Raw genomic sequence first — 57,671 nt, 5'->3', positions numbered from 1 at the left:
GCGGTTACGCCAGCAGCCCGTCGAGATAGGCGTCGCCATCGTCGATGCCGAATTCGACCCACATCGGCAGATGGTCGCTCATCCGGTAGGTGCGCCACTCCTTGAAGCCGCGCCCCGGCTTGGCGGCCCGCTGCCGCGCATAAGCGGGCTCGTCCTCGAGCCGGTAGACGTGCTCGTAGAAATCGAACACGCCGGCCTGGCCGGTGGGCGCCAGGTGCGCCAGCTTGCTGAGGTAGGCAATCTGGTCGTAATGCTTGTTCTTGTCGACGTTGGAGCCCGGCACGGCCTGCAGGGCGTCCGGCACCGCGAATCCGGCCCGGGTCATGGCCTCCATGGTCACGTCGTTGCGGTTGAAGATGTTGAAGTCGCCCAGCACGATCAGGTTATCCGCCTCCGGCGGCGTGCCGGGCGCGTATTGCGGGGCGCTGGAGAGCTTTCCCGCGTTTTTGGCCAGCGTGCGGGCGAACGCCGTGATCTCGGCCAGCCGGCGCGGGTCCACGGCCACGCTCTTGCCATAGTAGATGTGGACCGTCGCCAGCGTCAGGTAGGCCCAGCCGGCGCGGAAGCCCGCGATATAAGGCGAGCGCGCCATCTGCACCGGCTCCTCGGGCGCGCCCTTTTCCTTCGCCAGCACCAGCTCGGCGGCCAGCCCGGTGAACGAGACCTTGCGCCGGTCGTACAGGTAGGCCATGCGCTCGGCGTTGCCCGAGGTGCCCAGCGTCACGTCCGTCACGAGGAAATCCCACCAGCTACCCAATATCCGTTGCAGCCGCTGGAGCGGATAGAGCCCGCTGCGCACCTCCTGGATCGCGATCAGGTCGAAGCGGCTCAGGATTTCGGCGATGTAGTAATACGGCTCGTCGTCCCGGTAGCCGTACTTGCCCGAGTCGAACTCGCGGATATTCCAGGTGGCCAGCAGCAGCGTGCGGGTGGCGGTGCGCGCGGGAATGGCGCCGGCCAGCGCGGGCCGCAGGCGTTTCAGCCCGTCGATGGTCCGCTTGCGGATCTCCGCGTCCTCGATCTGTTTCAACCCTGCGTAATACGGCATGTGTCACTCCGGGGTGGATGGTGAGACGCATTGTCATAGCAGACTAAGTCAGTTCTGGTCGATCCTGGGAATTGTCTGACGAGGGTCAAAAAAAACRCCGGCTRCCCTTGGGCAGCCGGCGTTCGYATTCCTGATTGGGCGATCAGAAGCGGTAGGTCACATTGCCGATGATCGTGCGCTGCGTGCCGAAGAAGCAATCACCGCGTGCGATACAGGTGTTGACGTACTGCTTGTTGAACAGGTTGTTCATGTTCAGCGACACGCGGATCGGGCCGTGATCGTAGGCGAGCACGGCATCGAACAGCGTGAAGCCGCCCACGCGGTTGTTGCCAGTGCCGTCATAGGACGGACCGTTGTAGCGCACACCCGCCCCGGYCACAAAGCCCGGCATGTCGAACAGGCTGAAGCGGTAGTTGGCCCACAGCGACGCCATGTTCGCCGGGATGCTCGCCAGCCGCTGGCCCTGCTCGGCGGCCGTGCCTTCGATGACCTTGGCGTCCAGGTAGGTGTACGTGGCGATCAGGTCCAGCCGGCCCAGCGACACCAGCGCCTCCAGTTCCGCCCCGCGCGTGCGCGCCTCGCCCACCTGCACCGTGCCGGGCAGGCCGTTGACCACACCGGCCACCTTGCGGTTTTCTTCGCGCATATCGAACAGCGAGGCGGTCAGCGTCATGTTCTTGCCGGGCGGCTGGTACTTGACGCCCACTTCCCACTGCTTGCCGCGCAGCGGCTTGAACGCGCCCCCGTCCACATTGAAGCCGGCCTGGCCCTGGAACGATTCGGCATAGCTGACGTACGGGTTCAGGCCGAAGTCCGAGCGGTACATCAGGCCGAAGCGCTTGGTCAGCTCGTTGTCGTCACGCGACCCCGCCGGCGTGTTGTCCTGCGCCGCGCGCGACCAGTCGTAGCGCAGGCCCAGCATCAGCAGCCATTTGTTCCATTCGATCTGGTCCTGCAGGTAGGCGCCGGTCTGGATCTGCTTGGCCGGTGCCAGGTCGCGCGTGGATGTGGGCGCCTGGTAGTTGCCGTAGACCGGATTGAACACGTTGATCGGCGCGGCAAAGCCACCCACGCCGGTGCGGCCCGTGATCTCGTTGTTCTGGTAGTCGAAGCCGGACAGCAGCGTGTGGCGCACGGGGCCGGTGCCGAACTTCGACTGCACCTGCGTGTCGACGGCCAGCTGGTTCAGCGTCGGCTGGTTCAGGTAGATGGTGCGGCGCAGCATCGTGTCGCTGCCGGGCACCCATCCATGCGTGGCGCCGGTGTAGCCGGCCGTGTAGATGCTGCGGTAGTCAACCGTGCTGTGCGAATAGCGCAGGTTCTGGCGCACCGTGAAGGTATCGTTGAWCTTGTGCTCGAACTGGTAGCCCACGGCGTGCTGCTCGGCCGTGTACTTGTCGAAGCCGGGCTCGCTGATGAAGAAGCTCTGCGGGATCTGGCCGGCCGGGTTCTCGATCTGGGTGCCGCGCCACGGGAAGAAGCCGATCATCGAGCCCGTATCGTCCTTCTGAAAGTTGGCCAGCARRGTGAAGCTGGTGTCGGACGTCGGSCGATAGGTCAGCGAGGGGGCGATGTAGTAGCGGTTGTCCTTGACGTAGTCCACCGAGGCATCGCTRTCGCGCGCCAGGGCCACGAAGCGGTAGAGCCACTTGCCGTCGGCATCGATCGGCCCCGTGAAGTCGGCCTGGATCTGCTTGCGGTTGAAATTACCGAAACTCACGCCGATTTCACGCGCGGCCTCCGCCTGCGGACGCTTCGACACGAGATTGACCACGCCGCCCACCGAGCCCTGGCCGTACAGCATGCCGGACGGCCCTTTCAGGATCTCGATGCGCTCCAGGGCGTATGGATCCGGGCGCGTGTTGTTATAGAACCCGACGGCATTGAGCAGCCCGTCGAGGTACTGCGTGGAATCGGTGCCACGGATCTTGATCGAATCCGTGCGGTTGTCCGTGCCGAACCCCGCCGCCGAGACGCCGGCCGTGTAGCCCGCCGCCTGCGCCACCGACTGGGCGCCCGTGAGTTCGATCCGGTCGCGCGTGATGACGGTGATCGACTGCGGCGTTTCCATGATCGGCGTGTCGGTCTTGGTGGCGGTCACGGCTTGTTTCGCCACGAAGCCGTGTACCGGGCCGGTCGGCGATTCGGGGAGACTGCTGCCTCGGACGGTGATCGTCGGCAACTCCTGGTGGGCGGGAGCAGGTGCCTGCTCCTGGGCCAGCGTGACGCTGGCGGCTTGCATGCTCAAGGCAAAGGTGGTCAGGCGGAGGGCGTGCGAGCCGCGAACGCGGCGCCGGGCGCATACAGACATTGCAAGATCTCTCTACTGATGGGAAATGATAATGCRAATGACTCGCATTTCTTTTGCCATTGTAATGTCATGTAATGGTCTCGATACATTTATCGCCGGTTTGATTGTCAGGCGTCGCGCACGCACCACACTGCTATTGGCTGTCTCGTTTGGGGATCCCGAAAARAAAACGGCCGGGGCGATGSGCCCCGGCCGTTGATACGTCACTGCTCCGCAGGCCCCGAAGGGCCTGGGTTTATTCCCACTCGATCGTCGCCGGCGGCTTGCCCGAGACGTCGTACACCACYCGATTCAGGCCACGCACCTCGTTGATGATGCGGTTCGAGCAGCGGCCGAGCAGCGCATACGGCAGGTGCGCCCAGTGAGCGGTCATGAAGTCCGTGGTTTGCACCGCGCGCAGGGCCACCACGTAGTCGTACGTGCGGCCATCGCCCATCACGCCCACGGACTTCACCGGCAGGAACACCGCGAAGGCCTGGCTGGTCAGGTCGTACCAGCTCTTGCCCACCTGCTGCGGCTCGCACAGGCCCGCCGCGGCGTCTTGCTCCGTGGCGATGGTCTTGCGCAGTTCCTCGATGAAGATGGCGTCCGCGCGGCGCAGCAGCTCGGCGTAGTCGCGCTTGACCTCGCCCAGAATCCGCACGCCAAGGCCCGGGCCCGGGAACGGATGGCGGTACACCATCTCGGGCGGCAGGCCCAGCGCCACGCCCAGCTCGCGCACTTCGTCCTTGAACAGGTCGCGCAGCGGCTCCAGCAGCTTCAGGCCCAGCGTCTCGGGCAGGCCGCCGACGTTGTGGTGGCTCTTGATCGTGGTCGCCTTCTTGGTCTTGGTGCCGCCCGATTCCACCACGTCCGGGTAGATCGTGCCCTGCGCCAGCCACTTGGCGTTGGACAGCTTCTTGGCCTCGGCCTGGAAGACTTCGACGAACTCGCGGCCGATGATCTTGCGCTTCTGCTCGGGGTCCGTCACGCCGGCCAGATGGCCCAGGAACTGCTCCGAGGCGTCGATATGGACCACCTTGGCGTGCAGCCGGCCCGCGAACATCTCCATGACCATCTTGCCTTCGTCCAGGCGCAGCAGGCCGTGGTCGACGAACACGCAGGTCAGCTGGTCACCGATGGCGCGATGGATCAGCGCCGCCGCCACCGACGAATCCACGCCGCCGGACAGGCCCAGAATGACTTCCTCGTCACCCACCTGTTCGCGGATCTTGGCCACGGCTTCGGCGATGTGGTCGCGCATCACCCAGTCGGCCTTGGCGCCGGCGATCTTGAGCACGAAGCGCTCAAGCATCTCGCGGCCCTTCGCCGTATGGGTGACTTCCGGGTGGAACTGCACTGCGTAGTAGCCGCGCGCCTCGTCGGCCATGCCGGCGATCGGGCAGCTCGGCGTGGACGCCATCAGCTTGAAGCCCGCCGGCAGTTCGGCCACCTTGTCGCCATGGCTCATCCAGACCTTGAGCATGCCGTGGCCTTCGGGCGTCGAGAAATCCTCGACGCCATCGAGCAGCTTGGTATGCCCATGGGCGCGCACCTCGGCGTAGCCGAATTCGCGATGATCGCTCCACTCCACCTTGCCGCCCAGCTGCACGGCCATGGTCTGCATGCCGTAGCAGATGCCCAGCACCGGCACGCCGAGGTCCCACACGGCCTGCGGCGCGCGCAGCTGGTGGTCTTCGTAGGTGCTGGCGTGGCTGCCGGACAGGATGACCGCCTTCGGCGCGTACTCGCGGACGAATTCGTCGGTCACATCGTTAGGATGGATCTCGCAGTAGACGTGCGCCTCGCGAACGCGGCGGGCAATCAGCTGCGTGACCTGCGAGCCGAAATCAAGGATGAGGATTTTGTCGTGCATGATGGGCGTTTGGCAGAGCTTCCGGCTCGGGTTCGGGCATGACCTCGGTGCCTGGGCCGTAGCCGGGTGGCGGGGTGATGACCGGTTCGCGCCGGTATTCGGGGGATCCATGCGGGCGTGCCGGGTTGGCGGCGCCGGGTTGTTGGTGCGGGTCGGCGGGGTCGACGGCATCGACCGGCGTGCCGGGGTAGTACACGGGGCCATCGCCATGCCGGGCGGCGCGCAGTTCGGCTTCGCGCTGGGCCAGTTGCTCCCGCTCGCGCAGGCGCACGCGCTTCGCGGCGGGCATCTGCACCACGGCGAAGAACAGCATGACAGCGGCCAGCGTCAGCAGCCAGACCTTGCCGGCGCCCTGTACGGGCATGTCCAGGAACAGCGTCCACGCCACGATCAGCACAGCGCTCACCAGGTTCACCTGGCCCACCGTGCGTGCCACGGGCACGGTCAGCTGGCCGTTAATGGCAGCCTGGAACAGCAGCCACGCCATGCCGATCATCGCCACGCCGAGCAGCTGGCCGAACATGGCCGGCTGCGGCTGCGGCAACTGGAGTGCGGCATACAGCGTCGTGAACGGCGACATCAGCAGCAGGATGCCGAGCAGCAGGTCTAGCAAGGCGTCGAAGAACAGCACGGCTCGCAATAGTACTTTCATGGGCGCTCCTATTTCCTGATGCTTCTTGCGTCGCGGCCGCGCGGCCTCGTCAACCTCGACGTTGCCAGCGCGGCCGTGATGCCCAGGTCGGGCGGGCCATATCGTGATCAGTCGATATGGTAGTTCGGCGCTTCCTTGGTGATCTGCACATCGTGGACGTGCGATTCGCGCATGCCGGCGGCCGTGATCTGCATGAACTCGGCCGTCTCGTGCCAGGTGGCGATGGAGCTACTGCCGCAGTAGCCCATCGACGCACGCACGCCACCGGTCAGCTGGTGGATGATCGCCATGACCGAGCCCTTGTAGGGGACCCGGCCCTCGATACCTTCCGGCACGAGCTTGTCGACGTTGGCGGTGTTGTCTTCCTGGAAGTAGCGGTCGGCGGCGCCGTCCTTCATCGCGCCCACGGAACCCATGCCGCGATAGCTCTTGAACGAGCGGCCCTGATACAGGAACACTTCGCCCGGCGCTTCCTCGGTACCCGAGAACATGCCGCCCATCATCACGGTGTGCGCGCCGGCCGCCAGGGCCTTGGCCACATCGCCCGAATAACGGACGCCGCCATCGGCGATCAGCGGCACGCCGGTGCCCTTGAGCGCCTCGGCCACGTTGGAAACAGCGGTGATCTGGGGCACGCCCACGCCGGCCACGATCCGCGTGGTGCAGATCGAACCGGGGCCGATGCCCACCTTCACGCCGTCCGCGCCATGCTCGACCAGCGCCAGCGCGGCCGCGCCGGTGGCGATGTTGCCGCCCACGACCTGCACCTGCGGGAAGTTCTGCTTGACCCAGCGCACACGGTCCAGCACGCCCTGGCTGTGGCCATGCGCGGTATCCACCACAATCACGTCCACGCCGGCCTTGACCAGCAGTTCCACGCGTTCGTCGTTGTCCGGACCCACGCCCACGGCGGCGCCGACGCGCAGCTGGCCGTGATCGTCCTTGCTGGCCAGCGGGTTGTCCACGGCCTTCTGGATGTCYTTCACGGTGATCAGGCCGCGCAGCTCGAATGCGCTATTGACCACCAGCACGCGCTCCAGGCGGTGACGGTTCATCAGGCGCTTGGCTTCCTCCAGCGGCGCGCCTTCGGCCACGGTGACGAGTTTCTCGCGCGGGGTCATCTTGGCGCGCACCGGGGCGTCGAGTTCTTCCTCGAAGCGCAGGTCGCGATTGGTGATGATGCCGACGACGGTCTTGCCTTCGAGCACGGGGAAGCCGGAAATGCCATGGTGCTGCGACAGCGCGATCACATCGCGGATCTTCATGTCCGGCGAAATGGTGATCGGATCACGCAGCACACCCGATTCGTACCGCTTCACGCGCGCCACTTCACGCGCCTGGTCGGCCGGTTTCAGGTTCTTGTGGACAATGCCGATGCCGCCGGCCTGAGCCATCGCAATGGCAAGCCGGGCTTCCGTCACGGTATCCATGGCGGCGGACACGAGCGGAATGTTCAGTTCGATTGAACGGGTCAGGCGGGTGCGGAGGGAAACATCCCGGGGCAGGACGGCCGAATAGGCCGGTACAAGCAGCACGTCATCGAATGTGAGTGCTTTCTGGACAAGACGCATAGCAAATCCTCTAGGCGCAAAAGCAGATTATACAGGAATGCAGGATTTGCTGATGCGTTCTTGCATCCCCCTTGCTATTCTCGGCCTCCCTTCCACAGATCACAACAGGAGTCCGATGGGCATCGGCGTTTTGTGCGGGCTGCTGGCCGGCGCGTTCTGGGGCATGGTGTTCATCGCGCCGAAGCTGCTGCCGGCGTTTTCGCCCTGGGAACTCGCCATTGGCCGCTACCTGGCCTATGGGCTGGTCGCCTTCGTGGCGGCGCTGCCGCTGATGCGGCGCCTCGCAAAAAAGCTAACTCGGGGCGATTGCGTCGCCTTGCTGCGCCAGGCGTTCACCGGGAACCTGCTCTATTACGTACTGCTGGCGTTTGGCGTGCAACTGGCCGGAGTCGGGCCGACCTCGCTGATCATCGGCATCCTGCCGGTTTCCATCACGATCATGGGCCGCCGCGACCACGGCGCTGTGCCGCTCTCGCGGCTGGTCTGGCCGCTGCTGGTGGTGGCGGCCGGCATCGCCAGCATCAATATCGACCTGTTTGCCGGGGGCGGCGGTGCGCATGGCGCGGCGGTGGACGCCCTGGCCCGCCCGGCGTGGCAGAAACTGGCTGGCGTGGCCTGCGCGGCGGGCGCGCTGGTCTGCTGGACGCTCTACGCCGTGGACAACGCGCGCTACCTCCAGCGCCATCCGCATTACAGCGGGAACGAGTGGTCGGCCCTGTACGGGCTATCTACCGGGCTGGTTTCCGTGGTGCTGGCYGGCATCGGCTGGCTCGTGGCCGGCGACGCGCTGACCGCCCCGGGCAGCGGGCGCGAATGGCAGTGGTTCTGGACGGTCAACGCCGCCGTGGCGCTCGGGGCGTCGCTAATTGGCAACAACCTCTGGAACATCGCTAGTCGCCGCCTACCCCTGACGCTTTCGGGGCAAATGATCGTTTTTGAGACGCTGTTCGCGCTGGCATACGGGTTTGTGTTCGATCACCGCTGGCCACGGCCGCTGGAGTTGGCCGCCGTCGCCCTGCTGATCGTCGGGGTGGCCTGGTCCGTGCGCTTGCACGCCACGGACAAGTCTGCGTAGACTACCGGCATGACGCGGGGGTCACATGGTTGTCAACCCTCCTACCGTCCGGTTTTCATCGCCAACCTGGCATTTTTCCGCCCAGACGCCACAGACACTCTTGCCATGAACCGTTCGACCGCGCTGTACCTGCTTGTTGCCGCCAGTCTCGCCGTGCCCGCCACGGCCTTTTCCCAATGGCAGTGGAAGGACGGCACCGGCCGCATGGTTTATAGCGATGTACCGCCGCCGCCCGCCGTGCCGGACCGCGCCATCGTCATGGCACCCGGCCGCGCGGCAGGCGCCTATCGCCCGGTGGAAGCCGAAACCGCCGCGAAGGCCGATGGTCAAGCTGACGCCAAGGCCCCCGCGGGCGACGCGCCCCGGGCCCGCCAGGTCAGCGCGCGGGCCAAGGACAAGCCCGCCGYCGACACCGATCCCGATCAGGCCTTCCGCGAGCGCCGCGAGGAGCGCCTCAAGGCCGACCTGGAAGCCGCCACCAAGGAACGTGAACAACTGGCCCGCCAGACGCGCTGCGAAGAGATGTCGAAYTACGCYACGGGGCTGCGCGAAGGCATGCGCATCTCGAAGGCCGGCCCGGATGGCGCCGCGCACCGCCTGAACGGCGATGAACGCGCCGCCGAACTCGACAAGGTCAGCCAGTCGATGGCCCAGCACTGCAGCTGAGGCAGGGGGGGGCGCCGGATAGGCCGCCCGCCCAGTCAACTCCCCTGCCCGCCCCCGCCGCGCAGCCATTTCAGGCCCTCGCGCGTCCCGGTAGCCCGGGTCTTCTGCACGCGCTTGCGGCGTGCCTGCTTGGGATCGGCGGTCAGCGGCCGGTAGACCTCTACCCGATCTCCCTCCCGAACCAGTGTTTCCACGGCCTTGAGCTTGCCGTAGATGCCGACCCGTGCCGTCGTCGGGTCCACTTCGGGATACGCCTCGGTCAGGCCGCTGGCGCGAATCGCCCCCTCGACGCTCGTGCCAGCCGGCACCGAGACTTCCTTCAGGAACACCGCCTCAGGCTTGGCGTAGCAGACCGAGAGCCGCACCATGGCGCCAGGATCAGCCGTTGTTGGCATACACCACCTCGGCGCGCTTGACGAAGGCATCGACGAACGTATTGGCAATCATGCTGAACACGGGACCGATGATTTTCTCGAGGATGAAGCTCGAAAACTCGTAATGGAGGTGAAATTCGATCTTGCAGGCGTCGGCGCGCAGCGGCGTAAAGCGCCAGGAGCCATTGAAGGTCTTGAAAGGACCGTCCGCGAACGTCATATCAATGCGTGTAGGACGCTCCTGCACGTTCCGGGTATGGAAATACTGCTTGATGCCGTTGAAATGGATATGGATCTTCGCGTCGAGCAGCGTCTCGGTGTTCTCGAAGATCTCGACGCCACCACACCATGGCAGGAACTTGGGATAGTCCTCCACGCGGGTGACCAGGTCATACATCTGCTCGGCCGAAAAGCCAAGCAGGACGGATTTATGGACGTCTGCCATGTAATCGGATGCGGGCGCCGCCAGGGGCTGGGCCCGAACGGGGCGGGTTTGCTAGAATCCCGATTTTAGCCGACACGCGGGTCGACGGCATCCCCGGCGCACATGGCGCCCCTCGATGACGCCACAACGGTCGCTCCCCTCTTTGCCGCAGCGCGGCAGCCTTGCTCAGGAATCCACCACGTACGCATGACCATCGCTGATAACAAGAAAGCCTTTTTCGACTACTTCATCGAAGAACGCTACGAAGCCGGGATTGTGCTGGAGGGCTGGGAAGTCAAGGCCATCCGGGCCAACCGTGTGCAGATCAAGGAAGGCTACGTCGTGGTGCGCAACGCCGAGATGTACCTRATCGGCGCCCATATCAGCCCGCTGCAGAGCGCCTCCACGCACGTGACGCCGGACCCCGTGCGCACGCGCAAGCTGCTGCTCAAGGCGGACGAGATCAAGAAGCTGATCGGCAAGGTCGAGCAGCGCGGCTATACGCTCGTGCCGTTGAACCTGCACTACACGCGCGGCCGCGTGAAGTGCGAAATCGGCCTCGGCAAGGGCAAGAAGCAGTTCGACAAGCGCGAAACCGAGAAAAATCGGGACTGGCAGCGCGAAAAGGCGCGCCTGATGAAGAGCGATAACAAGGAATAAGAAAAAACGGAGGCCATGGCCTCCGTTCTTGTCTGGCGATGCCGCGTCAGTGCGCGTCGCTCAGGTCTTCTGCTGGGTTTTCACGATTTGCAGTGCCGAGGCGATCATCGAACTCATTTCGCCAAGGTTGCCCGGCACGATCAGGGTGTTGCCCTGCTTGGCGAGGTTGCCAAACGCGGCAACGTATTCCTCGGCCACCTTGAGGTTGACGGCTTCCGCGCCGCCCTCGCCCCGAATCGCGTGGCCGATCTTTTCGATGGCCTGCGCGTTGGCTTCGGCCACGGCCAGGATCGCCGACGCGTCRCCCTGGGCCCTGTTGATCGCCGCCTGCCGCTCGCCCTCGGACTTCTGGATCGCCGCCTCACGGGCGCCGGAGGCCAGATTGATCTGCTCCTGCCGCTTGCCTTCGGAAGCCGCGATCAGCGCCCGCTTCTCGCGCTCGGCCGTGATCTGGGCCTGCATCGCATGCAGGATCTCCTTCGGCGGCGTCAGGTCCTTGATTTCGTAGCGCAGTACCTTCACGCCCCAGTTGGCGGCGGCTTCGTCGAGCGCATTGACCACGCTGTGGTTGATGTACTCGCGCTCCTCGAAGGTCTTGTCCAGTTCCAGCTTGCCGATCACCGACCGCAGCGTGGTCTGCGACAGCTGCGTGATCGCGACCACGAAGTTGCTCGAGCCATAAGACGCCTTCATCGGATCCGTCACCTGGAAGTACAGCACGCCATCCACCTGCAGCTGTGTGTTGTCCTTCGTGATGCAGACCTGGCTCGGCACATCGAGCGGAATCTCCTTGAGGATGTGCTTGTAGGCCACGCGATCCACGAACGGCACCACGATCGTCAGGCCGGGCGTCAGCGTGGCGTGGTAGCGCCCCAGACGCTCAAGCACCCATGCGTGCTGCTGCGGCACGATCTTGATGCCCTTGGCAATCAGCACGATGGCCGCGATGAGCAGAATCAGTGGAAACAGCCCGAGCTGGTAGGCAAGCATGTACAACTCCCGTCAAATAGGAAAACTGCTAGTCATTGGATGGGTGCCGCGCAGGAATCAGCGCGGCGAGACGATCAGCGTGGTACCCCGCACCTCGACAATGCGGAAGCGACCCGGAAGCGGCTCGGTGTTCGGCGCCAGCTCCACGCTCCAGTCAGCGCCGCGATACGGCACGCGGGCACGCCCATTCGGGTCCCAGGCGGAGACATCGAGTTCCTGGCCGATATCGAGGTTTACATCGGGATCCGTCGATGCCGTACCCCGACGCAGCGTGCCATAGCGTGTGCGGCGCAAGGCCGCGATACACGCGATGGCTACCAGGGCYGCCGTGACCGTTTGCGCCGGTACACCGAGGCCGGCAAGCGCGGCCACACCACCGGCCGCCACGCCCACGGCGATCATCAGCAGATAGAAGGTGCCCGTCGCCATCTCGGCAATCACCAGCACCACTGCCGCGGCGAACCATATGTAGTAAGACGACATCCCGCTCCTTTTCCCAATAAAAAACCCCCGCCGCGCCATAGGCGCCTGCGGGGGCTGTTGCAACACCTGCCGCAGGGCCGGTGCCACGCGGCGTCCCGGGTTCAGCCGGGCACCGCTTTGGATGAGTTATCGCTATTGTGACGCCAAATGCCTTACGAAGCCAGTTGCTTCCAGGTTTCGACCACCGAATCAGGATTCAGCGAGATCGACTTGATGCCTTCCTTGGCGAGCCACAGCGCGAAATCCGGATGGTCCGAAGGGCCCTGACCGCAGATACCGACGTACTTGTCGAGGCGYAGCGCCGTGGAAATGGCGCGCTGCAGCATGAAGATCACAGCGGGATCGCGCTCGTCGAAGTCCTTGGCCAGCAGCTCCATGCCGGAATCGCGGTCCAGACCCAGCGTCAGYTGCGTCAGGTCGTTCGAGCCGATCGAGAACCCATCGAAGAACTCCAGGAACTCCTCGGCCAGGATCGCGTTCGACGGCACTTCGCACATCATGATGATGCGCAGGCCGTTTTCGCCGCGCTTCAGGCCGTGCTTGGCCAGCAGCTCGATGACCTTCTTGGCCTGGCCCAGCGTGCGCACGAACGGCACCATGATCTCGACGTTCGTCAGGCCCATTTCGTCGCGCACGCGCTTCATGGCCTTGCATTCCATCTCGAACGCTTCGGCGAAGTCCTCGGCGATGTAGCGCGACGCGCCACGGAAGCCCAACATCGGGTTTTCCTCGTCCGGCTCGTAGCGCGAACCACCGATCAGCTTCTTGTATTCGTTCGACTTGAAGTCGGACAGGCGCACGATCACGGGCTTCGGATAGAACGCCGCGCCGATCGTGGCGATGCCTTCCGCCAGCTTGTCGACGTAGAACGCGCGCGGGCTGGCGTGGCCACGGGCCACCGATTCCACGGCCTTCTTCAGGTCGGCATCGACCTGCGGATAGTCGAGGATGGCCTTCGGGTGAACGCCAATGTTGTTGTTGATGATGAACTCGAGGCGGGCCAGGCCCACACCGTGGTTCGGGATCTGCGCGAAGTCGAACGCGAGCTGCGGATTGCCCACGTTCATCATGATCTTGGTTTCGATCTCAGGCATCTCGCCGCGCTGGACCTCGGTGATCTCGGTCTCGAGCAGGCCGTCGTAGATGCGGCCTTCGTCGCCTTCGGCGCACGACACCGTCACCAGCGTGCCGTCCTTCAGCAGATCGGTCGCATCGCCGCAGCCGACCACGGCCGGCACGCCCAGTTCACGGGCAATGATGGCCGCGTGGCAGGTACGGCCGCCACGGTTGGTSACGATGGCCGAGGCACGCTTCATCACCGGCTCCCAGTTCGGGTCGGTCATGTCTGCCACCAGCACGTCRCCCGGCTGCACGCGTTCCATCTCGGACGGRTCGTTRATCACGCGGACCGGGCCGGTACCAATCTTCTGGCCGATGGCGCGACCGCTGGTCAGCACGGGCGCCGTGCCTTTCAGCTTGAAGCGCAGCTCGGCCTTGCCGGCGGACTGGCTCTTCACCGTCTCCGGGCGCGCCTGGAGGATGTAGATCTTGCCGTCCTTGCCGTCCTTGCCCCACTCGATGTCCATCGGGCGGGCATAGTGCTTCTCGATGATCATCGCGTACTTGGCCAGCTCCGACACATCGGCGTCGGTGATCGAGTAGCGGTTACGCAGTTCGGGCGCCACATCGACGGTCTTCACGCGGCCGGCTTCACCCGGGCCCGTGAATTCCATCTTGATCAGCTTCGAGCCAATCGAGCGGCGGATGATCGGGTACTTGTTCAGCTCTAGGGTCGGCTTGAAGACGTAGAACTCGTCCGGGTTCACGGCGCCTTGCACCACGGTCTCGCCGAGGCCATAGCTCGACGTGATGAAGACCACGTCGGGGAAGCCCGATTCGGTGTCGATGGTGAACATCACGCCCGACGCCGCGAGGTCCGAACGGACCATGCGCTGCACGCCGGCGGACAGTGCCACGACATCGTGGGCAAAGCCCTTGTGCACGCGGTACGAGATGGCGCGGTCGTTGTAGAGCGAGGCGAACACGTGCTTGATCTTGTCGAGCACGTCGTCGATGCCGCTGACGTTGAGGTACGACTCCTGCTGGCCGGCGAACGAGGCGTCCGGCAGGTCTTCGGCCGTGGCCGAGGAACGGACGGCGAACGATGCCTCGGCGCCTTCACGGGCCGACACGCGGGCATAGAATTCGCGGATCTCCTGTTCCAGGCGCGGCTGGAACGGAGCGGCGGCAACCCAGCCGCGGATCTCGGCGCCGGCTTCCGCCAGGGCCTTCACGTCATCGACGTCGAGCGTCTTCAGGCGATCCGAAATGCGGGCGGTCAGGTCGTTGTGTTGCAGGAAGTCGCGGAACGCGAGCGAGGTGGTAGCAAAACCGCCGGGAACACGGACGCCAGCCTCTGCCARCTGGGAGATCATCTCCCCCAGCGAAGAGTTCTTGCCGCCGACGGTTTCCACGTCATGCATGCGCAACTGCTCGAACGGCAGCACATAGGCGCCGTTATCTGCCTGGTTAGTCATAAAAGCCTCAAAAACAAAGTAAGAAATCGGTGTCACCGACCGGTATGTTGTTGGGGTTCTGTTCCCGGCGGATCGCTTGGCTAAACCATTCCGGAGCGCGTGCGGATGCTGCGGCGCACATTGTCGACAATCGTGCCGCAGATCGTTGCTGCACCGGCGCGTACGGAATTGCTTAGCCAAAAGATCGCCGCTATTCTACCGTGCCGCACCGCACTTTCGCGTGGCAGCCTCAAAAATTGACCAGACATGTCCCTTCCCGAAGCGCCTGATGCGCCCCAACAGGCGCCTGCGCCCGGCACGGCGGCAAGCCCTGCCACCTCTCCCGCCGCGTCGCCCCCGGCCACTGCCAGCACTGGCGATCGCCCTGCCATCCGTACGGTTTTTATTGTGTCGGATGGCACCGGGATCACGGCCGAGACCTTCAGCCACTCCATTCTGGCCCAGTTCGAAATGCGCTTCCGCAAGGTGCGGATGCCGTTCGTGGACACGCCGGAAAAGGCACACGTGGCCGTCGGCAAGATCAACGAGGCGTTCTATAACGAGGGCGTGCCGCCCATCGTGTTCACCACGCTGGTCAATGCCGAGGCTAACAAGGCCCTGCGGCGCGCCAAGGCGATGATCCTGGACATGTTCCAGACCTTCATCGAGCCGCTGGAAAAGGAGCTGGGCCTCAAGTCCACACATGCAATCGGCCGCTTCCACCAGAATGCGGACACCGAGGCCTACAAGAACCGGATCGAGGCGATCAACTTCTCGCTGGCCCACGACGACGGCCAGTCGCACAAGAACCTGGAAGAAGCCGACGTGATCCTGGTCGGCGTGTCGCGCAGCGGCAAGACGCCGACGAGCCTGTACCTGGCCATGCAATACGGGCTGAAGGCCGCGAACTATCCGCTGATCCCGGACGATTTCGAGCGCGGCCGCCTGCCGTCGGCGCTCTACGCGTTCAAGCCCAAGATCTTCGGGCTCTCGATCGACCCGCAGCGTCTCACCGAGATCCGCAACGAACGGCGCCCGGGCAGCAAATACGCGGCACTGGAGAACTGCCGCTACGAGGTCAACGAGGCCGAGGCCATGATGCGCCGCGAAGGCATCAAGTGGCTCAGTTCGACGCACAAGTCGATCGAGGAGATTGCCACGACAATCCTCCAGGAAATCAAGATCGACCGCGACAACTATTGAGATTTTGAGAATCGTCCCGTAGCGCTGGAGGCGCTACGGGGTCACCATCGGATGGTCAATCACTCACTGCGAGGAAATATGACCACCATGGTTGCTGGCCACTCCTTCCTACCCCCTCCCGGCAATGACGGGCGCCGCCAGCGCGATCGCCCGCCCCCGCCGCCCGTGCGGCACACGCTTGGCATGCGCATCGCCAGCGTCATCTTCGCAGCCGTTGTCGCATCGCTCGGGGGAATTTTCGGCATCATCGAGCTGAGCGCCCGGCACACGCGTGCCGCCATTGATGGCGAGCTTAAGGCCATTCACGCCCAGCAAGAAGCCCATAGCCAACGGTTGGATCGGTTCGAATCGGCGGTCCTGTATCAGTTCGGCCAGGTCAACGAGCGGTTCGACAAGCTGGACGCACGGATGGACAAATCGGAAGCCCGGATGGATCGCATGGAAGACCGGCACGAGCGGGGATTGGCGCGACTGGAAGGCAAGATCGACAGGATCGCCGAGCACATCGGGATGTACAGCGGCGCGCGGCGGTTGCCGGCCACTCGCCAGCCGAACTCCTGATGTCAGCGCGATGCCGCGCGCCGCTGCCTGACCGTTTCAAACAGGCAGACAGCGGTCGCCGCCGCCACATTCAGCGACTCAAGGCCGCCCGGCTGCGGAATGCCGACGGTCCGCGAGACGCGTGCCATCCATTCCGGACTGACACCTGCGCCTTCGTTGCCGACGACCCAGCCCACCGGCTGGCGGAGATCGGTATCGAATACGGCTGCATCGGCATGCGACGACGTCGCCAGCAACGGCACGGCAAGCCGGCTTTCGAGCATCTCGAGCGTGCAGTGCTCGACGATATTGAGGTGGAAATTCGCACCCATGCCCGCGCGCAGGGTCTTGACCGACCACGCAAACGCGCAGCCCGTGGTCAGGAAGGCGTGCGGAATCCCCGCAGCGGCAGCGCTGCGCAAGATCGATCCGACATTGCCGGCGTCTTGCACGCCGTTCAGGATCACGCAATCCGTGTCGATCGTGGACGGCAGGTGCCCGCCGGGCGTGTCGATCACGAGCATCAGGTCGATGCCGTTCACCACACTCGTAATCTGCGCGAACAGCGCATCCGCCAGCAGGACAACGCGGTCCGGATCAATGCCTTCCAGCAGTGGGCGCACTTCGGCGTGATCGTAGTGCCGCTCTGACACGACGCAACTGGTCGGCTGCCCTCGCGCGGCCACATACGCCTGCGCGAGGTGCACGCCATCGAGCACGGACTGCCCCGCCTTGCGGCGTGCGTGCGTGGACCCAGTAAGGGCCTTCAGGTGCTTGAACAGCGCATTGTCGCGCGAGGTGACGTGCTTCAAGGATGTGTCTCAGAAAGGCAGCGCGTCGCGCTCCAGCACCACCCGCACCGGCGCAAACGAGCGGCGGTGATGCGGTGTCGCACCAAACTGCTGGAGCGCGGCCAGATGCTGGGGCGTGGGATAGCCCACGTGGGCATCGAAGCCGTACTGGGGATATTCCAGGTGCAGCGCGTGAAGCTCGCGATCGCGGGCCACCTTGGCAAGGATCGACGCAGCGGAAATGGCTCGCACCTTGGCGTCGCCCTTCACGATGGCCTCGACCGGATACGGGACCTGCGGACAGCGATTGCCATCGACCTGCACCAGATCGGGCAAGATGCCGCTCGCCGTCAGGCCCGCCACGGCGCGCTGCATCGCCAGCATGGAAGCGTGCAGGATATTCAGCGAGTCGATTTCCTCGACCGAAGCCGACGCGATGTGCCAGCCGATCGCCCGCTCGCAGATGCGTTCGAACAGTACCGCGCGCTTATCGGCGCTCAGGATCTTCGAGTCGGCGAGGCCCCGGATTTGCCGCTCCGGGTTCAGGATCACGGCGGCGGCATAGACCGGCCCCGCCAGCGGACCGCGCCCGGCCTCATCCACGCCACAAAGATGGCGTACGACGGCAACGGTTTGGGTCAACTCCAGCCCCATCTGCGGCGACGGACCCTTGCCGGTTTTCTGGCTGGCCATCAGCGCACACCCCGTTCGTGCATGAGATCCACCACCACGCCGGCGGCGAGGTTGGCCGTGTCGCGCTTCAGCGTCTCGTGCATGGTCGTGAAATGTTCCCGCAAGAAGGCGATATTGCCCTCGTCGTTCAGTTGCAGCAGCGTCTCGCGCGCCAGCGCCTCCGGCGTGGCGTCGTCCTGGAGCAGTTCTGGCACCACGAACCGCCCTGACAGAATATTAGGCAAGCCCACGTAAGGCAGGTAGCCCTGTCGCTTCATGATCTGCGCGGTGAGCCAGGGCACCTTGTACGAGATGACCATCGGCTTCTTGTAGAGCGCTGCCTCGAGCGTAGCCGTACCGCTGGCCAGCAGCACGACGTCGGCGGCTTCCATGGCCAGATGCGACTGGCCATCCACCACGGTCAGGTCGATCTCCGGATAGCGCTCGTGCAGCCCGCGGATAATCTCGTGCAGCGGCGCGCTGGCTGCCGGCAGAACGAATGCSAGGTTGCCGTCCATGCGATGCATGCGTGCCATGGCCGCAAAGAACGTCGCGCCAAGGTTGCGCACCTCGGACTGCCGGCTACCCGGCAGCACCGCGACGATGCGCTTGCCTTCGGGCAGGCCAAGCTCTTCCCGCGCGCCCTGGACGTCAGGCACCATCGGAATCACATCGGCCAACGGATGACCGACGTAGGTCGCCGGAATGCCGGCCTTCGCATAGATCTCGGGCTCGAACGGGAACAGGCAGAGGATGTGGTCCACCGCGCGCGCGATGGTACGAATGCGCCCGCCGCGCCACGCCCAGATTGACGGGCTGACGAAATGCACGACAGGGATGCCCGAGCGGCGCAGGGGCACTTCCAATCCGAAATTGAAGTCGGGCGCGTCTACGCCGATGAAACACAGCGGCGGATTGGCCAGCAGCTTCTCGCGAATTGCCCGGCGCGTTGCCAGGATTTCCCGCAGCGAACCGAGCACCTCCACATAGCCGTTGACGGAGAGCGTCTCCATCGGCCAGTGCGAGACGAAGCCCTGCGCCATCATGCGGCGGCCGCCGATGCCCGCGAAGTCCACGGACTCGCCCAGCCGCGCATGAAGCCCTTCAAGCAGGAGCGATGCCAGCAGATCGCCGGAAGCCTCCCCGGCAACCATGGCAATCGTGCCACGCTTGTTGACATTCGCCCGAGCTACGGCGGGCGGATCGGCCTGCACTGCGGCGTGAATCATGTGCGGCGCGGCTTAGCGGACGATGCCGCGCTGCGTCGCGGCCAGGAATTCGACGAAGGCACGCAGTGGCGCGCCGGTAGCCGCATCGGTCTGGCCCAGCAGGGCCGAGATCTCGCTGCGCGCCTCGTCGAAGCCCAAGTCTGACTTGTACAGCAGCTTGTAGGCCTGGCGCAGGGCGGCGATCTGGCCGGCATCAAAGCCCCGGCGACGCAGACCTTCCACGTTGACACCGTGCGGCGTGGCCTTGTTGCCGTTCTTGTCGCTCGCGGCGATCACGAATGGCGGCACATCCTGGACGAGCGCCGACGCGCCGCCCAGCATCGCATGGGCGCCGATGCGCACGAACTGGTGCACGCCGCTCATGCCGCCGAGAATGGCCCAGTCGCCCACTTCCACGTGGCCTGCGATCTGCGCGTTGCTCGAAAACACCGTGTTGTTTCCCACGCGGCAGTCGTGCGCGATGTGCACGTAGGCCATGATCCAGTTGTCGTTGCCGAGGCTGGTCACGCCCTGGTCCTGCACCGTGCCGGTGTGGATCGTCGTAAACTCGCGAATCGTGTTGCGGTCGCCAATCTCGAGCCGGGTGGGCTCGTTGGCGTACTTCATGTCCTGAGGCGTGCCGCCCACCGAGGCGTACGGCCCGATGCGGTTGCCTTCGCCGATGGTGGTATGGCCTTCGACGGTGGTATGCGAGCCGATCCGGGTGCCGCTGCCAATCCGCACGTTCGGACCGATGATGGAAAACGGACCGACGGTCACGTCGGCGCCAAGTTCTGCCTTCGGGTCGACCAGTGCGCTGGGATGGATTTGCGTCATACGTCCTGTCCTGTGGTCTGAATTCGGTTGAGTCCCGCGTGTTGCCACGCGGGACGGGGCCCATGGGTGGGCGCGGCGGCGCCGATCAGCCTTCGGCCTGCTTGACCGTGCACATCAGTTCCGCTTCGCAGGCGATTTCGCCGTCCACGGTGGCGCTGGCCTTGAACTTCCAGATGCCGCGAATATAGCGCTCGACGGTCACATTCAGGTGCAGCTGGTCGCCGGGGTAGACCACACGCTTGAAGCGCGCGCCATCGATACCCACGAAGTAGTACAGCGCGCCTTCCTTGCGCTCCATGTCGGCGCCGAAGGTCAGCAGGCCGGCCGACTGCGCCAGGGCCTCGAGGATCATCACGCCCGGCATCACGGGTTGATCGGGAAAGTGCCCCATGAAGTACGGCTCGTTGATCGTGACGTTCTTAAGCGTCTTGATCCGCTTCTGCGGCTCGAACTCCAGCACGCGATCGACGAGCAGGATCGGGTACCGATGCGGCAGCAGCTTCAGGATCTTGCGGATGTCGATGTCGGATGCGGTCATGATGATTTCTCTTCGTCTTGTTTGGTATTGGACCCGGCGGACTGGCCGCGCAGGCGGCGTTCCAGCGTGACCACGCGCTCGCGCAGCTTGGACAATCCGCGCACGATGGCCGCATTGCGCTCCCACTCGCCATGCGTCGTGAACGGAAACACGCTGGTGTAATGCCCCCCGGGTTTCGTAATCGATTTGGTAATCGAGGTGCCGCCGGACACCGTCGTCCGGTCGGCGATATTCAAATGGCCCGCGAAATTGGCCGATCCGCCAATCACGCAGAAACGGCCGATGCGGGTGCTGCCGGCCACCGCCGCGCAGCCCGCAATGACCGTATGGGCGCCCACCCGCACGTTGTGCGCGATCTGGACCTGGTTGTCGAGCTTGCAGCCCTCCTCGATGACCGTATCGGCCATCGCGCCGCGGTCGATGGCCGTATTGGCGCCCACTTCCACGTCATTGCCCAGCACGGCACGGCCAACCTGCGGAATTTTCACGTATTCCACCCCGGCCGGACCGATGTCCGGCGCGAAGCCAAAGCCATCCGCGCCCACTACCACGCCGCTGTGCAGGATGTTGCGCGCACCCACCACGCAACGATGATAGACGGAAACGTTCGCGTAAATGAGCGTATCGTCGCCGATCTCCGCGCCTGCGCCGATAAAGGCATTCGCCAGGACCCTTACCCGCTCGCCCAGCCGCGCGCCAGCCTCGATCACCACGTTGGGGCCGATAAAGCAGGACGCCGGCACCACGGCATCGGCGGCCACGCTCGCGCGCGGGTCGATGCCAGTGCGCGGATCGGCATTCGCCTCACGGTCGAAGCGCTGCGCCACGCGGGCAAAGCAGACATACGGGTTGCGGGCGACCAGCCAGTTGCGGCCGTCGGCCTGGCCATCGGCGCGAATACGCTCGAGGTCGGCCGGCGAGACGATGACGGCGCTGGCATTGGAGGCCAGCGCCTGCGGCAGGTACAGCGGATTGGACAGGAAAGACAGGTCACCGGGGCCGGCCTGGTCGAGCGGCGCCAGGCCGCGCACGGCGAGGTCGGGATCACCCACAACCTGCGCGCCGTTTTCGGTGGCGAGCTGACCCAGTGTGGGTGTCTGCATGGCGGTACTTCCTTGAAGAACGAGACAGCGACGAACGAGCGCGCGCCGCTTACTTGCTGCCGGCGTTGAGCGCCTTCATCACGTCATCGGTAATGTCGATGCGTGGATTGACGTACACCGCTTCCTGCACGATCAGATCGTACTTGCGCTGCTCGGCAATCTGACGGATCACCCGGTTCGCGCGCTCCAGTACCTGGGCCAGTTCCTCGTTACGGCGCTGGTTCAGGTCCTCGCGGAACTCGCGTTGCTTGCGCTGGAACTCGCGATCGAGATCGGCCACTTCGCGCTGGCGGCGCTGGCGGTCGGAATCGGCCAGCACAGCCGTGTCCTTGTCGAGCTTGTCGGCCATGCCCTTGATCTTCTGGGCCATGTCCTGCAGTTCGCGATCGCGCTTCGAGAATTCCTGCTCGAGCTTGACCTGGGCAGCCTTGGCCGGCTGCGAGTCACGCAGAATACGTTCCGAGTTGACCGCGGCAATGCGTGCCTCCTGAGCCATCGCCGGGGCGGCTACGCACAGGGCCGCTGCGGCCAGCGCTGCGGCGCTCAGGGATTTCATCAGTGGTGTATGGAGTTTCATGAAACAAATCCTTTTTGGGGATCAGAACGCGGTACCGATCTGGAACTGGAATCGCTGTACGCGATCCGTATCGTCCTTCTTCAGCGGGAAGCCCATGCTGACCTTCAGCGGGCCGATCGGCGACAGCCACGACATGCCGAAGCCGGTCGAGTACTTGAGGTCGCTGAACGTAATCGGTGCACCTTCCTGGTACACGTTACCAAAGTCGAAGAACGTGAACAGGCGCAGCGTGCGGTCAACACCCGAGCCCGGCAGCGGGAACACRAATTCCACGTTACCGATCAGCTTGGACGCACCACCCACCGGGTTGCCGTTCTGGTCCTTCGGACCAAGCGTGCTGGTCTGGTAGCCGCGCACCGAGCCGATACCACCGGCGTAGAAGTACTTGAACACCGGGAACGGCGTGTCGCCGTAGCCGTGGCCGTACGCCACTTCGCCGTTGAAGGCCAGTGTAAAGGCCTTGGAGATCGGATAGAAGTACTGCTGCTGGAAGCTGGCGCGATAGTACTGCGTATCGCCGCCCGGCACGCCCACTTCGAGGTTGGCCTGCGTGTATGGACCCTTGGTCGGGATCAGCGCACTGTCGCGACGGTCACGGGCCCAGCCAATCGTGAACGGGAAGTTGTTGATCGGGTCGCCGCTGCTCTTGCCGATCTTGTTCAGCCACGCGGTGTACTGGGTCGGCGTGTTGACGGAGGTATGCACCTCGGTGCGCTCGTAACCGATACCGAAGAACACCGTGTCRTTCTCGGAGAACGGCACGCCGAACTTGAAGCCGCCGCCGGCCGAGACGATCTTGTAGTCCTGGTCGCCGGTGTAGTACAGCGGACGGGAGGTACGGTAGTAGATGTCCGTGGAACGGCTGATGCCATCCACCGTGAAGTACGGGTCGTACTGCGTCAGCGAGATGGTCCGGAACGACTTGGCCGTGTTCACGTCCAGGCCCAGGCTGGTACCGGAGCCGAACACGTTGTCCTGGCGCAAGCCGGCCTGCAGCACGAGCTTGTCAGTCGACGAAAAACCCAGGCCCAGGCTGATCTGGCCGGTCGGCTTCTCGGTCACGTTCACGTTGACATCCACCTGGTCGGGCGCGCCGGCCACGTCCTCGGTGGTGATATTCGTGTCCGTGAAGTAGCCGGTACGGTTGATACGGGCCTGCGACTGCGTGAGCTTCTCGCTGTCGAACCACGAGCTTTCCATCTGGCGCATTTCGCGGCGCACCACTTCGTCGCGGGTCTTGCTGTTGCCCACCACGTTCACGCGGCGTACATACACGCGGCGGCCGGGGTCGACCATCAGCGTCAGCGCCACTTCGCGCGTTTCCTGGTTGACCTGGGGCTGCGGATTGATAGTCGTGAACGCGTAGCCGTAGGTACCCAGCAGATCCGTGATGGACTTGGTGCTGGCCGTCAGCTTTTCGGACGAGAAGATATCGCCCTTCTTCAGCTGCAGCAGCTTTTCCATCTCGGCCTGCTTGCCGAGCAGTTCGCCGGCCAGGCGAATGTCGGACACCTTGTACTGATCGCCTTCCTTGATGTTCAGCGTCAGGAAGATGTCCTTCTTGTCCGGCGTGATCGAGACCTGCGTGGACTCGATCTGGAACTCCAGGTAGCCGCGGTTCAGGTAGTACGAGCGCAGCGCTTCCAGGTCGGCCGTGAGCTTCTGCTTCGAGTACAGGTCGTTCTTGGTGTACCAGGACAGCCAGTTCGGCGTGGAGAGCTGCATCTCGTCGCGCAGCGTGCTTTCCTTGAAAGCCTTGTTGCCGACGATATTGATCTGGCGGATCTTGGCGACCGGGCCTTCTTCCACGTTGAACACCACGGACACGCGATTGCGGTCCACCGGCGTCACCGTGGTCTGCACGTCGGCAGCGTAGTAGCCGCGCGCCACGTACTGGCGCTTCAGCTCCTGCTCGGCCTTGTCGATCAGGGCCTTGTCGTAGTAGCGCGCTTCAGCCACGCCCACCGCGCGCAGCGAACGGCGCAGCGTGTCCTTGTCGAATTCCTTGATGCCGACGAACTCGAGCTGCGAGATGGCCGGGCGCTCTTCCACCTGGACCACGAGCACGCCCTCTTCGGCGCGGATCTGCACGTCCTTGAAGAAACCGGTATTGTAGAGTGCGCGAATCGCATCGGCGCCCTTGTCGTCGGTGAAGGTCTCCCCGACGCGCACAGGCAGATAGCCGAACACAGTGCCCGGCTCCACGCGCTGCAGGCCTTCCACGCGGATGTCCCTGACCACAAACGGGTCGGCGGCCCAGCCCGCCGGGCTCCAGGCCGCGATAATGGCACTCGTCAGCACGCCCAGCGAGATGCGCTTATGTCTGATCAACGTGAATCCCCTATTCCTCTTCGATTTCATGCAGGGTATTGGCTCCGATGCCGTCCCGACGCCGTCCATGATGACGCCTGGCTTTGCTGACAAGGCCGTCCCCTCCCGACGGGTTCGACGACACCGCCGGGACGCGACCTTCTTCGGCCGACGGCCGGTTTCGGCTACGCGGATCTAGCCGCGCGCAAGAAACAGTCGGCTGACGTCATTGAACAAAGCGAGTGAGGTCAGGAGCAAGATGCACGCGATGCCGACCTTCTGCAGCATCGCCTGCCAGTGATCTGGTACGGGCCTGCCAGTCAAAAATTCCACGCAATAATACAGCAAATGCCCCCCATCCAGAACCGGAATGGGTAACAAATTGAGCACACCGAGGCTGACGCTGACCAGCGCCAGGAAGCTGATAAACGGCTGCCAACCCATGTTGGCGGCACGGCCGGCGTAGTCCGCCACCGTGAGCGGGCCGCTCAGATTCTGCAATGACGCCTGCCCCACCAGCATCTTGCCGAGCAGTTTCAGGGACAGCGTGCTGGTGCTCCAGACCTGGTCGGCTGCCCGCACCACGGCCTGCCACGGCGCGTAGCGGACGATCTCGGTCTGCACCGCCTGGTTCAGCGCGGCGCCCAGCTTGCCCGTGGGGCCTGCCGCCGCCCCGCTGGCGTCCTTCGCACCGTCCGGGGCCGGGGCTGCGTCCAGCTTGACCGGCACATCCAGCCGCTGCCCATTACGTTCTATGCCCAGCGTGACCTGCTCGCCCGGCCGCGCCCGTACCGCGCGGATCAGCTCGCTCGCCTGCGTCAGGGGCTGGCCCTGCCATGCCACCACACGGTCGCCGGCCTTCAGCCCAGCCCGCTGCGCCGCCGAATCCGGCACGATTTCCGTAATCGTAACCGGCCCGCCCTTCAGGTACAGGCCGAGCGTGGCCAGCGGGTCCTGTTCGGGATTGCCGCCGGTATTGGGCAGGCGAGGCAGCCGGATGTCGCGCTCGGCCCCATCGGTGCCGCGCACGCGCAGCACGGCGCTGGCGTCGCCAAAACCTTCGGCGAACACGGCCATGCGGAGGTCATTCCAGGACTGGACCGGCTCGGTCCGGTCGTTGGCGGTCAGCGACAAAACGCGGTCGCCGTCCCGCACACCGGCCTGGGCAGCCACGGTGCCGGCCGCGGGGGTTGCCACCAGGGGTACCGGCTCGCGCATGCCGCCGGCGAACAGCACTATATATAGAAGGATGGCCAGCGCAAAGTTGGCCACCGGCCCGGCTGCGACGATCACGAAGCGCTTGCCCACCGGCTGCCGGTTGAACGCGCGCGGCAGGTCTTCCGGGGGGATGGGGGGATCGGTCTCGGGGTCCCGCTCGCGCTCGTCGAGCATCTTGACGTAGCCGCCCAGGGGGATCGCGGCGAGCGTCCACTCGGTGCGGTCAGGCCCCTTGCTGGTCCAGCGCGCCAACGACCGGCCGAAGCCGATCGAGAACCGCAACACCTTGACGCCGCACGCGCGAGCGGCCAGGTAGTGCCCCATCTCGTGCACGAAAATCAGAATGCACAGGGCGACGACGAACGCAATTACGGTCTGCATGACAAATCACCCTCTCCAGAGCTAGCCGCGCCGAGGCGCGACGGCGCTACCTACTTAGCGGCTGGCCAGCCGCGTCAGCAATGCCTGCGCGGCACGCCGTGCCGCAGCATCGGCCGCCAGCACGCCTTCGAGTGTCTCGGCCGAGCCAGACTGCGGCTGCTCGAGCACGCCGGCTACCACGCGGGCAATATCGGTAAATCGGATCGCCCCGCCGAGGAAGGCCTCCACGGCCACCTCGTTCGCGGCGTTCAGCACGGCGGGGGCTAGCCCGCCCGCGCGCAATGCATCAAAGGCTAGCCCCAGGCAGGGGAAGCGATMAAGGTCAGGAATCTCAAAATGCAGGCCGCCGGCGACGGTCAGGTCGAGCGGGCTCACCCCGGAGTCGATCCGCTCCGGGTACGCCATGCCATAGGCGATGGGCGTGCGCATGTCGGGGTTGCCAAGCTGGGCGAGCACCGAACCATCGGCGTACGCCACCATCGAATGAACGATGCTTTGCGGGTGGATCAGCACCTCGATCTTGTCCGCCGGAGCGCCGAACAGCCAATGGGCCTCGATGACCTCGAGCCCCTTGTTCATCATCGTGGCGGAATCCACCGAGATCTTGCGGCCCATCACCCATTTGGGGTGGGCGCAGGCCTGATCGGGCGTGATGTCGTGCAAGGTGGACGGATCACGCGTCCGGAACGGGCCACCCGACGCGGTTAGCAGCACCTTGGACACGCCCGCGCCGTAGCGCGGGTCGCTGGTCGGCAGGCACTGGAAGATCGCGTTGTGTTCACTGTCGATGGGCAGCAGCGTGGCGCCGTGCTCGCGCACCGCGTCCATGAAGATGGCGCCCGACATGACCAGCGATTCCTTGTTGGCCAGCAGCACGCGCTTGCCCGCCCGTGCGGCGGCGAGCGAGGAACGGAGCCCGGCCGCGCCGACGATGGCGGCCATCACGGCATCGGTGCCGTCATCGGCGGCGATCGACTCCAGCGCGGCTTCGCCGTAGCTGACCTCGGTCTTTACGCCGGCATCGCGCAGCAGCGTCTCGAGCTGGCGTGCCGCATCGGCGGAGCCCACCACGGCACGCGCCGGGCGGAATTCCACGCAGGCCGCTGCCAGCTTCTCCACCTGACGGTGGGCGCTCAACGCATGCACGGTGTAGCGGTCCGGATGCCGACGCACTACGTCGAGTGTGCTTTCGCCGATGGAGCCCGTGGCGCCCAGGATGGTAATGCGTTGCATAGGAACCAGATAACCAAATTCAGATTGTGATCACATCCAGGCCAGCAGCAGCGCCGCCAGCGGGAACACCGGAATGAGCGCGTCGATGCGATCGAGTACGCCGCCGTGCCCGGGCAGCAGCCGGCTGCTGTCCTTCTTGCCGATCTGACGCTTGAGCAGCGACTCGAACAGGTCGCCGATAACGCTGGCCGCCACGAGCAGCGTGGAGAGGCCGATCATCAGCCCCAGCCCACCCTGATCGGCGACGCGCGAAAACCAGGTCGGTGCGAAGGCATGGGTGGTGCCAAGCGCCACGGCCACGATCATCACCAGCAGCCAGCCGCCAATCGCACCCTCCCAGGACTTGCCCGGGCTGATGGTCGGCGCCAGTTTGCGCTTGCCGATGGCCTTGCCGACGAAATAGGCGCCGATATCGGCCGCCCAGACCAGCACGGCCGCCGACAGCAGTACCGCGATGCCTTCGGCCCGCAGCACCATCACGGCGTGACCGAACGCTGGCAGCATGATCAGCCCAAGGATGGCGCCAAGCACCGTGAACCCCGGCGTCGCCTTGCGCACGCCCCGTGCCAGCAGCACCAGCGCCACGCCCCAGGCCACCAACGCGGCGGCCAGCAGGAAATGGATGGCACGGCGTTCGGGCGCGTCATGGAAGTAAATCAGCACCAGCAGGCAGGCCACCGCGTAGACGTAGGGCCAGAAAYGGCGCAGCCCGATCAGTCGCCCGAACTCCCATCCGGCCAGCAGCACGATCACGGCGATCAGCCCCGCCAGCCACATCACGGGCGCCAGGAACAGGATCGGCAGGATCAACAGCAACAGGCACAGGGCGGTGATGACGCGGGTGATGAGCATGCGCTGCGGTTTCCTTTGAAGGTGGGATCAGGACAGGCCGGTCGCGGCGAGCCGCTCAGGCCGTACCAGACAGACCGGGCGCCACCAGTTGGGCGCTGGTCCGGCCAAAGCGCCGCTCGCGCTGCCGGTACGAGGCGAAAGCCTTGTCCAGCTCGGCGGCGTCGAAATCGGGCCAGTAGGTATCGGTGAAGTACAGCTCGGAATACGCGAGCTGCCATAGCAGGAAATTGCTGATGCGCTGCTCGCCGCCGGTGCGAATGAACAGGTCCGGCTCGGGCGCATAGGACATCGCCAGGTGCGGCGCCAGCACAGCCTCGTCGATGGCATCCGGGTCGAGCATCGGCGAGCGGGCCAGCATCTTGCGCATGGCCTGAAGCAGGTCCCAGCGGCCGCCGTAGTTCGCGGCGATGGTCACCGTCAGGCCGGTATTGCCGGCGGTGCGGGCCTCCGCATCGCGGATCAGCTGCTGGATGCGCGGGCTGAAGCGCCCGAGGTCGCCCACCACGCGCACGCGGATGTCATTGGCATGCATCTTGACCACCTCGCGGCGCAAGGCGGTCATGAACAGGCGCATCAGGAACGACACCTCATCCGCCGGACGGCGCCAGTTCTCCGAACTGAACGCGAACAGCGTGAGGAACTGCACGCCGCGGGTGGCACAGGCCTCCACCACCGCGCGTACCGCGTCCAGGCCACGGCTGTGGCCTGCCACGCGGGGCAGATGACGCTGGGTCGCCCAACGGCCGTTGCCATCCATGATGATGGCAACGTGGCGGGGCACGTAAGTGGTATCGGGAACGCCGAGCGTCGAACTGATGTGCTGCATGGATTCGCGGACGGGGACGGGGCCGGCGGGGTTCCCGCCGGGCGGCCGTCAGACCGTCATGATCTCCTTTTCTTTTTCGGCCACGAGCTTGTCGATCTCGGCCACGAACTTGTCCGTCAGCTTCTGGACTTCATCCTGGCCGCGGCGCTCGTCGTCCTCGGAAATGGTCTTGTCCTTGACGAGCTTCTTGAACTGCTCCATGGCGTCGCGGCGCAGGTTGCGCACGGCCACCTTGGCACCTTCGGCCTCGCCCTTGACCACCTTCGTCAGCTCCTTGCGGCGCTCTTCGGTCAGTGCGGGCATCGGCACACGGATGGTTTCACCCATGGTGGCCGGGTTCAGGCCCAGGTCGGCGTCGCGGATGGCTTTTTCCACCGCGCCCACCATCTTCTTCTCCCAGGGCTGCACGCTGATCGTGCGCGCATCGGCCAGGCCGACATTGGCCACCTGGCTGATCGGCACCATCGAGCCGTAGTAGTCCACCTGGACGTGATCGAGCAGACCGGTGTGGGCACGACCGGTACGAATTTTCGCCAGATCGGCCCTGAAGGCTTCGATCGACTTCTGCATCTTCTGCTCGGCGCTCTTCTTTGTGTCGGCGACGCTCATGTTTACCTCCGGAAATCAGCCAGACAGGATCCCGCCGGACGGGATCGAAAATGAATCATTCTACTCTCAGGCCGGGCCGAATCCGCATTGTGACGCGGCCCGCCGTCGTCATACGTGCACCAGCGTACCTTCGTCTTCGCCGAGGATCACGCGCTTCAGCGCACCCGGCTTGACGATGGAGAACACCTTGATCGGCAGCTTCTGGTCGCGGCACAGCGCGAAGGCCGTGGCGTCCATGACCTGCAGGTTGCGCGAGATGGCCTCGTCGAACGTGATGGTGGTGTAGCGCGTGGCGCTGGGGTCCTTCTTGGGGTCGGCCGTGTACACGCCGTCCACCTTGGTGGCCTTGAGCACGACTTCCGCGCCGATTTCCGCGCCGCGCAGCGCGGCGGCGGTGTCGGTGGTGAAGAACGGGTTGCCGGTGCCGGCCGCGAAAATCACGACCTTGCCCTCTTCCAGCTGGCGGATGGCGCGCGGGCGGATATAAGGCTCGACCACCTGGTCCATGCGCAGCGCCGATTGCACGCGGCCTTCGATATTCGCGTGGCGCATGGCGTCCTGCAGGGCCAGCGCGTTCATCATGGTGGCCAGCATGCCCATGTAGTCGGCCGTGGCACGGTCCATGCCGGCGGCGCCGCCGGCCACGCCACGGAAGATGTTGCCGCCGCCGATGACCACGGCGACCTGGACGCCCAGCTTCACGATCTCGGCAATGTCGTTGACCATGCCCTCGATGGTGGCGCGGTTGATGCCGAAGGCATCGTCGCCCATCAGGGCCTCACCGGAAAGTTTAAGTAGGACGCGCTTGTAGGCTGGCATGTTCACCCTCGGGCTGGTTCTTGATCGCTCGTTCGAACGGATGGATTGGCGCGCGCGAGCCGGGCTGCCGGGGCTTGTGACCCCGGCTTGGCTCAGGGCCGCGCGGAAATACGGAATTGCGGGACAGCTCGAAGCCGGTTTTCGCTGTCATCTGCCGGCATCGTTACGCGAACCTCGCCCAACATGCAGGTGACTGCGGAAATCGACTGATACAGCCGCGGCGCCCGGCATTCTGCCTGACGCGCTTGTGCAGAGGGGCACCTTGCGGCGCCCCTCGGCATTATACGGTGGCGGAATCGGCCCTTAACGAAAAAGGCCGCTCCCCCACCCTGACGATCAGCCCTTCTGGGCGGCAGCCACCTGGGCGGCCACTTCAGCAGCGAAGTCGTCCTGCTTCTTCTCGATGCCCTCGCCCACCACGTACAGGGTGAAACCCTTCACCGTGGTGTTGACGGCCTTCAGCATCTGCTCGACGGTCTGCTTGTCGTTCTTCACGAACGGCTGGTTGAACAGCGAGACTTCCTTCAGGTACTTCTGGACCGAGCCTTCGACCATCTTGGCGACGATCTCGGCCGGCTTGCCCGACTCGGCAGCCTTCTGCTCGGCGATGCTGCGCTCCTTGGCGATCAGCTCGGCGGGCACCTGGTCCGACGACAGCGACACCGGCTTCATGGCGGCCACGTGCATGGCCACGTCCTTGGCGGCGGTTTCGTCGCCGTCGAACTCGACCATCACGCCGATGCGCGTGCCGTGCAGGTACGACACCAGCTTGCCGCCATTGGCGTAGCGGGTGAAGCGGCGGATCGTCAGGTTCTCGCCGATCTTGCCGATCAGCGCGGCACGGGTGGTTTCCACCGACACGCCGTCGATTTCCAGCGCCGACAGGGCAGCCACGTCAGCCGGGTTCTGCTTGGCGATCAGTTCGGCGACCTTGGCCGAGAAAGCCAGGAAGTCGTCGTTCTTCGACACGAAGTCGGTTTCGCAGTTCAGCTCGACCAGGACGCCGGTCGTGCCGTCGATGTACGAGGCCACCACGCCTTCGGCGGTCACGCGCGACGCAGCCTTGCTGGCCTTGTTGCCCAGCTTGACGCGCAGCAGCTCTTCAGCCTTGTCCAGGTCGCCATTGGCTTCCGTCAGGGCCTTCTTGCATTCCATCATCGGCGCGTCGGTCTTCGCGCGCAGTTCTGCAACCATGCTTGCGGTAATTGCCGCCATTTGTCACTCCTTGATTGGTTCGGGCCGATGTCCCGCCTGCTTCCGGGACACCCGCCGGTGTCTGATCAACTTGGGTCCGGCTCACCCGCGGCGAATCGTATTCGCGGCGGATGACAACAAAGTCAGTTTCAGCTTGCGGCGCACTGCGTTTCGCAGTTTGCAAAAAGGGGGCGCCAGAAGTGCCCCCTTTTCCATGTGCCGCAAGGCGGGCGCCGGCGGCCGGTGTACCCCGGCCTCAGGCGCCAGCGGACAATCAGCCTTCCTGGACTTCGACGAATTCGTCGCCGCCACGTGCAGCCTCCACCACTTCCTGAACCGCATTGGCGCGGCCTTCCAGGATGGCGTCGGCCACGCCGCGCACGTACAGGGCCACGGCCTTGCTCGAGTCGTCGTTACCCGGGATCACGTAATCGATGCCTTCCGGCGAGTGGTTCGTGTCAACCACGCCGATCACGGGGATGCCCAGCTTGGCGGCTTCCGTCACGGCGATCTTGTGGTAGCCCACGTCCACCACGAAGATGGCGTCAGGCACGCCGCCCATGTCCTTGATGCCGCCGATGGACTTTTCCAGCTTGGCCATCTCGCGCTCGAACATCAGCGCTTCCTTCTTGCTCATGGTGTCCAGCGCGCCGGCTTCCTTGGCGGCTTCCATGTCCTTCAGGCGCTTGATCGAGATCTTGACGGTCTTGAAGTTCGTCAGCATGCCGCCGAGCCAGCGGGCGTCGACGTAGGGCATGCCAGCGCGGCCAGCTTCTTCAGCCAGGATTTCGCGCGATTGACGCTTGGTACCCACGAAAAGCACGCTACCGCGGTTTGCTGCCAGTTGACGCACGTACTTCATCGCGTCCTGGAACATCGGCAGGGTCTTTTCGAGGTTGATAATGTGGATCTTGTTGCGATGACCGAAGATGAAGGGGGCCATCTTCGGGTTCCAGAAGCGGGTTTGGTGGCCAAAGTGGCAACCGGCTTCCAGCATTTCGCGCATAGTCACGGACATGAGAGGTACTCCAATAGGGTTAGGTCTGAAGTCCGCCCCGACATTCCTGAAAAGGAACACCCCGGATGGGCGGACCAGCGATTTACTAATAAAATTTGCTTCCCGACCCGCCACCGGCATCAGCCAGCAGCAAGTCAGCCCGCGATTGTAGCAACAAAATGGCGTCGGGCTCAAGCCCTGTCTGGCCCCTCGCGCACCCGCCAGCCCGCCAATTCTTGGCCCGGGCGCCGCCAAATCCCTGCTTTCGGGGCGCGATGGTGCGATAATCCCACTTTGCGAATCGATTACCGGCGCGGCCCGCGGCCCCGCCGTCACTTATTTCTGGCGAAGCAGCATGAGCATCCACCTGAATACCGCCGAAGACATCGCCCAAATGCGCGTGGCTTGCCGCCTTGCCTCCGAGGTCCTCGACTACATCACGCCCCATATCGTCCCCGGAGTGACCACGGGCGAACTCGACAAGCTCTGCCACGCCTATATGCGTGACGTGCAAGGCACCGTGCCGGCGCCGCTGAACTACGCGCCGCCGGGCTACCCGCCCTTCCCCGGCGCGATCTGCACCTCGGTCAACGACGTGATCTGCCACGGCATTCCGGGCGACCGCGTGCTCAAGAGCGGCGACGCGGTGAATCTCGATATCACCGTAATCACGAAGGAAGGCTATTACGGCGACACCAGCCGCATGTTCATCGTGGGCGAGGGTTCGATCCTGGCCAAGCGCCTGGCGCAGGTTACCTACGAGTGCATGTGGAAGGGTATCCAGCAAGTGCGCAATGGCGCACGCCTGGGCGATATCGGCCATGCCATCCAGGTGCACGCCGAAGCTTCCGGCTACAGCGTGGTGCGCGAGTACTGCGGCCACGGCATCGGCAAGGTGTTCCACTCGGACCCGCAGGTGCTGCACTATGGCCGCCCCAACACGGGCACCGAGATCAAGTCCGGCATGATCTTCACCGTCGAGCCGATGATCAACGCCGGCAAGCGCGACATCCGCACCATGCCCGACCAGTGGACCGTGAAGACGCGTGACCGCAGCCTGTCCGCGCAGTGGGAGCACACCGTGCTGGTGACGGACACCGGCTTCGAGGTGCTGACGCTGTCGGCCGGCTCGCCCGTGCCGCCGGCCTTCATTACCGAACCCGTCGCGGCCTGACGCCGCGTTGACCGCCAGGGCGCCGACCGCGGCGCCCTTTCTACTTCCAGCCGTGCCCGCGACCCACACCGCCCCCACCATGGACACCACGCCGGAACTCCTGCTTTGCCAGCGCATCCGCGACAAGCTGCGCGCCGACAAGCAAGCGCTCTTCGCCGAATTCGACGCGCACAATCAGGTCAATCCGCTGGTCACGCGGCTGCGCCGTGCCGTGGATGCCGCGTTGATCGATGCCTGGACCGGCCTGGAGTTGCCCGCCAGCGCCGCGCTGGTGGCGGTGGGTGGCTATGGCCGTGGCGAGCTGTTCCCGCATTCCGACGTGGACGTGCTGCTCCTGCTGCCGGCCGAGCCGGACGCGGAGATGGCGGGCAAGCTGGAGCGCTTCATCGGCCTGTGCTGGGATCTGGGACTCGAGATCGGCTCGTCGGTACGTACCGTCGACGACTGCCTGCGCGAGGCGGCGGGCGACATCACCATCCGCACCTCGCTGCTCGAAGCGCGCCTGCTGATCGGCAACAAAGCACTGTTCGCCGACATGCACCGGCGCTATCTGGCGGACCTCGACGCCGCCGACTTCTTCCAGGCCAAGCTGCTGGAAATGCGCCAGCGCCACGCCAAGTACCAGGACACGCCCTACGCGCTGGAGCCCAACTGCAAGGAAAGCCCGGGCGGCCTGCGCGACCTGCAGGTCATCCTGTGGATGACGCAGGCGGCGGGCCTCGGCGACAGCTGGAAGGAATTGTTCGAGCGCGGCCTGCTGACCGAGCGCGAGGCGCAGGAACTCACCCGCAACGAGCGCCTGTTGCGCACGATTCGCGCACGGCTGCACCTGCTGGCCGGCCGCCGCCAGGACGTGCTGGTGTTCGACCTGCAAACCGCGCTGGCCGAGTCCTTCGGCTATCGGCAGACCACGCACAAGCGCGCCAGCGAACAGTTGATGCGCCGCTTCTACTGGGCCGCCAAGGCGGTGACGCAGCTCAACAGCGTACTGCTGCTCAATATCGAGGCGATGCTGTTTCCGAGTGAATCGAAGGTCACACGCGTGATCAACGACCGCTTCGTGGAACGCCAGGGCATGCTGGAAATCACCAGCGACGACCTGTACGAGCGCGATCCGCACGCAATCCTGGAGACCTTCCTGCTCTACGAGCGCACGCCGGGCGTGAAAGGCATCTCCCCCCGTACGCTGCGCGGGCTCTACAACGCGCGCACGGTCATGGACGCGAGCTGGCGCAACGATCCCGAGAACCGCCGCCTGTTCCTGGCCATCATGCAGGAGCCGCARGGTATCACCCACGCGCTGCGGCTGATGAACCAGACCAGCGTGCTGGGCCGCTACCTGATCAATTTCCGGCGCATCGTCGGCCAGATGCAGCACGACCTRTTCCACGTCTACACCGTGGACCAGCACATCCTGATGGTGGTGCGCAATATCCGCCGCTTCGCCATCGTCGAGCACACGCACGAGTTCCCGTTCTGCAGCCAGTTGATGGCCAGCTTCGACCGCCCGTGGGTGCTCTGGGTGGCCGCGCTGTTCCACGACATCGCCAAGGGCCGGGGCGGGGACCACTCCAAGCTCGGCACCGTCGATGCGCGCCGCTTCTGCAAGCAGCACGGCATTTCGCGCGAGGACACCGACCTGATCGCCTGGCTCGTCGAGCATCACCTGACCATGAGCCACGTGGCGCAGAAGCAGGACCTGACCGATCCGGACGTGGTCAAGGCCTTCGCCGGCGTGGTGGGCAATGAACGCTACCTGACCGCGCTCTACCTGCTGACCGTGGCCGATATCCGCGGCACCAGCCCCAAGGTGTGGAATGCCTGGAAGGGCAAGCTGCTCGAAGACCTGTACCGCATCACGCTGCGCGTGCTCGGCGGCGCGCAGCTCGACCCGCATTCGCTMTGGGCCCAGCGCCGGGACGACACCATCGCCCAGTTGCGGCTCAAGGCGTTCGACCCCGAACTGGGCAGGCCGCTCTGGGACAAGCTCGACGTCTCGTTCTTCCTGCGCCACGATGCCCGCGACATCGCCTGGCTCACGCGCCATCTGTTCAACAAGGTGGATAGCGACGCGGCGGTGGTCAAGGCACGCATCTCGCCGGCTGGCGAGGGCCTGCAGATTGCCGTCTACGTCAAGGACCAGCCTGACCTCTTCGCGCGCATCTGCGGCTATTTCGAACGAAAGGCGTTCTCGATTCAGGACGCCAAGATCCACACCACACGCCACGGCTACGCGCTGGACACCTTCCAGGTGACCGACCCTGGCCTGGCGGGCGACTATCGCGACATCCTCGCGTTGGTCGAACACGAACTGGCGGAACGGCTGCGGCTGGAGTGCCCGCTGCCCGATCCGGCGCAGGGCCGGCTGTCGCGCCAGTCGCGCAGCTTCCCGATCAAGCCCCGCGTGGACCTGCGGGCCGACGAGCGCGGGCAGTTCTACCTGCTGTCCCTGTCCGCCAACGACCGAACCGGCCTGCTCTACGCGATCGCCCGCGTACTGGCCCAACATCGCGTGTCCGTGCATTCGGCGCGCATCAACACCCTGGGGGAGCGCGTCGAAGACGTGTTCCTGGTCGATGGCAGCCGTCTTGCCGCCGACAACCGATTGCAGATTCAGCTTGAACAGGATTTGCTCGACGCGCTAGCCATCTGATGGCAATGCGGGTCGGGCAAACGCAACGATATGACAGACAGCAAAACGCCCGGCCGCAAGACGCTGGGCATCAAGACCGCCACGTCCACCTCGGACGCGCCGCGCAAGCCCACCCGCCCGGTGCGCGTCTCCGACCTGAACCGCAAGCGCGTGCAGGACGTGGTGACGGGCATCAAGGAGGCGCGGGAACGCGCGGGCGAGCGCAACAAGCGCAAGGCCGCTCCCGCCGAGGGCGCCGCCCGGCCTGATCGGGCGGATCGTGGAGAGCGCCCGGCGCGCCCTGCCCGTCCGCGCCCCGAGGGGGATCGGCCGCCGCGCCGCTATGGCGACGACGAGCGACGCCCGCCGCAGCGTGGTTTCAGCGGCGATGACCGCCGTCCGCCCCAGCGTGGCGCCGGTGGCGACGACCGTCCGCCCCGCCCCCGTCGTTTTGGTGACGACGAAGCCCGTCCGCCGCGCCGCTATGGCGATGACGAACGCCGCCCGCCGCAACGTGGCTTCGGCGGCGATGATCGCCGTCCGCCCCAGCGCAGCTTCGGGAACGATGATCGCGGTGCGCCGCGTCCCCGCCGTTTCGGCGATGACGAGGCCCGCCCGCCGCGCCGTTATGGCGATGACGAGCGCCGCCCGCCGCAACGTGGCTTCGGCGGCGATGATCGCCGTCCCCCGCAACGTGGCTTCGGCGGCGACGACCGCCGCCCGCCCCAGCGCAGCTTCGGCAACGATGATCGCGGCGCGCCGCGTCCGCGCCGTTTCGGTGACGATGAAGCCCGCCCGCCGCGCCGGTATGGCGATGACGAGCGCCGCCCGCCGCAGGGTGGTTCCAGCGGCGATGACCGCCGCCCCCCGCAACGCGGCTTCAGCGGCGATGACCGCCGTCCCCCGCAGCGTGGTTTCAGCGGCGACGACCGCCGTCCGCCCCAGCGCAGCTTCGGCAATGACGACCGCGGCGCGCCGCGTCCGCGCCGTTTCGGTGAGGACGAAGCCCGCCCGCCGCGCCGTTATGGCGATGACGAGCGCCGTCCGCCGCAGCGTCGTGCCGATGGCGATGACGCGCGCCGTCCTGCCGCGCCGACCCGTCGCTTCAGCGACACCGCCGATCGTGCGCGTCCGGTGCGACCCGAGCGTCCGGCGCCCCGCGCCGAGGCGCGCGAGCCGGTCCGGCAGCAGGCGGAGGCCAACGACGACGGTCTCATCCGCCTGTCCAAGCGCATGTCGGAGCTGGGCCTCTGCTCGCGCCGCGAGGCCGACGAGTGGATTCCGCGTGGCTGGGTGCACGTGGACGGCAAGGCCGTGACCGAACTGGGTTCGCGCGTCCGCCCCGACGCCGAGATCGAGATCCTGCAGGCCGCCCGCTCCGAACAGGGCGAGCGCGTGACCGTGCTGATCAACAAGCCTGTCGGCTATGTCTCAGGTCAGGCCGAAGACGGCTACGAGCCGGCCGCCGTGCTGTTCGCGCCCGAGAACCAGTGGGCCGAAGACCCCACCCGCAAGCGTTTCCAGCCGTGGCAGCGCAAGAACCTGGCCCCGGCYGGCCGTCTCGATATCGACTCCACCGGCCTGCTCGTGCTGACGCAGGACGGCCGCGTGGCACGCGCGCTGATCGGCGACGACTCGAATGTGGAGAAGGAATATCTGGTCCGCGTGGTCTGGGAATCGCCGGAAGGTCCGGTCGAGCGAGACATCAGCACCGTGTTTCCGGCCGAGGAGATCGAGCGGCTGCGCCACGGCCTGTCGCTCGACGGCGTGCCGCTGAAGCCCGCCAAGGTGAGCTGGCAGAACGAGGAGCAGCTGCGCTTCGTGTTGCGCGAAGGCCGCAAGCGCCAGATTCGCCGCATGTGCGAGCAGGTTGGCCTGCGCGTGGTGGGCCTGAAGCGCGTGCGCATGGGCCGCATCGTGCTGGGCGACCTGCCGCCGGGCCAGTGGCGCTTCCTGGGGGCGTTCGAGAAGTTCTGACGTCAGGTTGCGCCTCCCTCGCCGGCAAGCGGTGAGGGAGGCCAGCCGCCTCAATCGTCGTAGTTCGCCGGCAGCTCCGGGAACAGCACCTCGGTGAAGCCGAAGCGCGTGAAGTCCTTCACCCGCATCGGGTACAGCACGCCGATCAGGTGGTCGCACTCATGCTGCACCACGCGCGCATGGAAGCCATCGGCCACCCGCTCGATCGGGTTCCCCATCGGGTCGAATCCCGAATACTTCAGTCGGGCATGGCGCGGCACCACGCCTCGCAGCCCCGGCACCGACAGGCACCCTTCCCAGCCCTCTTCCATCTCGTCGGAGAGCGGTTCCAGCACCGGATTGATCAGCACCGTCTTCGGCACCATCGGGGCGTCCGGATAGCGCGGGTTGCTGTCGAAGCCGAAGATCACCACCTGCAGGTCCACGCCAATCTGCGGCGCGGCCAGGCCGGCGCCGTTGGCGTGCGCCATCGTGTCGAACATATCGTCGATCAGCACGCGCAGCTCGGGCGTGTTGAACGCAGTCACGGGCCGCGCCACCTGCGTCAGGCGCGAATCTCCCATCTTCAAAATGTCACGGATCATTGCGCGTCCTCCGGTTGTGCGCCCGTGGCGTCGGCCAGTAGCGCCAACATGCCATCCTCGTCGATCACCACCACGCCGAGCGCCTGCGCCTTTTCGAGCTTGCTGCCCGCCTCGGCGCCAGCCACCACGTAGTCGGTCTTCTTCGACACCGAGCCGGCCACCTTGGCGCCGGCCGCTTCCAGCCGCGCCTTGGCGTCCTCGCGCGAAAGCGTCGGCAGCGTGCCGGTCAGCACGAAGGTCTTGCCGGCCAGCGGCAGCGGCGCGCGGGCCGCAGGCTCGCTCTCCGGCCAGTGTACGCCGGCGGCGCGCAGYTGCTCGACCACCTCCACGTTGTGCGGCTCGCCCAGGAAGTTGGCGATCGACTGCGCCACCACCGGCCCGACGTCGTTGACGTCGAGCAGCGCGGCCTCGTCGGCGGCCAGCAGGTTGTCCAGCTTGCCAAAGTGCTTGGCGAGATCCTTGGCCGTGGCCTCGCCCACGTGGCGGATGCCCAGCGCGAAGATAAAGCGGTTCAGCGTGGTGCTGCGCGACTTGTCGATGGCGGCCACGAGGTTCGTCGCCGACTTGTCGGCCATCCGGTCCAGCGCGGCCAGCTTGGCTACGCCGAGCTTGAAGAGGTCCGCCGGGGTGCGGACAATGCCCAGATCGACCAGTTGCTCCACCACCTTGTCGCCCAGGCCCTCGATGTCCATCGCACGGCGCTGGGCGAAGTGCAGCAGCGCCTGCTTGCGCTGCGCGGCGCAGATCAGGCCGCCGGTGCAACGGGCGATGGCCTCGTCCTCCAGCCGCTCCACGTGCGAGCCGCACACCGGGCAGGTGGTCGGCATGACGAACGCGCGCGCGTCAGCCGGGCGCCGTTCCAGCACCACGGCCACCACCTCGGGAATCACGTCGCCGGCTCGGCGCACGATCACCGTATCGCCGATATGCACATCCTTGCGACGGATCTCGTCCTCGTTGTGGAGCGTGGCGTTGGTCACGGTCACGCCGCCCACGAACACCGGCGCGAGCCGCGCCACGGGCGTGATGGCGCCCGTGCGGCCCACCTGCACCTCGATGTCCTCGACGGTCGTCGTCATCTCCTGCGCCGGGAACTTGTGCGCCAGCGCAAAGCGCGGCGCGCGCGAGACGAAGCCAAGCTGCTCCTGCTCGGCAATCGCGTTGACCTTGTAGACCACGCCGTCGATGTCGTACGGCAGCTGGTCGCGGCGCGCGCCAATATCGCGATAGAAGGCCAGCAGGCCCTGCGCCCCCTTCACCACCTGGCGCTCGGTGCAGACCGGCAGGCCCAGCCCGGCAAAGCCGTCGAGCATTACGCTGTGGGTGGCGGGCCGGTCCGCGCCCTGCAACTCGCCGATACCGTAGGCGAAGAAAGACAGCGGGCGCTTGGCCGTGATGCGCGGATCGAGCTGCCGCAGGCTGCCGGCGGCCGCGTTGCGCGGATTGACGAAGGTCTTCTCGCCGGCCTCGGCCTGGCGCGCGTTGAGCTTGTCGAACTCGGCGCGGTACATGAAGACCTCGCCGCGCACTTCCAGCACGGCCGGCGCCTTGCCGCGCAGCTTCAGCGGAATCGCCTTGATGGTTCGCACGTTGACGGTCACATCCTCGCCGGTCTCGCCGTCGCCGCGCGTGGCGGCCTGCACGAGCTTGCCGTCCTCATAGCGCAGCGACATGGCCAGACCGTCGAACTTCAGTTCGCAGGCGTATTCCACGGCCTGATCGGTCGCCTCGGCGGCGCTGAACAGGTCGTCAGCCGGCGCGGGCGCGGCGGCGGTCCGGCCCAGCCCCTGGGCGCAGCGGCGGTCGAAATTGACGACGTCCTCGTCGGCGAAGCCGTTATTCAGCGACAGCATCGGCACGCGATGCCGCACGGAGTCGAACGCGGACAGCGGCGCGCCGCCCACGCGCTGCGTGGGCGAATCRTCGGTCAGCAAGTCGGGATGCTCGGTCTCCAGCGCCTGGAGTTCGCTGAACAGCGCATCGTACTCGGCGTCCGSAATCGACGGATCATCGAGCACGTAATACTGGTAGGCGTGGCGATCGAGTTCATCGCGCAGCCATTGCACGCGCGCGGTGGCGGCGGCGTCGGCCGGCAACGCGCCGGGGGGCGCGGAGGCCGGAGCCTGCGCGCCCTGAGTCTTGGCGGTCATGGCAGGCTTCCTTACAGGCTGAACAGGCGCTGGGCCGCCGATGAGCCGGCGGGCATGCCGCGCGCCTCGAGCTTCTCGTACAGCTTTTCGAGCTGGGCGAAGATCGCCACGAACGAAGCCTCGGTCAGCGGCCGCATGTTGTCGTCCACGAGCTGGGCGCCCATGCGCTGGGCGAGGCTGTAGCCGTACTCGCACACGGTCTTGAACGGCTTGACGGCCTGCGCGGCCTGCGGCACGTCCAGCAGCAGCGTGATCTGGCGGCCGGCGTTGACGGTCAGGTCATCGCGCAGGAAGTTCGTGTCGCCGAACTGGAGCGTGAACAGCGGCTTCTGCACGCCATCGGCGCCCGGTTCATAGCGGATGAAGCGCGTGCCGTCGCGAGACAGCACCAGCCCGTCCTGCGTGGCCACGGTCTGCACATAGGCGGCCGACCACGGCGCGCCATCGGAAATCACGTTCACGCCAAGCTGCACGTCGGCGCCGGCGGCAAAGCCGTCCAACTCGCGGGCGTTGGCGACGGTCTCGGTCATGTCGGGGAGGTCTGCCGATGCATCGAGCGCCTCGGCCAGCGCCTCCACGGCATTGACGAATTCGGAGAACTCCAGCGCGTTCAGCGGGCCGCTGCGGTTGGCCAGCTGCACGGCGACCTGGATGTCCTCGTACTGGTGGCCGGCAGTCACCGGCTCCCAGGCGTTGGCTTCGGCACGCAGGCCCTCGATATGGACCTGCTTGGTCCCGGCGCGGCGCAGCCGGCCCGTCAGCGGCAGGATGCGGTCGCCAGACGCCTTGCGTTCAAGGTGCATCGGCACGATGCAGTCGATCAGCGGGTCGATCACCGCCTGGGCCGGCTGGCCGTCCATCCCAGCGGGGGCGGCCTCCGGGGCGGCGGGCTTCGGCGCGGGCGCCGCCACGGTGGCGGTTTGGGCCTGATCGCTGTCCTCGTCGGCTTGCTCATTCCGGCTGGCAGGCTGCGCCATGGCCGGCGATGCCGCCACGGCCACTTCGTCGGCGACGATCTCGTCCGCATCGGCCGAACCTGCGGCTGCATGCGCGGCGGCGGTGGCAGTGGCTACCTCGGCGTCGTGCTTCGACTCCTGCCGGGTGGCTGGCTTCACCTCAGGCCTGGCCATCTTGCCAGCCTCGCCYAGCGTGGGCTCGCGCCGGGCGATGTGCTCGGGCGGCAGCTCCTGCAGCTTGGCGGCCGTCTCGGGATGCACGGTCTTGCCCACCACCGGCTCGCGCATGGGCGGCAGGTCGTCGTCAGGCATCAGCGGCCGCACGCGGCGCGCCTTGTGGATCTGCCAGCGGTTGTACGCCACCAGCAACAGCAACAGGATGACACCGGCGATGATCAGAGCGTTTTGCAGTTCCATCTCAAGCGGCCTCCGCCATAGACACTGCTGCATCCATATCCACCGCCACGATCCGCGACACGCCTTGCTCCTGCATGGTCACGCCGATCAGCTGGTGGGCCATCTCCATCGCTATCTTGTTGTGAGAAATAAACACGAACTGGGTCTTGTCGGACATGTGCGCCACCATGTTGGCGTAGCGCTCGGTATTGGCATCGTCGAGCGGCGCGTCCACCTCGTCCAGCAGGCAGAACGGCGCCGGGTTGAGCTGGAACATCGCGAACACGAGCGCAATCGCGGTCAGCGCCTTCTCGCCGCCGGACAGCAGGTGAATCGTCGAGTTCTTCTTGCCCGGGGGCTGGGCCATCACCTGCACGCCGGCATCGAGGATTTCCTCGCCGGTCATGATCAGGCGCGCCTGGCCGCCACCGAACAGCTGCGGGAACAGCTCGCCGAAGTGATGGTTGACCTGGTCGAACGTGCCTTGCAGCAGCGCGCGCGTCTCCTGGTCGATCTTCGCAATGGCGTCCTCGAGCGTGTTGATGGCGTCGTTCAGGTCGGCCGACTGGGCATCGAGGAAGGTCTTGCGCTCGCGCGCGGCGGACAGTTCATCGAGCGCGGCCATGTTGACCGGGCCCAGCGCGTTGATCGCGTTGTTGATACGCGTGACCTCGCCTTGCAGGTAGGACGGCTTCAGGTCGCCGGTCAGCTTCTCGGCCAGCGCCACCTCGTCGACCTGCGCGGTCGTCAGTTGCTCGGTGAACTGCTCCTGGTTCAGGCGCGCAGCCTGCTCCTTGAGCTGCAACTCGGTGATGCGGTCGCGCAGCGGCTGCAGGCTGCGCTCGGCGGCCAGGCGCTGTTCGTCGAACTGGCGGAGCTGTGCGGACAGCGCATCCAGCTCGATGCGCGCCGCCGACAGCTTCTCTTCCTTCTCGGCGCGSACTTCCAGCGCCTCTTGCAGGCCGGTGTGGGCGGTCTGCTCGTTGATCGTCTCAAGCTCGACGCGTGCGTTTTCCAGCGATTCGGCGATCCGCTCGGACTGGTCCGCCGCCATCTGGATRTTGCGGCGCAGTTCGTCGATGCGGCCGGACAGATTGCGCTCGCCGAACACCGCCTCCTGCGCAGCCCGTTCGAAATCGCGCAACTGCTGGCGCGCGCCGGTCAGCTTGCCGTCCAGCGCCTCGAAGGCCATCTGGTGGTCTTCGTGGGCCGCCTGCATCTCGGCCAGCTGGGTGTCGTGCTGCTCGAAGGTCGCCTCGGACTCGGCACGCACGGCGCGCTGTTCCTCGATCTGGGCCTCGATCTCCGACAGTTCCTCGCGGATCTGGCCGCTCCGGGCGGAGAATCGCTCCATCGCCTGCGACAGCTTGAGCACGTCCATCTGCAACGTGTGCACGCGCCGCGTGGCCTGCTCGGCACGGGTGCGGGCCTCGGCCAGCGCCTGACTGGCCTGGGTGTAGGCCGACTCCGCGCGCACGGCCTGGGTCTTGGCCTCGTCGGACAGCAGCATCTGCGCGCGCGCCTGCTTCTGCAGGTTTTCGATTTCCTGCTCGCGGGCCAGCATGCCGGCCTGCTCCGAATCGGCAGCGTAGATCTGGATCGCGTTGCGGCCCACCAGGTGACCTTCGGCGACGACAAACTGCGCGCCCTCGGGCAGCGTGCCGCGCCCGGCCAGCGCCTGTGCCATGTCGGTGGCGGTGTAGATGTCGGCCAGCCAGTCCTGCATGACCGCGCGGATGCCCGGCTCGGTGATCTGCACCAGCGACATCAGCGGACGCAGGCCGGCCGGCGCGTCCACGGGCCGCGCGGCGGACGGCGGCGAGTAGAAGGCCAGCTTGGCGGGCGGGGCATCGGACAGGAAGGCCTTGACCCAGTCCAGGTTGGACACTTCCAGTGCGGCCAACTTCTCGCGCAGCACGGATTCGAGCGCGTTTTCCCAGCCCGGCTCGATATGAACCTTCTTCCACAGGCGCGGCAGCTCGGCCAGACCATGGCGCTCCAGCCACGGCTGGACCTTGCCTTCGGTCTGCACGTTTTCCTGCAGCTGGCGCAGCGCGGAGAGGCGGGCTTCCAGCGCGGCGATGGCGGCGGCCTCGCTCTGCACGCGCTCCTGCGCGCTGCGGCGCTCGCCGTCCAGGCGCGGCACGCGGTCCTCGCTGTCCATCAGCAAGGCCTGGGCTTCCTCGAGCATCGCTTCCTGCTCGGCCAGTTCGCCGCGTTGTTCTTCCAGACGGGTCTCGTCGGGGCGGTCGAGCCCCTTGTCTTCCAGTGACAGGCGTTCCTTGCGCTGCTCCAGCTGCTGGAGCATCTGGTCGGCACTGCGCTGCTGGGCGGCCTCGAGCTTCAGCGTCTGCTCGGCCTGCATGATGCCGGCGCGCTGCTCGTTCAGCAGTTGCTGGGCATCGCGCCACTGGCCTTCCAGCGTCGGCAGTTCGTCGGACTTCTGCGCCACGGCGTCCTGCGCCTCGATGGTGCGGGCCTCGGACAGGGCGAGGTTTTCCTCGGCCTGCGCCAGTTCCTCGGTGGCCTGCTCGGCCTTGCCCTGCCATTGCTCGCGCTGGGTGGTCAGCGCGGCGATCTGCGCCTGCACGCGATTGCGCGACTCCACCACATAGCGGATCTCGGCTTCGAGCTTGCTGACCTCGGAATTGGCTTCGTACAGCGCGCCCTGTGCGGCGTGCATGCCGTCCGACGCGGCGTAGTGCGCCGCGCGCATCGTCTCCAGCTCGGCTTCCACATGGCGTAGCTGGGCGGTCTGGGCTTCCAGGTCGATCTGGGCCTGCTCGATGGCGCGCGCATGGCGCTCCTGCTCGGCCTGGGCCTCGCGCTTGCGCAGCAGCCACAGCAGTTGCTGCTTTTCCTCGCCGTCGGCATGCAGCGTCTTGAAGCGCTGGGCCACCTCGGCCTGGCCTTCCAGCTTGTCGAGGTTGGCGCCGAGTTCGCGCAGGATGTCTTCCACGCGGGTCAGGTTCTCGCGCGTGTCGCCCAGGCGGTTTTCGGTCTCGCGGCGGCGTTCCTTGTACTTGGAGACGCCCGCGGCCTCTTCCAGGAAAATCCGCATGTCATCGGGCTTGGCCTCGATGATCCGCGAGATCATGCCCTGCCCGATGATGGCGTAGGCGCGCGGCCCGAGGCCGGTGCCMAGGAAGATGTCCTGGATGTCGCGCCGGCGCACCGGCTGGTTGTTGATGTAGTACGAGGAGGTGCCGTCGCGGGTCAGCACGCGCTTGACGGCCACTTCGGCGTATTGGCTCCACTGGCCGGCGGCGCGGCCTTCGGCGTTGTCGAACACCAGTTCCACGCTGGCGCGCCCGGCCTGCTTGCGCGCGGTGGAACCGTTGAAGATGACGTCCTGCATGGATTCGCCACGCAGTTCGGACGCGCGTGACTCACCCAGCACCCAACGCACGGCGTCGATGATGTTGGATTTGCCGCAGCCGTTGGGACCGACGATGCCGACCAGTTGGCCGGGCACTTGAAAATTGGTGGGATCGACGAAGGACTTGAAGCCCGCCAGCTTGATCGAGGACAGTCGCACGGTTGTCGTGTGGTTTGGGCGTTACGAATGTTGGAAAAGCCGGGCTGCCCCGGAGGCGCTCGACGCGACGTGACGTCTACGTCTCATGCGACCCGTTGGGGCCCGATTAGATTGGCGGTAATCATACCATCGCGCACCGTTCGTCCGGCCGCTTTATCGCCCGATGGGCGGCGTTTCGGACCTCCCATTCCCCGCCCGGAAAATCCTTGCTTTTCCACGAGTTGCGTCTATTCATGCAAGCGGTTTCGAGGTGGCTGCTGCGTGACCGCAACACCGCGATGCGACGCCCACGCGGCAAATCCAAAAGAAACTTCCTAGGGTTAGTGCTAGTCTCTTGGAATGCTGGCGTGACCCCGGAGCCCCTCCGGCGCGAAGCGCCCTCCCCGCCGCTCGACCGTCATCCGGCCGTCACACGCCGCCTGCAGGTCGCGATTTGCCTGGAGATCTGTGCATGACCGTAAGCCAAGCGACCCCGGAACGGGACGACCTGCCCTGGTCCGTGTCCGACATCGACTACGCGTCCATCGACGTGGAAAAGGTGCGCGACAACCGTACGCTGTTCTACCTGCTCGTCGCCGCATCGTTTATCGAAAGCGGCTCCGACACCTACGCAGGCAACCTCGCCACCTACTACGCCCATGTGCCCGAGGCCGCCACGTGGCTCGCCCGGCACTGGGAATCCGAGGAGCTGCAGCACGGCTTCGCGCTGCGCCGCTACGTGGAGCATGTCTGGCCGGARTTCGACTGGCCGCGCGGCTACCAGCGCTTCTTCGACGAATACAGCAAGACCTGCTCGATCGACAATTTCGAGCGGTCGCACGCGCTGGAGATGGCGGCGCGCTGCGTGGTCGAGACCGGCACGGCCACCTACTACCGCGCGCTGGAGCAGGCCAGCGACGAGCCGGTGCTGCGCGACCTGACGCGCCGCATCGCCAACGACGAGGTACGCCACTACAAGCATTTCTTCCGCTATTTCAATGCCTTGAACGGGCAGGAGCGGATTGGGCGCGCCCGGGTGCTGGGCGCGCTGGCGCGGCGTTTGCTCGAAATCAAGAACGAGGATGCCGAGATCGCGCTGCGCAACGTACTGCGGGTGGAGCGCAATCAGGAAGACGTGCCGGAGCGCGACGTGCGCGCGCTGAACTCCCAGTGCAGCGCCGTGGTGCGCCGGAACCTGCCGCTCGAGATGACGGTGAAGATGCTGTTGCGTCCGCTGCACCTGAACGCGGCGCTGGAGCGGTTCATCCGCCGGCCGCTGGTGGCCACGGTGTCGCGAGTGATGCTTTATTAAGCGAAGCCGGCACGCGGGGCGTCGGCGGCATTCCTTTATAATGCCGGGTTTCAACCGCCCCGCCTGCCTGCCACCGTGAATCCGCGCCTCGACCTGCTCCAGACCTATCCCTTCGAGAAACTGCGCGTGCTGGTGGCGGACGTCAAACCCGCCGACAAGCCAGCCATCAGCTTCGGCATTGGCGAGCCCAAGCATCCGACCCCCGAATTCATCAAGCAGGCGATGACCGCGTCGCTGGCCGGACTGGCCAGCTACCCGAGCACCGCCGGCACCGACGCACTGCGCCAGGGCATCGCCGGCTGGCTGGAACGCCGCTACGGCCTGCCGAAAGTGGACGCCGCCACGGAAGTCCTGCCCGTGACCGGCTCGCGCGAGGCGCTGTTCGCCTTCGCCCAGACCGTGGTGGACGCCAGCCGCCCCAACCCGCTGGTGCTGTGCCCGAACCCGTTCTACCAGATCTACGAAGGCGCCACGCTGCTGGCTGGCGCCAAGCCGGTATTCGCCAACAGCGACCCGGCACGCAACTTTGCGCCCGCGTTCGACCAGATCGGCGCCGAGACCTGGCAAGACGTCCAGTTGCTGTACGTCTGCTCGCCGGGCAATCCCACCGGGGCCGTGATGTCGCTGGCGGACTGGAAGCAACTGTTCGAATTGTCCGATCGCCACGGCTTCGTGATCGCCTCGGATGAATGCTATTCCGAGATCTATTTCGACGAAGCCAACCCGCCGCTGGGCGCGCTGGAAGCCGCCCACAAGCTGGGCCGCGGCTTCGAGCGACTGGTGATGTTCTCGAGCCTCTCCAAGCGCTCGAACGTGCCGGGCCTGCGCTCGGGCTTCGTGGCCGGCGACCCGGCAATTCTCAAGAAATTCCTGCTATACCGTACCTACCACGGCGCGGCCATGAACCCTGCCGTGCAGGCCGCCAGCGTGGCCGCGTGGAACGACGAGGCCCATGTGCGCGAGAACCGCGCGGCGTACGTGAAGAAGTTCAGCGCCGTGACGCCGATGCTGGCCGAAGTGCTCGATGTGACACTTCCCGATGCCGCCTTCTATCTCTGGGCCGATGTCTCGCGCACCGGGTTGTCCGATACCGACTTCGCCGTGCGCCTGCTGGCCGAGCAGAACGTGGCCGTGCTGCCCGGCAGCTACCTCGCGCGCGACGCCCATGGCGTGAACCCGGGCAAGAACCGCGTRCGRATGGCCCTGGTGGCCACGCCGGACGARTGCGTGGAAGGCGCGCGCCGGATCGTCGAATTTTGCAAGTCGCTGGGCGGGCACTGATCCCGCTCCGGCGGACCAACGCTTTTGCCTGAACAAYTACCTGAACAATCACCACTAAAGAAACGACCATGACGCAAGCACTGCAAGCCCTGATCGACCAGGCSTGGGAAGACCGCGCCAGCCTGTCGCCCAAGTCCGCCCCGAACGACATCCGCGAGGCGGTGGCCAACGTGATCTCCCAGCTCGACGCCGGCGCCCTGCGCGTGGCCGAAAAGCAAGGCAAGGAATGGGTCGTCAACCAGTGGATCAAGAAGGCCGTGCTGCTCTCGTTCCGCCTGGAAGACAACGCGCCGATGGCCGCTGGCGGCTTCGCACAGTTCTACGACAAAGTGCCGACCAAGTTCGCCAACTGGACCGGCGACGATTTCGCCCGCGCCGGTTTCCGCGTGGTGCCGCCCGCCGTGGCCCGCCGTGGTTCGTTCATCGCCAAGAACGCCGTGCTGATGCCGTCGTACGTGAACATCGGCGCCTATGTGGATGAAGGCACGATGGTCGATACCTGGGCCACCGTGGGTTCGTGCGCGCAGATCGGCAAGAACGTCCACCTGTCGGGCGGCGTGGGCATCGGCGGCGTGCTGGAGCCGCTGCAGGCCAACCCGGTGATCATCGAGGACAACTGCTTCATCGGCGCGCGCTCGGAAGTGGTGGAAGGCGTGATCGTGGAAGAGAACTCGGTGATCTCGATGGGCGTGTACCTGGGCCAGTCGACCAAGATCTATGACCGCGAAACCGGCGAGATCCACTATGGCCGCGTCCCGGCCGGTTCGGTCGTGGTGGCCGGCAACCTGCCGTCCAAGGATGGCAAGTACAGCCTGTACTGCGCCGTGATCGTGAAGAAGGTGGACGCGCAAACCCGCGCCAAGACCAGCCTGAACGACCTGCTGCGCGGCGACTGATCCGCACAAGCCGCCGCAGCGCCGCCGGCCATCCTCGTCGAGGATGGCCGGCGGCGAACCGATTCGCCCATGCCCTCCCTCCGCAAGCGACTCATGGCCCTAGACCCCGCCACTGTCAGCACCGTGCTCTCCCTGCTCCCTACCATCCTCGACCAGGCCAACAAGACCATCGAGAAGATCAAGAAGGGCCGCCGCAAGGACGAGCCGGACATCGGCGGCACGATGGAGCCGCGCGACCCCGCCGCCCGCATCGCCGAACTGGAAATGGCGGCCATGCAGCAGGCCGAGGCCGTGAAGCTGCTGGCCGAGCAGCACGCCATCACCATCGAGGCGCTGCGCAAGGAAGCCGCCCGGCTGGACCGCCGCCTGCGGCTGATGACCGCCGTGGCCATGACCGGCGTGGCGCTGGGCCTGGGCGGGCTGGTCATCGCTCTCAACCTGCTGTTCCGATAATCACCATGACTGTCCTGCTCTACGGCATTCCGAACTGCGACACCGTCAAGAAGGCACGCACCTGGCTCGACACGAACGGCGTGCCGTATACGTTCCACGACTTCAAGAAGCAAGGCGTGGACGAAACGCTGCTGCGCGCCTGGCTCAAGCACGTGCCACTGGCCACGCTGCTGAACAAGAAGGGCACCACCTACCGCGCGCTGTCCGACGCGGACAAGGCCAGTGCCGAGTCCGAAACCGGCGCCATCGCGCTGATGCAAACCAGTCCGTCCCTGATCAAGCGGCCCGTGCTGGACCGCAACGGCCAGGTCAGCGTGGGTTTTTCCGCCGACGGCTACGCCGCACTTTTCTGAATTTTCCTGCCGCCACCGCATCATGAACCCCACCCTCGCCCTGACCGAAGACCTGATCCGCCGCCGCTCCGTCACGCCCGCTGACGAAGGCTGCCAGGCCGTGCTGGAATCCCGCCTGAAGGCCCTCGGCTTCGTGTGCGAAAACCTCGTCAGCGGCCCCGACGACTTCCGCGTGACGAACCTGTGGGCGGTGAAGCGCGGCACGGCGGGCACGGCGGGCAAGCTGCTGGCCTTCGCCGGCCATACCGACGTGGTACCCACCGGCCCGGTGGACCAGTGGCAATCGGACCCGTTCCAGCCCACCCACCGCGACGGCAAGCTCTACGGCCGGGGCGCGGCGGACATGAAGACCTCCATCGCCGGCTTCGTGGTCGCCGTGGAGGAATTCGTGGCCAAGCACCCGGCCCACGCCGGCTCCATCGCCTTCCTGATCACCAGCGACGAGGAAGGCCCGGCGCACGACGGCACCGTGAAGGTGGTGGAGGCCCTCAAGGCGCGCGGCGAGCGGCTGGACTACTGCGTGATCGGCGAGCCGACTTCGGTGGACACCCTCGGCGACATGGTCAAGAACGGCCGGCGCGGCTCGCTGTCCGGCAAGCTGACGGTCAAGGGCGTGCAGGGGCATATCGCCTATCCGCACCTGGCCCGCAACCCGATCCACCTGGCCGCRCCGGCGCTGACCACGCTGGTCGCCGAGACCTGGGACCAGGGCAACGAGTACTTCCCGCCCACCACGTGGCAGATGTCGAACATCCATGGCGGTACGGGCGCGACCAACGTGATTCCGGGCCACGTGACCATCGACTTCAATTTCCGCTTCTCGACGGCCAGCACGCCGGAGGGCCTGAAGGCCCGCGTGCATGCCATCCTCGACCAGCACGGCCTTGAGTACACGCTCGACTGGACGCTGGGCGGCGAACCGTTCCTGACCCCGCGCGGCGACCTGTCCGACGCGTTGAGCGCCGCCATCGCGGCCGAGATGGGCGTCAAGACCGAGCTGTCGACGACTGGCGGCACCTCCGATGGGCGTTTCATCGCCAAGATCTGCCCGCAGGTGATCGAGTTCGGCCCGCCTAACGCGAGCATCCACAAGATCGACGAGCATGTGGAAGTGCGCTTCATCGAGCCGCTGAAGAATGTCTACCGCGGCGTGCTGGAACGGCTGATCGCCTGACCGGCAGCGACGACGGGGGCCCTGGCGGCCCCTTTTCTTATCCTTATTGTGGTGTCTCCCATGGCCTCTTCCCCCCTGCAAACCGTCCGCGACCTGCTGCGCCTGGCGGTCTCGCGCTTCACCGCCGCCAAGCTGTCCTTCGGCCACGGCAGCGCCAATGCCTACGATGAAGCGGCCTACCTGGTGCTGCATACGCTGAACCTGCCGCTCGACACGCTCGACCCGTTCCTGGACGCGCGCCTGCTGCCCGAAGAGGTGCAAGCCGTGCTCGACGTGATCGAGCGCCGCGTGACCGAGCGCGTGCCGGCCGCCTACATCACGCACGAGGCGTTCATGCACGGCCTGCGCTTCTACGTGGACTCCCGCGTGATCGTGCCGCGCAGCTTCATCGGCGAATTGCTCCAGGAAGGCCTGGAGCCGTGGCTGGGCGAGACGGACGGGATTACCACCGCGCTGGAACTCTGCACCGGGTCGGGCTGCCTGCCGATCATCGCCGCGCACGTCTGGCCGAACGCCCGGATCGATGCCGTGGACATCTCCCCCGATGCCCTGGCCGTGGCGCGCCGCAACGTGGCCGACTACAAGATGGGCGAGCGCATCGCGCTGTATGAAGGGGATCTGTACGCGCCGCTGCCGTCGGGCGCCACCTACGATGTCATCCTGACCAATCCGCCGTACGTCAACGAGCAGTCGATGCGCGACCTGCCGCCGGAGTACCTGGCCGAACCGCGCATCGCGCTGGCCGGGGGCGACGATGGCATGGACATCGTGCGTCGGATCATCGCCGGCGCGAAGAAGCGGCTCAATCCGGGTGGCGTGCTGGTGGTGGAGATCGGCAACGAGCAGACCAACGTCGAGACGGCCTTCCCCAACCTGGACATCATCTGGCTGCCGGTCAGCGCTGGCGACGAACAGGTGTTCTTGGTGACTTACGACGCACTTCCTGACTGAAATCCCGCCTCGCCCTAAAATTTTGTGCGGAAAATCGGCCGAAATATAAATTCGGTTCGTTCAGCGCGAATTTGGTGGGCGGCGGGGCCGCGAAACGACGGTTTTTCTAAGTTTTCCCGGTCTCCCTAAAAAAAAGTAGACAACCTGGCCTCCAAATATAAAATTTGTGCGTTTAGCGCGAATTTTGTTGGGTCTTATTGATCACATTGGRGGGAATGGCGTGCATCACATGCGGCAGGTTGGCTATGCGTGGGTCCGGAACCACCTCACGTCACCCTTGGTGCCCGTGACCCGCGAGGCACGCTCGGGCGCCACGACGCGCATCCTGGAGATGCCCGACGCCATCCTGTTCCCGCGCAAGGTGGCGCCGTCCGATGACGCCCCACTCCTCGCCCATACGCTCTTCGCCATCAAGCACGAGGGCGTGAACCTCGCCATCCTGTCCCAGGCGCTGCCCCAGGTGCCGCAGGCGGAAATGCAGGCCGAACTGGACCTGCACCCCACCAGCCGCTTCGGGCGTATCGCGGCCATGCTGTGGGAGCACTTCACCGGCCAGACGCTCACGCCCACCCTCTCCGACAAGGTTCCCTACGTCAATCTGTTCGACCCGGYGCGCTACTACACCGCCGCGCCGGGCAAGCTCCATCCGCGCTGGCGCGTGCGCTTCAACGGGCTGGGCGAGTTGGACTACTGCGTCACCGTGCGCCGCACCGAGACCATCCAGTCGATTCTCGACATGGACGTCTTCGGGCGCATGGACGCCTTTATCGCCTCAGTCGGCCCGGACATCCTGGACCGCGCGCTGCACTGGGCCTACCTGAGCGAGACCGACAGTTCGTTCGAAATCGAACGGGAGAGCGCCACGCAGGACAAGTCCGAGCGCTTCGTCCAGCTGCTGCGCCACGCGCATGAAAAGCGGCCGTTGAGCGAGGAGTACCTGACCGAACTCCAGAACGATGTCATCTCCAACCCGTTCGACCAGGCGATGCAGTACCGCACCGAGCAGAACTGGCTGCGCCGGGGCGGCAACGGGCCGGCGTCCGTCACCTACGTGCCGCCGGTGCCGGACGACGTGCCCGGCCTGATGCAGGCGCTGGAAGACTTCGCCAACGATCCGCCGGCCAACGTGGACCCGCTGATCGTGGCGAGCGTGGTGTCGTTCTGGTTCGTCTTCATCCACCCGTTCATGGACGGCAACGGGCGGCTCTCGCGCTTCCTGATCCACCACGCGCTGTGCCGCTCGGGCAAGATGGCCAAAGGCTTCCTGCTGCCGGTCTCGGTGGCCATCAAGCGGCATGAAGCCGACTACCTCGCCGCGCTGGAGAGCTTCTCCAAGCCGGTGCGCGCGCTCTGGCGGGTGCGGGTGCTGGGCGATCAACAGTTCGATTGCGAGACCAGCGCCGGGGCCACGCCCTATCGCTACTGGGATGCCACGTCGTGCGTGGAATTCGGCGTGCGCATGGTCCGGGAGGCCCTGGAGCACGACCTGGAAGCCGAAACGCGCTTCCTGATCGGCTATGACGAAGTGGCCAAGCGTGTGGATGCACAGTTCGACATCCGCAACGCGGACCTTGCCACGCTGGTTTCGAGCTGCTTCCGCGAGAAAGGCCGCGTTTCCAACCGCTGGCGCAAGCAACTGGCCCTGCGCGTGCAGCCGGCCGCGTTCGACGCCATCGAGGCCGCCGTCAAGGACGTGTTCTTTTCGGACGAGTCCGATCCAGTCGCACCATGAAAAACGGGCACGCCGACGTGCCCGTTGCCCTGCTGTTYACTAATTAGCTGTTTACTCATTAGCAGACCACTCAGCCTCCCGGCCCCACCGAGTAGATCGTCCCGTTGGACGACACCTGGTAGTAATCGGCACCCACGCCGACCCAGTGATAGCCCTTGCGCGGTGCGGGCAGGTTGTAATCCTTGTACTTGTCGATGACGTACTGGCGGTCGCGGAATTCCGCCGGCAGCTTGTCACCCTTGTTCCACTTCTGCGGCGCGTAGGGCGACTGGGCACCCATCGGCTGCGAGCCGGTGCGGCCCGAACTGCTCATGGAATCCGAGGACGTCCCGCCTTGGGACATGCCCTGGCTCTTCGGTGCGGGCGCAGTGCTGCGTGGCTTGCCCTGCGAGGCAGGTGGCATTGGTGTGGCCGATGGCGGCGTCGCGCCAGCCTGGCCCGGTGCGGGCATGGGTGTCGGGCCGGATGGCTGGGTCTGGCCGGGCATCTGGCCCTGGCTCTGTTGCGCCATCGCGAATGGTGCGGCCAGCATGCCTGCCGCCACCAGGGAGGTTATTAACAACTTCGTTTTCATCGTGATCTCCTCACAGATGGAACGTCAGGCCGCCCGGGCGCGGGCAGCCCCCAAATCAGCTTAGTAGCAATTGCGGGGCCCGCATCGGCATATACCCGCCCAGCCGTCGGCGCGAGGCGGTTTTCCCGAATGATTTCAATCACTTACCGGATGGAAGATGTGGCCTGCCGCGATATGCGTTTTCTGCACGGCAACCGGTAAAAACGGCGCGGGCGTGTAGCAACTGCCACCCCGGCCGGTCAGCGGGTGAGCAGTTGCGGCACCGAGGCCGCCAGCATGGCCAACCCCGAGCCCGTGAGCAGCGTCAGCACAATGCGRCGGAACATGATGTCGCTGATCCCCAGATAGACCCGCGTGCCGAGCAGCGTGGGAATCAGCATGGCCGGGGCGACGATGGCGAACATCGGCAGCATGTCCCGGGTGACGATGCCGGTACCGATGTAGACGGCCATCGTCACCATCAAGGCGCCGAGGTTGAAGTTCTGGATCACCACGCGCTGGGTGTCCTTGTCGAAGCCGCGCAGCGTGCACCAGAGCGTGGGCGCGATACCCGTGAACCCGCCGATGCCACCCAGAATGCCGCCGATTCCACCGACCACGGCGTCCGCCAGCCGCCCGCCGCGACGGATGGGCGGCAGCTTGGCCGAGAACAGCATGATCGGGCACCAGATCACGAGGATGATGCCGAGGCAGAGCTTGAACAGGTGGATATCCAGCTTCGGCAGGATCGACACCCCGATCGGGATGCCGACCGCCCCGCCGATCAGGAACGGCAGCACGGTGGCCAGATGGAACTTGCGGCGGACCGTGAACGCGGCCAGCAGTTGCCCGGTGAGCGCGCCGAACACCGACATGGCCGACGCCATGCGCGGATCCACGCCCCATGCCCAGAACGACATGGCGACCATGCCGAACGCGAACCCGGACAGGCCCTGAACGAAGCCGGCAACGGCGGCGCCGAGGGCAATGAGGATGACGACCGGATCGACGGACATGGGGGGGCGGAAGGGGCGTAACGGGGCGAAGGGAAGCGGCATTGTAACGTCGTCGCCACCCGCCACATCCCTCACGCGCCCCTCCTCACCCTAACGGGTCACGTCGAACTCCCAGCCCGGCTCGATATGCCCGGGATTCTCCGCCAGCTTGTACTTCGGATTGAGGTTGATCAACTCGCGGAGCGCGAAGTCGGCCACCTGCGTGTCCGGCGGCAGGGCCTGCTCGCGCGCCTCGGCCTTCTGTTCGTCGGAGAGCAGCGTGTCCAGATGCGCGCGCGAGATGCCCCAGAGCGTCGAGACGGCCTCGTTGCCACGCCGGTACGGCTGCACGCGCACGGTTTCCGGCGATGTGGGCCGCGTCCTTGGTGGCGTCTCCGGCCGGGTGTCCGGCGGCGTCTCGGCGGGCGGCTTCGTGCCCGAGGGGGATGGCGACGGGGACGGCGAGGCGTCCGGGGTGGGGGTTGGCGTCGAAGTCGGCGCCACAGTCGGCGTCCCGCCCGGCTTCGGCGCCCCGTCCTTGTCATCGTCCTTGGTCAGCTCCACCGCAATCTTGGCGACGAAATTGACGATGACGCCCGCCCCCAGCAGCACCAGCCCGCGTGGCATGGCCCGGCCGAAGACATTCCACTTGCCCTCCGCCCAGCCCTGCGCCGGCAGCAGCCCGGTCTTGGGGTCCTGCTGCAGCGCCAGCCGGTTCTTCTCGCCCACCACCGCGTTCCGGTCCACGCGCGACTGCAGGTGCGCGCCCACGCCGAACACGGTAATGCCGGCCGCCTCGATCATGCCCACCACGCCCGGCGTGTTCATGGCATCGGCCACGGCCAGCGGAATCGTGCCGAGCGCGTACCCGTTCATCACGAACTTGCGCATCTGGGCAGACAGCAGCACCGTGGGTTTGCCGCCCAGGTGATGTCCGAGCCGCGTGCCGATGTTCAGCGTGCTCAGCACCGTGTTCGATGCCAGGAACGCCACGTTGCTGTAGGTCAGCGGGTTGTCGGCCGGCAGATGGTGCTGCATGAACCAGATCGCCGTGTTGCTGTTGTTGACCGCCAGCGTGCCGATCTGCGCCGTGTCGTTGAGCCGGCCCGGCACGGTATCGGGGTTCAGCAGCTTGGTGCCGACGGTCTTGATGGTCGCCTGCGCGTCCTGAATCTGCGTGGCGCGGTCCGGGGCGTCTTTCTTCGCCCCGTGGGTGTGGGCCTCCAGCGTGTCCACGGCGGTCTTGAAGACGTCCTGGTCCTTGGCGTGGATGCCCCACGCATCGGCGGAGCRGCCGTGCAGCCGGCTGCGCAGATAGGCGATGTTGGCCGGCGTGGGGTCCGCCGCCCGCGCGTTGATCCGCAGGGTGTGCAGGGTCCGGCCCGCCGCCACGCTGCCGCGGTAGATAAAGCAGGTCGCGCTGCTGAGCACCGGGTTCACGTGCGCCGCGGACGTCGCCACGCCAGCCAGCGTGCCAAGCGCGAAGGTGCCCACCGTGGACACCGTCATCGTCTTGGCCATCTTCCACGGGCGCGGGCCATTCTCGCCSGCCGGCGGGGTCGCGGGACCATGGGTGATGGTGCGCCGCTGGGCCGCGCCGCCCTGCCCGGCAGCCTCGTTGGCGCGCGCCACCTCGCGCATGCGGGCCACGATGTCGGCATGGGCGCTGCCCTGCGTGTCATCCACCTTCAGCTCCACGCTGGTCAGGTCTGCCACCTTGACGGTGCCGTCCGGGTGGATGCTGAACTCCACGTCACCCAGATAGACGTGGCGGTCCGCCATGGTGTCCAGGATATGGTCGAGGTCGCGCAGGGACTTGCCGTTCAGCAGTTCAGTGCGCSGATCGGGCACCCCGTGCATGGCCTTGTTGCCGAACARGTCCCGGGAGCTGGCCGCGTAGCGCTCGTAGACCACGGTGGGCCGGCCCGAGACCGTCATGTCGTCGGGGCCAAAGGTCTTCAGCGTGTTGAAGCCGAGCCCCGCCGCCGTGCGCAGCGCCTCGCGCTCGCCCTGCACCATGAAGCCGGTCATCTCGTCATTGGCGATGCCCAC

Annotated in this window: 49 protein-coding genes; 16 read left to right on the top strand and 33 right to left on the bottom strand. The window is 65.9% G+C overall.

Going from position 1 to position 57,671, the window contains the following annotated elements; genetic code table 11:
* Positions 1-4: 4 nt before the first annotated feature.
* The 5 genes from AB4Z27_RS20900 to guaB form a co-directional block, all read right to left on the bottom strand.
* Entirely contained in the window at positions 5-1,048 is a 1,044-nt protein-coding gene (locus AB4Z27_RS20900) for an endonuclease/exonuclease/phosphatase family protein (RefSeq protein WP_092297693.1), read from the bottom strand.
* Positions 1,049-1,190: 142 nt separating this feature from the next.
* Complete coding sequence (locus AB4Z27_RS20895; RefSeq protein ID WP_441645154.1) at positions 1,191-3,290, bottom strand: TonB-dependent siderophore receptor; 2,100 nt, start codon at positions 3,288-3,290, stop codon at positions 1,191-1,193.
* 304 nt (positions 3,291-3,594) lie between these two features.
* Positions 3,595-5,214: a glutamine-hydrolyzing GMP synthase gene (gene guaA / locus AB4Z27_RS20890; RefSeq protein WP_441590820.1), complete on the bottom strand. Its 1,620-nt coding sequence runs from the start codon at positions 5,212-5,214 to the stop codon at positions 3,595-3,597.
* Positions 5,189-5,866 (bottom strand): hypothetical protein, encoded by a 678-nt coding sequence (locus AB4Z27_RS20885; protein WP_092297684.1) that lies wholly within the window; start codon positions 5,864-5,866, stop codon positions 5,189-5,191. Before AB4Z27_RS20885 ends, guaA begins: the two co-directional genes overlap by 26 nt.
* 107 nt (positions 5,867-5,973) lie before the next feature.
* The gene (guaB, locus tag AB4Z27_RS20880; protein ID WP_441590818.1) at positions 5,974-7,437 is read right to left on the bottom strand and encodes an IMP dehydrogenase; all 1,464 of its coding nucleotides are present in this window, start codon (positions 7,435-7,437) and stop codon (positions 5,974-5,976) included.
* A 115-nt stretch (positions 7,438-7,552) separates the two neighbouring features.
* On the opposite strand from guaB, the gene AB4Z27_RS20875 reads away from it, so the two are divergent.
* Positions 7,553-8,512 (top strand): DMT family transporter, encoded by a 960-nt coding sequence (locus tag AB4Z27_RS20875; protein ID WP_092297678.1) that lies wholly within the window; start codon positions 7,553-7,555, stop codon positions 8,510-8,512.
* A gap of 105 nt (positions 8,513-8,617) precedes the next feature.
* Positions 8,618-9,178: a DUF4124 domain-containing protein gene (locus tag AB4Z27_RS20870; protein WP_441645147.1), complete on the top strand. Its 561-nt coding sequence runs from the start codon at positions 8,618-8,620 to the stop codon at positions 9,176-9,178.
* 35 nt (positions 9,179-9,213) lie between these two features.
* Here the strand turns inward: AB4Z27_RS20870 and AB4Z27_RS20865 are convergent, their stop codons facing one another.
* Together AB4Z27_RS20865 and AB4Z27_RS20860 are read right to left on the bottom strand one after the other, a co-directional pair.
* On the bottom strand, positions 9,214-9,573 hold the full coding sequence (locus tag AB4Z27_RS20865; protein WP_441645146.1) for an RnfH family protein: 360 nt from the start codon (positions 9,571-9,573) through the stop codon (positions 9,214-9,216).
* Complete coding sequence (locus AB4Z27_RS20860) at positions 9,557-9,997, bottom strand: type II toxin-antitoxin system RatA family toxin (protein ID WP_092297669.1); 441 nt, start codon at positions 9,995-9,997, stop codon at positions 9,557-9,559. The genes AB4Z27_RS20865 and AB4Z27_RS20860 overlap by 17 nt, the downstream gene beginning before the upstream one ends.
* A 186-nt stretch (positions 9,998-10,183) precedes the next feature.
* Between AB4Z27_RS20860 and smpB the strand changes: the two genes are divergently transcribed.
* Positions 10,184-10,636 (top strand): SsrA-binding protein SmpB, encoded by a 453-nt coding sequence (gene smpB, locus AB4Z27_RS20855; RefSeq protein ID WP_092297666.1) that lies wholly within the window; start codon positions 10,184-10,186, stop codon positions 10,634-10,636.
* A 60-nt stretch (positions 10,637-10,696) separates the two neighbouring features.
* Here smpB and AB4Z27_RS20850 read toward each other — a convergent pair whose 3' ends face one another.
* From AB4Z27_RS20850 to ppsA, 3 genes are all read right to left on the bottom strand, one after another.
* Positions 10,697-11,626 (bottom strand): SPFH domain-containing protein, encoded by a 930-nt coding sequence (locus AB4Z27_RS20850; RefSeq protein ID WP_092297664.1) that lies wholly within the window; start codon positions 11,624-11,626, stop codon positions 10,697-10,699.
* 57 nt (positions 11,627-11,683) lie between these two features.
* Positions 11,684-12,109: an NfeD family protein gene (locus tag AB4Z27_RS20845; protein WP_441590811.1), complete on the bottom strand. Its 426-nt coding sequence runs from the start codon at positions 12,107-12,109 to the stop codon at positions 11,684-11,686.
* A gap of 152 nt (positions 12,110-12,261) precedes the next feature.
* Positions 12,262-14,646, bottom strand: a complete 2,385-nt coding sequence (ppsA, locus tag AB4Z27_RS20840; RefSeq protein ID WP_092297658.1) for a phosphoenolpyruvate synthase — start codon at positions 14,644-14,646, stop codon at positions 12,262-12,264.
* A gap of 246 nt (positions 14,647-14,892) precedes the next feature.
* On the opposite strand from ppsA, the gene ppsR reads away from it, so the two are divergent.
* On the top strand, positions 14,893-15,828 hold the full coding sequence (gene ppsR, locus AB4Z27_RS20835; RefSeq protein WP_255370907.1) for a posphoenolpyruvate synthetase regulatory kinase/phosphorylase PpsR: 936 nt from the start codon (positions 14,893-14,895) through the stop codon (positions 15,826-15,828).
* Positions 15,829-15,906: 78 nt separating this feature from the next.
* Complete coding sequence (locus AB4Z27_RS20830) at positions 15,907-16,389, top strand: hypothetical protein (RefSeq protein WP_092297655.1); 483 nt, start codon at positions 15,907-15,909, stop codon at positions 16,387-16,389.
* 2 nt (positions 16,390-16,391) lie between these two features.
* On the opposite strand, the gene AB4Z27_RS20825 is transcribed toward AB4Z27_RS20830, so the two are convergent.
* The 16 genes from AB4Z27_RS20825 to rpsB all read right to left on the bottom strand — a co-directional run bounded on the left by AB4Z27_RS20825 (position 16,392) and on the right by rpsB (position 32,554).
* On the bottom strand, positions 16,392-17,180 hold the full coding sequence (locus AB4Z27_RS20825; protein ID WP_092297652.1) for a TrmH family RNA methyltransferase: 789 nt from the start codon (positions 17,178-17,180) through the stop codon (positions 16,392-16,394).
* 9 nt (positions 17,181-17,189) lie between these two features.
* Positions 17,190-17,852 (bottom strand): ribonuclease HII, encoded by a 663-nt coding sequence (gene rnhB / locus AB4Z27_RS20820; protein ID WP_092297649.1) that lies wholly within the window; start codon positions 17,850-17,852, stop codon positions 17,190-17,192.
* Positions 17,852-18,985, bottom strand: a complete 1,134-nt coding sequence (gene lpxB / locus AB4Z27_RS20815; RefSeq protein WP_369823505.1) for a lipid-A-disaccharide synthase — start codon at positions 18,983-18,985, stop codon at positions 17,852-17,854. Before lpxB ends, rnhB begins: the two co-directional genes overlap by 1 nt.
* An 87-nt stretch (positions 18,986-19,072) precedes the next feature.
* Positions 19,073-19,876 carry an acyl-ACP--UDP-N-acetylglucosamine O-acyltransferase gene (lpxA, locus tag AB4Z27_RS20810; RefSeq protein WP_441645145.1) on the bottom strand — a complete coding sequence of 268 codons (804 nt, stop codon included), beginning with the start codon at positions 19,874-19,876 and terminating at the stop codon, positions 19,073-19,075.
* 85 nt (positions 19,877-19,961) lie between these two features.
* The gene (gene fabZ, locus AB4Z27_RS20805) at positions 19,962-20,414 is read right to left on the bottom strand and encodes a 3-hydroxyacyl-ACP dehydratase FabZ (protein ID WP_092297643.1); all 453 of its coding nucleotides are present in this window, start codon (positions 20,412-20,414) and stop codon (positions 19,962-19,964) included.
* Positions 20,411-21,517 carry a UDP-3-O-(3-hydroxymyristoyl)glucosamine N-acyltransferase gene (lpxD, locus tag AB4Z27_RS20800; protein ID WP_092297640.1) on the bottom strand — a complete coding sequence of 369 codons (1,107 nt, stop codon included), beginning with the start codon at positions 21,515-21,517 and terminating at the stop codon, positions 20,411-20,413. The genes fabZ and lpxD overlap by 4 nt, the downstream gene beginning before the upstream one ends.
* Before the next feature lie 49 nt (positions 21,518-21,566).
* Positions 21,567-22,094 carry an OmpH family outer membrane protein gene (locus tag AB4Z27_RS20795; RefSeq protein WP_092297637.1) on the bottom strand — a complete coding sequence of 176 codons (528 nt, stop codon included), beginning with the start codon at positions 22,092-22,094 and terminating at the stop codon, positions 21,567-21,569.
* A 21-nt stretch (positions 22,095-22,115) separates the two neighbouring features.
* Positions 22,116-24,455, bottom strand: coding sequence for an outer membrane protein assembly factor BamA (bamA, locus tag AB4Z27_RS20790; protein WP_369823500.1), 2,340 nt, complete (start codon positions 24,453-24,455; stop codon positions 22,116-22,118).
* 144 nt (positions 24,456-24,599) lie between these two features.
* On the bottom strand, positions 24,600-26,003 hold the full coding sequence (gene rseP / locus AB4Z27_RS20785; protein ID WP_092297631.1) for an RIP metalloprotease RseP: 1,404 nt from the start codon (positions 26,001-26,003) through the stop codon (positions 24,600-24,602).
* 54 nt (positions 26,004-26,057) lie between these two features.
* Complete coding sequence (ispC, locus tag AB4Z27_RS20780; protein WP_441645144.1) at positions 26,058-27,236, bottom strand: 1-deoxy-D-xylulose-5-phosphate reductoisomerase; 1,179 nt, start codon at positions 27,234-27,236, stop codon at positions 26,058-26,060.
* Positions 27,237-27,266: 30 nt separating this feature from the next.
* A complete protein-coding gene (locus AB4Z27_RS20775; protein ID WP_441645143.1) occupies positions 27,267-28,088 on the bottom strand; it encodes a phosphatidate cytidylyltransferase in 822 nt (273 codons plus the stop codon).
* A gap of 55 nt (positions 28,089-28,143) precedes the next feature.
* On the bottom strand, positions 28,144-28,914 hold the full coding sequence (locus AB4Z27_RS20770; RefSeq protein ID WP_092297622.1) for an isoprenyl transferase: 771 nt from the start codon (positions 28,912-28,914) through the stop codon (positions 28,144-28,146).
* 48 nt (positions 28,915-28,962) lie between these two features.
* A complete protein-coding gene (gene frr / locus AB4Z27_RS20765; RefSeq protein ID WP_092297619.1) occupies positions 28,963-29,523 on the bottom strand; it encodes a ribosome recycling factor in 561 nt (186 codons plus the stop codon).
* Positions 29,524-29,631: 108 nt separating this feature from the next.
* Positions 29,632-30,342: a UMP kinase gene (gene pyrH / locus AB4Z27_RS20760; RefSeq protein ID WP_092297616.1), complete on the bottom strand. Its 711-nt coding sequence runs from the start codon at positions 30,340-30,342 to the stop codon at positions 29,632-29,634.
* 336 nt (positions 30,343-30,678) lie between these two features.
* Positions 30,679-31,557, bottom strand: coding sequence for a translation elongation factor Ts (tsf, locus tag AB4Z27_RS20755; protein ID WP_092297613.1), 879 nt, complete (start codon positions 31,555-31,557; stop codon positions 30,679-30,681).
* 253 nt (positions 31,558-31,810) lie between these two features.
* Positions 31,811-32,554, bottom strand: coding sequence for a 30S ribosomal protein S2 (gene rpsB, locus AB4Z27_RS20750; protein WP_092297610.1), 744 nt, complete (start codon positions 32,552-32,554; stop codon positions 31,811-31,813).
* 334 nt (positions 32,555-32,888) lie between these two features.
* Between rpsB and map the strand changes: the two genes are divergently transcribed.
* From map to AB4Z27_RS20735, 3 genes are all read left to right on the top strand, one after another.
* On the top strand, positions 32,889-33,707 hold the full coding sequence (gene map / locus AB4Z27_RS20745; RefSeq protein ID WP_092297607.1) for a type I methionyl aminopeptidase: 819 nt from the start codon (positions 32,889-32,891) through the stop codon (positions 33,705-33,707).
* A gap of 79 nt (positions 33,708-33,786) precedes the next feature.
* Positions 33,787-36,360: a [protein-PII] uridylyltransferase gene (locus AB4Z27_RS20740; protein ID WP_092297604.1), complete on the top strand. Its 2,574-nt coding sequence runs from the start codon at positions 33,787-33,789 to the stop codon at positions 36,358-36,360.
* A gap of 30 nt (positions 36,361-36,390) precedes the next feature.
* Entirely contained in the window at positions 36,391-38,316 is a 1,926-nt protein-coding gene (locus AB4Z27_RS20735) for a pseudouridine synthase (RefSeq protein ID WP_441590801.1), read from the top strand.
* A gap of 50 nt (positions 38,317-38,366) precedes the next feature.
* Here AB4Z27_RS20735 and def read toward each other — a convergent pair whose 3' ends face one another.
* Genes def through smc form a run of 4 tightly spaced genes read right to left on the bottom strand, consistent with a single transcriptional unit; the run spans position 38,367 to position 45,940 of the window.
* Positions 38,367-38,900, bottom strand: a complete 534-nt coding sequence (gene def / locus AB4Z27_RS20730) for a peptide deformylase (protein WP_092297601.1) — start codon at positions 38,898-38,900, stop codon at positions 38,367-38,369.
* Positions 38,897-41,050 carry an NAD-dependent DNA ligase LigA gene (gene ligA, locus AB4Z27_RS20725; RefSeq protein ID WP_441645142.1) on the bottom strand — a complete coding sequence of 718 codons (2,154 nt, stop codon included), beginning with the start codon at positions 41,048-41,050 and terminating at the stop codon, positions 38,897-38,899. Before ligA ends, def begins: the two co-directional genes overlap by 4 nt.
* A gap of 11 nt (positions 41,051-41,061) precedes the next feature.
* Positions 41,062-42,423: a cell division protein ZipA C-terminal FtsZ-binding domain-containing protein gene (locus AB4Z27_RS20720; RefSeq protein WP_441590799.1), complete on the bottom strand. Its 1,362-nt coding sequence runs from the start codon at positions 42,421-42,423 to the stop codon at positions 41,062-41,064.
* Position 42,424: 1 nt separating this feature from the next.
* Positions 42,425-45,940 carry a chromosome segregation protein SMC gene (gene smc, locus AB4Z27_RS20715; protein ID WP_092297592.1) on the bottom strand — a complete coding sequence of 1,172 codons (3,516 nt, stop codon included), beginning with the start codon at positions 45,938-45,940 and terminating at the stop codon, positions 42,425-42,427.
* A gap of 451 nt (positions 45,941-46,391) precedes the next feature.
* Here smc and AB4Z27_RS20710 point away from each other — a divergent pair, with 451 nt between their 5' ends.
* The 8 genes from AB4Z27_RS20710 to AB4Z27_RS20675 all read left to right on the top strand — a co-directional run bounded on the left by AB4Z27_RS20710 (position 46,392) and on the right by AB4Z27_RS20675 (position 54,071).
* Positions 46,392-47,231: a ferritin-like domain-containing protein gene (locus tag AB4Z27_RS20710; protein ID WP_092297588.1), complete on the top strand. Its 840-nt coding sequence runs from the start codon at positions 46,392-46,394 to the stop codon at positions 47,229-47,231.
* 75 nt (positions 47,232-47,306) lie between these two features.
* A complete protein-coding gene (dapC, locus tag AB4Z27_RS20705; protein ID WP_092297585.1) occupies positions 47,307-48,512 on the top strand; it encodes a succinyldiaminopimelate transaminase in 1,206 nt (401 codons plus the stop codon).
* 68 nt (positions 48,513-48,580) lie between these two features.
* Complete coding sequence (gene dapD / locus AB4Z27_RS20700; protein WP_092297582.1) at positions 48,581-49,408, top strand: 2,3,4,5-tetrahydropyridine-2,6-dicarboxylate N-succinyltransferase; 828 nt, start codon at positions 48,581-48,583, stop codon at positions 49,406-49,408.
* 93 nt (positions 49,409-49,501) lie between these two features.
* Positions 49,502-49,861 (top strand): hypothetical protein, encoded by a 360-nt coding sequence (locus AB4Z27_RS20695; RefSeq protein WP_244844656.1) that lies wholly within the window; start codon positions 49,502-49,504, stop codon positions 49,859-49,861.
* Positions 49,862-49,866: 5 nt separating this feature from the next.
* A complete protein-coding gene (locus tag AB4Z27_RS20690; RefSeq protein ID WP_092297576.1) occupies positions 49,867-50,214 on the top strand; it encodes an arsenate reductase in 348 nt (115 codons plus the stop codon).
* 22 nt (positions 50,215-50,236) lie between these two features.
* The gene (dapE, locus tag AB4Z27_RS20685; protein ID WP_092297573.1) at positions 50,237-51,388 is read left to right on the top strand and encodes a succinyl-diaminopimelate desuccinylase; all 1,152 of its coding nucleotides are present in this window, start codon (positions 50,237-50,239) and stop codon (positions 51,386-51,388) included.
* Positions 51,389-51,448: 60 nt separating this feature from the next.
* Positions 51,449-52,339, top strand: a complete 891-nt coding sequence (gene prmB / locus AB4Z27_RS20680; protein WP_092297570.1) for a 50S ribosomal protein L3 N(5)-glutamine methyltransferase — start codon at positions 51,449-51,451, stop codon at positions 52,337-52,339.
* 280 nt (positions 52,340-52,619) lie between these two features.
* On the top strand, positions 52,620-54,071 hold the full coding sequence (locus AB4Z27_RS20675) for a Fic family protein (protein ID WP_441645141.1): 1,452 nt from the start codon (positions 52,620-52,622) through the stop codon (positions 54,069-54,071).
* A 70-nt stretch (positions 54,072-54,141) separates the two neighbouring features.
* Here AB4Z27_RS20675 and AB4Z27_RS20670 read toward each other — a convergent pair whose 3' ends face one another.
* The 3 genes from AB4Z27_RS20670 to AB4Z27_RS20660 form a co-directional block, all read right to left on the bottom strand.
* Positions 54,142-54,645: an RcnB family protein gene (locus tag AB4Z27_RS20670; RefSeq protein WP_255370904.1), complete on the bottom strand. Its 504-nt coding sequence runs from the start codon at positions 54,643-54,645 to the stop codon at positions 54,142-54,144.
* A gap of 239 nt (positions 54,646-54,884) precedes the next feature.
* Positions 54,885-55,640, bottom strand: a complete 756-nt coding sequence (locus AB4Z27_RS20665; RefSeq protein WP_441645140.1) for a sulfite exporter TauE/SafE family protein — start codon at positions 55,638-55,640, stop codon at positions 54,885-54,887.
* Between the two features lie 90 nt (positions 55,641-55,730).
* On the bottom strand, positions 55,731-57,671 hold a 1,941-nt coding region (locus AB4Z27_RS20660), incomplete at its 5' end, for an LWXIA domain-containing protein (RefSeq protein WP_441645139.1).

Origin of the sequence: Cupriavidus sp. KB_39 (assembly GCF_052114485.1) — a bacterium.
In the GTDB taxonomy this organism is placed as follows: domain Bacteria; phylum Pseudomonadota; class Gammaproteobacteria; order Burkholderiales; family Burkholderiaceae; genus Cupriavidus.
This window is presented reverse-complemented; position numbering and strand designations above follow the sequence as displayed.

Excerpts from the sequence above, each read along its gene's own strand:
- rseP (WP_092297631.1), bottom strand. The coding sequence starts at position 26,003 with ATGCAGACCGTAATTGCGTTCGTCGTCGCCCTGTGCATTCTGATTTTC.
- AB4Z27_RS20830 (WP_092297655.1), top strand. The coding sequence starts at position 15,907 with ATGACCACCATGGTTGCTGGCCACTCCTTCCTACCCCCTCCCGGCAAT.
- AB4Z27_RS20885 (WP_092297684.1), bottom strand. The coding sequence starts at position 5,866 with ATGAAAGTACTATTGCGAGCCGTGCTGTTCTTCGACGCCTTGCTAGAC.
- fabZ (WP_092297643.1), bottom strand. The coding sequence starts at position 20,414 with ATGACCGCATCCGACATCGACATCCGCAAGATCCTGAAGCTGCTGCCG.
- rpsB (WP_092297610.1), bottom strand. The coding sequence starts at position 32,554 with ATGTCCGTGACTATGCGCGAAATGCTGGAAGCCGGTTGCCACTTTGGC.
- AB4Z27_RS20795 (WP_092297637.1), bottom strand. The coding sequence starts at position 22,094 with ATGAAACTCCATACACCACTGATGAAATCCCTGAGCGCCGCAGCGCTG.
- lpxD (WP_092297640.1), bottom strand. The coding sequence starts at position 21,517 with ATGCAGACACCCACACTGGGTCAGCTCGCCACCGAAAACGGCGCGCAG.
- AB4Z27_RS20770 (WP_092297622.1), bottom strand. The coding sequence starts at position 28,914 with ATGCAGCACATCAGTTCGACGCTCGGCGTTCCCGATACCACTTACGTG.
- map (WP_092297607.1), top strand. The coding sequence starts at position 32,889 with ATGAGCATCCACCTGAATACCGCCGAAGACATCGCCCAAATGCGCGTG.
- tsf (WP_092297613.1), bottom strand. The coding sequence starts at position 31,557 with ATGGCGGCAATTACCGCAAGCATGGTTGCAGAACTGCGCGCGAAGACC.
- frr (WP_092297619.1), bottom strand. The coding sequence starts at position 29,523 with ATGAGCGTCGCCGACACAAAGAAGAGCGCCGAGCAGAAGATGCAGAAG.
- rnhB (WP_092297649.1), bottom strand. The coding sequence starts at position 17,852 with ATGGCCAGCCAGAAAACCGGCAAGGGTCCGTCGCCGCAGATGGGGCTG.
- AB4Z27_RS20695 (WP_244844656.1), top strand. The coding sequence starts at position 49,502 with ATGGCCCTAGACCCCGCCACTGTCAGCACCGTGCTCTCCCTGCTCCCT.
- AB4Z27_RS20690 (WP_092297576.1), top strand. The coding sequence starts at position 49,867 with ATGACTGTCCTGCTCTACGGCATTCCGAACTGCGACACCGTCAAGAAG.
- AB4Z27_RS20865 (WP_441645146.1), bottom strand. The coding sequence starts at position 9,573 with ATGCCAACAACGGCTGATCCTGGCGCCATGGTGCGGCTCTCGGTCTGC.
- ppsR (WP_255370907.1), top strand. The coding sequence starts at position 14,893 with ATGTCCCTTCCCGAAGCGCCTGATGCGCCCCAACAGGCGCCTGCGCCC.
- lpxA (WP_441645145.1), bottom strand. The coding sequence starts at position 19,876 with ATGACGCAAATCCATCCCAGCGCACTGGTCGACCCGAAGGCAGAACTT.
- AB4Z27_RS20670 (WP_255370904.1), bottom strand. The coding sequence starts at position 54,645 with ATGAAAACGAAGTTGTTAATAACCTCCCTGGTGGCGGCAGGCATGCTG.
- pyrH (WP_092297616.1), bottom strand. The coding sequence starts at position 30,342 with ATGCCAGCCTACAAGCGCGTCCTACTTAAACTTTCCGGTGAGGCCCTG.
- AB4Z27_RS20900 (WP_092297693.1), bottom strand. The coding sequence starts at position 1,048 with ATGCCGTATTACGCAGGGTTGAAACAGATCGAGGACGCGGAGATCCGC.
- prmB (WP_092297570.1), top strand. The coding sequence starts at position 51,449 with ATGGCCTCTTCCCCCCTGCAAACCGTCCGCGACCTGCTGCGCCTGGCG.
- def (WP_092297601.1), bottom strand. The coding sequence starts at position 38,900 with ATGATCCGTGACATTTTGAAGATGGGAGATTCGCGCCTGACGCAGGTG.
- AB4Z27_RS20860 (WP_092297669.1), bottom strand. The coding sequence starts at position 9,997 with ATGGCAGACGTCCATAAATCCGTCCTGCTTGGCTTTTCGGCCGAGCAG.